Genomic DNA, 57,671 nt, shown 5'->3' with positions numbered 1-57,671 from the left:
TTTTCTGTATTTTTAAGCCTACTACTTATAGTAGGAAGTACATACTCGTGGATTACCTATAGTGATGAAAAAATCAATCAAAGCAATCCTAATACTAAGAAACTATCCGCGGCAATCGATGAAGTCTTCACCCCAAATCTACAATGGGCGCAAGGGAAGACTACTGAAAAGAAATTGCTAGTGAGGAACAACGGACAAATGCCAGCCATCGTTCGGATATCTTTGTATGAATTTTTTGCCCAGTTTGAGCTTGATATGACTGATGGCGTTGGTAATGGTAACCAAAAAATTGTAAGTAGTTCAAGTGGATCAGATTTAACAATGGAAGATACTGCTACTTGGGAAAAAGGCAGTACATATAAGATTGCTTCTGAAACGTATTATGTAGCTTCAGAGGTTTACAAAGCCGATAAAAAAAACGCAAGTACAGCTTATGTCTACAAAGGAACTCGACCGATCGAGGCACTGAAGTATTTAACGATTCAATTTAATGATAATGACATTTATGATGAAAATAATAAACCAATGCCTGAAACACAAAATTATTGGTATTATTCTGATGGGTATTTTTATTATTCAGAAGTATTGCAGCCAAAGGAAAAAACGACATTGCTTATCGAAAGTATTACGTTAGATCGAATGTTACCAAACAAGTATAAGAGTTCTTTATATCAGTTGATTCCAGTTATGGATGCTCACGATGTTACAAAATCTCTAATGGAGAACTGGAATATTCCTTCTAGTTCATATCTGGAAGCGATATATCGTGAAAAAGTTCATTAGGAGGGGATTCAAAATGAAATCAAAGAAAAAAGTTGTTCATTTTTTATGGATACTGCCTGTCCTTGCTGTGCTTTTACTTATTGGAAGTGTAACAGCATATGCAGCGATGATGATGAGTGAGGAGAAAGTTAATCTTTTTCAGGTTGGCAATCTTCAGACGAAAGTGAAAGAAGTTTTTACGGAGCCAACAACAATTAAGCCAAATGAATCAGTTACAAAGGAAGTATCAGTAGAAAATACAGGAACAGTAGATCAGTTTGTCCGAGTGATGCTTCAGCCTGAAATTCGTTTAGAAAATGGCGAAAGCACGCGATTATTACCCTCAAAGATTGGAGAAGAGGTTCTTTTAGAGCTGAATCTTACGGATTGGACATTAGGTGAAGATGGTTATTATTACTATTTAAATGTTTTAAAGTCAGGCACTCCCAGTAATACTACTAAAAACTTATTCACTGAGGTCAAATTAAAACAAGATTTAGGACTAGAGTATCACAATGCAACTTTTAACTTATTAGTAAAAGTAGAAGCGATTAATTGTGCTAAATATGCTTATCGTGATGCATGGTGGCAAGGGTCTACACCTAGCAGTGGAGCGTTAGAGGCAATCGATAAAAAGTTAGCTGAACATGCGGAGTAAGGATAGGCACATGGAATAATTATTCCATGTATGCCTATTTCAATTCAACACTCATGAAATGAGTGTTTTCTAGGAAGAAATCATTGATTTGATAAGTTTTGAAAAGAAGGAGATAAAATGAAAAAGCAAAGACAGAAATTGAAGAGTAAAAAGAAAAAAATGAGTCTTTTTGTACTACTTGTTTTATTTGTTATTAGCGGCTATCTTTTTGTGGGGCAAGGTGATTTGAAGGCTTCTACTGTGGTAACTAAAAGAGATTTTAGGTTAAAAGCTGAAAATAGATGGAGTGGACTAGATAAAAAAAGTTATGCTGATCTAGAATGGGACAGTGTAAAGGACTTGAGTAAGTCAGGATATCAACTATATCAATCGGAAGATGGCAATTCTTGGAGTGTACGTTCCCTAAATTATGGGAAACCAATAAAAGTTCTGAATATTTATCCAGATATAGCAGGATCTAACACACTGAAAAGCTGGATGGATGGTTTAAATTTAAAAAATTCTAGTGGCGAAAAATTAATTAATGTTAAGGCCGTAAGTCAAAACAACTACGGAACTAATCCCAATGGCTATCTAAAGGACGCAAAAGGCGAATTTCAATATGATGTTATCATGTTTGGTTCTTGGGATTACAATAATCATTTAGATATCTCGGTTACTGCAAAAAACGCAACACAAGAATTTATTGATTCTGGAAGAGGCGTTCTTTTTGGGCACGATACGATTACCCCTAATGATCGTGGTCATACGAATTTTAATAGCTTTGCGGGTCAATTAGGGTTTAAATTGCAAGCAAAGTCTTTTCAAATTGGAAGTACAAATGTAAAAATAACTAATAATGGCTATTTAATGAAATATCCGTACGAGCTACAGAATGATATGGAATTAAAAATTCCACTTACACATACGTGGGGGCAAGGGATTTTGCCTAACTCAAAAACAACTAAATGGTTAGAATTTGAAGCACCATTTAATTGGGATAAACCGGGGGATGGCAGTGCAGATCCAACCTTTTATCTAGCCACCACTAATAATCTTGGTATGATCCAAACGGGTCATAGTAATGGAACATCTACTTCTGATGAACGAAAAATCATAGCAAATACATTATACAATTTAGCTCAGGTTTCTTTTGAAACAACGGCACAAGATCAAACTGTTAAAGATGATCGAGCGCCAGCACTGGCAAATGCTGTACAGAAACCGGGTGGTAGCGTAGATAATTTTGACATTGAAATTGATAGTATGGATCAAGGGAAAGAGTATCAGTGGTATATCGAAGCAGATACGATATCCAGTGGCTTAAAAAAATCAGATGTCGTAAAAGAGACCATTATGAGTAATATAGCTGGCTATTTTTATAAAATCGACAATTCTGCGACTTCAACTTTAGCAGGGACTGTTGAAGGATATAAGGATGAATTCGGTCGGATTGGTTCTAGTAAATATGATATTTATGTGGCACCAACAGGAAGTACAAATCCAGCAGATCCAAATTATGATCCTACACAAGACGCGAACTTAGTCGACTATGATACCAAAGGGACAATTTCTGGCATCAATGGAATAACTGATTTGGAAAAATATATTCATATAGTATCAGTTGATCGTTCAAATAATGTGAGCAAAGTAAAAACAATTCAAATCAAGGATTTGATGAATGAGTTTCGTGTTTTTGAAAAGTATTTCGATACCGAAGGAACACAACTTCAGGCTGATTCATATCAAGATATTCCTAAAGACAGTAATTATGAAAAGATAGTTATGAACATTGATAATTATGTCATAGATAGTTATAAAATTGACGCTGGAACTGACGTAGCAACGGGTCCAGATGCTAAAGTATCTATTGAGAAGGTAAACAAAAACTATACCGTAACTTACTACTACAACAAGCTGATACAATTGAATGTTAGACAGATGATAGTATCAGGCAATAGTGAAGTAATTTCACCGAGTGACGGGTACGTTCAGATAGATAATGGAAAAATTGATAAAAATAGTAATCTATTTAATTTAGCGGTGACTTCAGGAAAAGATGGGGAAGATATTGATTACTCATCGGTAAAATTAGCTAAGAGTGGCGGTCATCATCAATTATTAGTAACCTTAATGGTCCCAGAATATTATCGTTTTAGTGGATATATCGCGACAACAAGTGATGTGCCACATGATAGAAAAGTGAAAAGAGACGGTGAAATTAAATTAGATATTACGGAAGATACGAATTATTGGCTGACAATTTACGTAGAACCAACTGTTGATTCTACTATTTCGCCTACACCATACAGTTGGAATTATAAGGAGAATCAATTAGGGAAAATTGAGAATAGTGGACAATAAGAGCAAGTTTATGCAATGCCAAGTAGAAAGCGTTGGATTCTTAAATCTAATAGAAAAGGAAGATTCTTTGTGTATTTACTATTAATTGCTCTTGGATTAATCATATTTATCCATAGCCTCTTGCTCATGACTATCATTCAAAGAAATACAGAGATGACAAAGAAAATTGCCCAACTTGAGAAGCGAAATTCTCTTTCAAAATCCAGCGGTCAGCGGCAATTTCCAAATGAGCGCAAGACTAAATTAACGAAACGAGGAAGTAGATAACGATGAATATAGGCTATGCTCGTGGAAACAAATTGAATCAGCAATTTGATGTTTTAGAATCGTACGAATTAGACGAAATTTTTTCAGATGACAATCATAGTTATGACGTATTCCAAGATCCTGACAGTGATTATCAGAGATTATTGGATTATACGGAACCAGGTGATTGTTTAGTCATTGCTTTTTTAGAAGTTATTTCCAGAGATTACCAGCAACTACTTGTTTTTTTTAATGAATTGGAAGATTTAGAGTTAGATTTAATTGTATTGACTTCACCAGAGCTGACGTTAAATGATTGGCGGGAAGTGCTTTCGTGGGTTAGTCGTAATGATCAGTTACTACATCCACGTTTAATCAAGCTAAACTTAAAGCCAGGAAAAAAGCAAACGAAAGAAACTTATTCTGTATTTACCAGAAATGCAGAAGCTAAACGACTCTATCGTGATGTCATGTGGCAATTAGTCGGTAAGAATAAACTACGAACGATTGCTAAACAAAAAGGCGTTCCAGTTGAGACGGTTTATCGAATCCAGCAAGAATTTAAACGAGTAAAATTAGCAGTTATCTTAGCAATGTGTTTCTTTTTGACAATTGCTACAATTAAAATTACTGAGAACTTTTCGGACAATATACTGATTCAAATCGTGGTCTGTGTTGTTTCAACAGTAGTTATTCTTTATAACACTTTATCAGATAGCGAACAGCAGTAATAGAAAATCAATTAAAAATAGTTTTGCTTTTTCCATTAATTCACTAGGAAAAAGCAAAACTATTTTAGTTTAAAACGTCATTTTTTCGATTCGGTCAAAGGCTTCTTTCAAAACTTCTATATTTTGTGTGGCTGCTAACCGTACATAATCGTCACCAGTTGTTTCACCAAAGGCTTTTCCAGGAATCATCAAGACATTCGTTTCCTTTAAGACTTCTTCAACAAATGGGACAGAAGTTAGGCCTGTTTTAGAAATGTTGATAAACGCATACATACTTCCTTTAATTGGGTGAAGCGAAAGAAATGAGATTTTGGCAATTCTTTCTTCCAGATACTCCAATCTTTCTTTAAAAACAGACACAACACTTGGTATTAATGTTTCAGAATGCTTTAAGGCATAGATTCCTGCTTGTTGGGAAGGACTTGGTGCAGAGTAAGTAATACTTTCGTTGATTAATTTTGCTGCGTCATTGATATAATCAGGTGCAATCATATACCCGATCCGCCAACCAGTCATTGCAAATGCTTTTGAGAAACTACTGAACGTAATTGTATTTTCAGGAGCAAAAGTAGCCATTGGTATGAAATCATCATAGAAGCAAAAGGCCTCATATACCTCATCAGAGAGGATGTAAAAATCATTCTCGATAGCTAAATCAGCGATTGCTTTAAACGTTTCAGGAGAAAATACAGCGCCTGTTGGGTTATTTGGCGAATTGATAATAATCGCTTTTGTTTTATCAGTGATAGCTGCTTTCAATACATCGATATTGATTTGAAAACCATCTTCTTCATAAGTTGGAATAAAAACTGGTTTACCTCCAGCAAATAATACTTGGTCTTTATACGGCGAGAAATAAGGTTCGTGAATGATTACTTCATCATCAGGATCGAGTATTACTTGCAGTGTTAGGTACATACCATGTAATGCACCGACCGTTGCACGCACTTGGCTAGGTTCAAAGGACAGATCATATTGTTTTTGATAAAAATCTACTACGGTTTCAATAAAGGCTTGACTGCCACCGGATGCAGTGTATTTCGTATGACCATTTTTAACATCTGTAAAAGCCGCTTCAATGATTTTTTCATCTGTGATCAAATCGGGATCACCAATCGATAAATCTAGTAAATCAGGTACTTGTTTCGCTAAGGTGGCAATATCCATCAAGATATTCTCCGTAGGTTGTTGATGTTTTTTTGCAATGTTTGAACGATCCATGTTTTTACCTCCGATTTCTTTATTCATATACTATTTTTTAAGAGGACAAAACAAGCTTATTTATACTTGCTTTGTCCTCTTTCGACTGTTATAAAACTTTTCTTAAAAAATCTTGGGTTCTTGGATTTTTCGGTTCGCCAAAAATTTCTTCAGGTGTCCCTTCTTCCTGAATGATTCCAGCATCCATGAAAATCACACGATCGGCAACTTCACGTGCGAAGCCCATTTCATGTGTAACAACGACCATTGTCATGCCTTCAACTGCCAAAGCTTTCATAACGGCTAAAACTTCACCGACCATTTCTGGATCAAGTGCAGAGGTTGGTTCGTCGAATAACATGACATCAGGATTCATTGCTAAAGCACGAGCGATCGCTACCCGTTGCTGTTGTCCGCCAGATAAGCTTGAAGGGTAACTTTCGGCTTTTTCTTGTAAACCAACTTGTTCTAATAGAGCCAGTGCTTTTTCTTTCGCCATATCAGGTGCTTCTTTTTTTACTTTGACTGGACTGATTGTTAAATTGGCTAAAACGGTTTTATGTGGAAATAGATTGAAATTTTGGAATACCATACCCATTTTCTGGCGTAGAGCATCAATATCGGTATCTTTGTCCAATAAATTTTTCCCTTCAAATTCAATCGTTCCATCTGTTGGTTGTTCTAATAAGTTTAAGCATCGTAAGAAGGTACTTTTTCCACTACCAGAAGGCCCGATGATTACGACAACTTCTCCAGCTTTAACATCTAAGTCGATCCCTTTTAAGACTTCATTTTTTCCGAAGGTTTTGTGTAGATTTTTAATATTAATCACTAGTACTCATTCTCCTTTCAGCAACACCTAATAGGCGTGAAATGGTAAAGGTTAAAACAAAGTAAATCAATGATACTACTAAATAAGGTAAGAATGGTTTAAAGCTAGCTCCTTGAACATTGCCGGCTTGGAAAATCAATTCTGAAACACCTATAACTGAAACGACAGATGATTCTTTGATTACAGTTACAAATTCATTTCCTAAAGCAGGTAAGATATTTTTGATTGCTTGAGGTAAAATGATGTAACGCATTGCTTGTGGTTGGTTCATACCTAGAGAACGCGCAGCCTCTAGCTGACCTTTGTTGACTGCATTGATTCCAGCACGAACGATTTCAGCAACATAGGCACCACTGTTCAATGCAAGAGCAATACAGCCAGCAGCGATTTTCGATAAATCAAGCCCTAAAACACCCGTGCCAAAATAAACAATAAAGATTTGGACTAGTAATGGAGTACCACGAACATATTCAATATAGCAGATGGCGATACCACGTAAAATTTTTGATTTAGATAATTTCAGCAAAGCAAGCAGTCCACCTAAAATAGCACCAAATAATACGCCCATAAAGGCTAAGAAAATCGTATAACCAGCACCGCTGATATAGAATTTACCATATTTTCCAAGGAAGCTTTCATCATCTGTAAACATTAATTTGCCTGCTTCTTTCTTATAACCCTCAAGTAAATTGTTATCATTGATTGTTTCGATCGAAGCATTGACTTTTTGTTCTAAAACAGGTGCATTTTTAGGAATCGCAACGGCAGCATCTTTTTGGCCTTGTTCAAATGAAACGTCTGCAAACGTCAAGTCTTGATCACGATCAACGTAAGCTTCAGCAACTGGGCCTTCCAAAACAGCAGCCTCTACTTTTTTATTTTTTAAATTCATGATGATGTCTGGTACTTTTTGTAAAGAAGTAGGAATCGAACCGATAAGTTCCGTCTTAGCTAATTCTTCTTGTGTCGTTTGCTTTTGAACGCCAACTTTCACACCATCAAAATCTTTTGTTGATTGAAAGTTATCTTTATCCGCTTTTCTAACGACTACTTTTTGTTGGACGTTCATATACGGAGTTGAAAAATTAACTTCTTGTAGTCGTTCAGGTGTTGGTGCCATACCTGAAATGATTAAATCGATTTTACCTGTTTTCATTGCACCTAATAATGCATCAAATCCCAATTCTTCGATTTTTAATTTAACGCCCATATCATCTGCAATTTTTTGTGCAATTGAGATGTCAAAACCAACGATTTGGTCTTTACCGTCAACATCTGCGTGAAATTCATATGGTGCGTAATCAGCAGACAAACCAACAATCAGTTCCCCACGTTTCATGATGCTGTCATAGACTGGATCAGGTTCTTCAGCGATTGCTGTAGTTACTGGGATAAAAGTCAGTAGTACCAGCAAGATTGGAATAATAAGTGCTAGGTTTTTTTTACATAATTTCATTTGTTCTTCTCCTTTATAATAGAGTAATAACAGTTGAGTATGCGCAACTGCTTGTATTCAATAAATATTCTAAAAAACGTGTATAAATGTATAAAAATTTATTGTTTTTGGATGTGTTTTATCATATCATAGATTAAGAGAAAGGAAAAGTGAATTTTATCAAAGAATTTAAAAATGTCACTTTTGCATAAAAATTAGTAAAAATGAAAGGTTGGGACCAATGAATCAATCGTTGATAGTAAGAGGAGCGCCACAAGAATATGAATGCCGTGTTGGTGCGTGGGATGATTTAGAAGAACATTTAAATAGAAGAAAGCTTAAACGTGTGATGATATTACATGGAAAAGATTCGTGGGAAGCTGCCAAGCCATATTTTCCAACATTAACGACTATAGATACATACTTTGTATATTATGGAGGAGAATGCACGGATGAGAAAACAATAGAGCTGAAACAGCTTTTTGAACAAAAAGAACTGGAAGGTATCATTGCTGTAGGAGGCGGAAAAATTGCAGATTTAGGTAAAGCAGTAGCGAATCAATGTACTAAACCTATCTTGATTTTGCCAACCTTAGCAGCAACTTGTGCTGCGTATACACCGTTAAGTGTGATATACGAAAATAATGGTGCAATGAATCGCTATGATATTTTTGCGAATAGCAATGCCCTAGTTTTAATCGAGCCTAAGGTTCTCTTAGATTCACCGATCGAGCTGATGATCGCAGGAATTGGTGACACGATCGCTAAATGGTATGAAGCCGATGCGATGATCTCGCAATTAGCGGTACAGCCGATTGAAATCCAAGTCTCTGCTTTCGCAGCCAAAAAATGCAGAGATGTTTTACTCGCTGACAGCCAAGAAGCGCTAAAAGCAATGAAAGAGAAAGAAATCAATCAAGCTTTTTTAAATATTGTAGAAACAATTATCCTACTTGGAGGAATGGTGGGAGGCTTTGGTGACGATTATGGTCGGACATCTGGCGCTCACTCAATTCATGATGCACTCACTATTTTACCTGAAAGTCATCATCAATTACATGGCAATAAAGTCGCGTACGGTGTTCTGGTTCAATTGGTGATCGAAGATAAATGGAATGAAATCGAACAACTAATGCCATTTTACTCCAGTCTTGATTTACCAACTTCTTTAAAAGACATGAAAATAAACTTAACAGAGGATGATTATCAGCGAGTGGCGGAGCGAGCTGCTGAACCACATGAAACAATCCATTATATGAAAGAGAAAATTACACCAGAAGTTGTAAAAAAAGCAATGATCAAACTTGAAGCAGTAAAATAAGAGAGACTAAAAAACAAAAGAACTGGAGATAAAAGAGTTTGAACTCTTATCTCCAGTTTTATTGTCTAAGGATATACTAAAGAAAGCCCGTAAAACCTTGCAAATACGAACAAAAAAAAGTATGATGAGGAAAGTGTAAATATACAAAAGAAAGTAGGAGAATGAATGACAGAACCAGCCATTCGTTATCGTTTAATAAAGAAAGAAAAACATACAGGTGCCCGTTTAGGAGAAATCATCACCCCTCACGGAACGTTTCCAACACCAATGTTTATGCCTGTAGGAACGTTAGCGACAGTAAAAACAATGTCACCAGAAGATTTGAAAGAAATGGGCGCAGGAGTGATCCTGAGCAATACGTATCATTTATGGCTTCGTCCGGGAGATGATCTGATTGCAGAAGCTGGTGGCTTACATAAATTTATGAATTGGGATCAACCAATTTTAACTGATTCTGGTGGTTTTCAAGTATTTTCATTAAGTGATATGCGTAAAATCACGGAGGAAGGTGTTCATTTTAGACACCATTTGAATGGGTCAAAACTATTTCTTTCACCAGAAAAAGCAATCAACATTCAAAATAATCTAGGCTCTGATATCATGATGAGTTTTGATGAATGTCCGCCGTTCGATGAAAGCTATGAGTATGTGAAGAAATCGATTGAGCGTACATCACGCTGGGCAGAACGTGGCTTAAAAGCGCATGCTAATCCAGATCGTCAAGGCTTATTTGGAATCATTCAAGGCGCAGGGTTTGAAGATCTACGTCGCCAAAGTGCAAAAGAGTTGATCAGCATGGACTTTCCAGGATATTCCATTGGTGGTTTATCTGTAGGGGAACCAAAAGCGGAGATGAACCGTGTACTAGATTTTACAACACCTTTGATTCCAGATAACAAGCCAAGATACCTAATGGGTGTGGGAACAGCAGATTCATTAATCGATGGTGTGATTCGTGGGATCGATATGTTTGACTGTGTCTTGCCAACTCGTATTGCTAGAAATGGAACGTGTATGACATCGAAAGGTCGTCTGGTTGTTAAAAATGCGCAATACGCAAGAGATTTCCGTCCCTTGGATGAGAAATGTGATTGCTACACTTGTAAAAACTATACGCGGGCTTATATTCGTCACTTGATCAAGGCTGACGAAACATTTGGGATTCGTTTAACGTCTTACCATAATTTATATTTCCTATTGAATTTAATGAAACAAGTTCGTCAAGCAATTATGGATGATAATTTATTGGAATTTAGAGAAGCCTTTTTTGAAGAATATGGTTTCAATAAAGAGAATGCGAAAAGTTTCTAAAAAAACGAACAAAAGACTAGTGTTGTAAAAGAAATTTTGTTACAGTAAACTAGTGATTATAGGATAGAGAGGTGAATAGATAATGGGTGGAGGACTTTCGTTTATTTTACCATTAATTCTTTTAGCAGGAATGATGTTTTTTATGACTCGTTCGCAAAAGAAACAACAAAATGAACGTCAAACACTTTTGGATGCAATGAAAGTGGGCGATGAAGTTGTAACGATCGGCGGTTTACACGGCGTGATCTCTGAACTTGATGCTGACAAAAAAACTGTATTGATCGATTGTGAAGGAATTATCCTTGAATTTGATCGTGCAGCAATCAAAACAGTGAAGCCAGGTACAGTTGTTGCAAATGATAATGATGTAACTGTAGTTGAAACGAAGGAAGAAACAGTTGTTGAAGAACCAACTGTAACAGAAACTTCTGAAAACAACGAAACGAAAGAATAAATTCCAGCTTGCTGGAATTTTTTCTTTCTAAAACATATAAGAAAGTACATAGGTCATTCTTTAGAAAGAAGGGGAGAACCATCGAAAAGCTATCGTGGCATCAAAAGTTCTTATTGAAAAAAGAATTAAAAATCAAATGCCGATCTTTTCAGCAACTTGGTTATTCATCTGTTAATGAAACCGAATTGATGAACTATCTTGTTTCTTATCGGTGGAAAAAGAACGCTCCATCATCGATCAAAGCTTGTCGTGAAGACATTTTACATATTGAGCCAAATGAATTTTTTGATTATCAGCAGTTGATTGCTCAAACAAGTAGTTTGACCATTAAAGATTGGCATGACTTGACGGATCTATTCTAATTTTGAATAGGTTCTTTTTCTTTTTATAAATTAGGAAACGCTTGCTTTAGTAGATGAAATAAAAAAAGCGTTAAATGTGAAAAAAATCACAAAAAAACTATTTACAAGAAAAAAATATTGTTGTATGATGTGTATGTGAAATAGTTAACAAGAAAAAATTAATTTATTTATTTTTCTAGGAGGATCAAAATGGCTAAAACAATGAAGAGAGAAGATACTAAAAAGATTGATGTAACAGCAATGATCGACGAATTGGCAAAAAAAGCAAATGTTGCTTTAAAAGAAATGGAAGACTTTGATCAAGAAAAAGTTGACCACATTGTGCACCAAATGGCAATGGCTGCTTTAGATCAACATATGCCTCTAGCAAAAATGGCTGTCGAAGAAACTGGCCGTGGGATATACGAAGATAAAGCAATCAAAAATATGTATGCCTCTGAATATATCTGGAATAGTATCAAACATGACAAAACAGTGGGTGTCATCAATAAAGATGACCAAACAGGTTTAATCGAAATCGCTGAACCAGTTGGGGTGGTTTGTGGGGTTACACCAACAACCAATCCAACATCAACGACAATTTTCAAAGCGTTGATTTCTATCAAAACACGTAACCCGATTGTCTTTGCTTTTCATCCAAGTGCACAAAAATGTTCTGCTGAAGCTGCTCGAATCGTTCGCGATGCTGCAATCAAAGCAGGGGCTCCTGAAAACTGTGTACAGTGGATCGAACAACCTTCTTTAGAAGCAACTTCAGGTTTGATGAATCATCCTGGAATCGCGATTGTTTTAGCTACTGGTGGTAGCGCCATGGTTAAATCGGCATACTCAACTGGTAAACCAGCGTTAGGTGTTGGACCAGGGAATGTTCCTTCATATATTGAAAAAACAGCAAAAATCAAACGTGCAGTAAATGACTTGATCGTTTCTAAATCATTCGATAATGGTATGATCTGTGCTTCTGAACAAGCTGTGATCGTAGATAAAGAAGTTTATGCAGCTGTAAAAGCTGAATTTGAAGCACACCAAGTATACTTCGTCAAACCAAACGAATTACAAAAACTTGAAGATGCCGTGATGAATGAAGGGAAATATGCAGTAAATCCAGCAATTGTTGGGTATTCTGCTGAACATATAGCAGAATTAGCAGGAATCAAAGTACCAAAAGGCACAAAAATTCTAATTGCTGAACTTGAAGGAGCAGGAGCGGAATACCCACTTTCTCGTGAAAAATTATCGCCAGTTTTAGCCATGATGAAAGCGAAAAATACAGATCATGCCTTTGATTTATGTGAAGCAATGCTTGAATTAGGTGGTTTAGGTCATACAGCAGTGATTCATACAGAAGATGAGGATCTACAAGTGAAATTTGGTTTGCGTATGAAAGCTTGCCGTATCTTAGTGAATTCTCCATCAGCTGAAGGCGGAATCGGGAATATCTATAACGAAATGATTCCTTCATTAACATTAGGTTGCGGATCTTACGGTAAAAACTCAGTCTCTAAAAACGTATCTGCTGTTAACTTGATCAATGTCAAAACTGTAGCGAAACGGAGAAATAATATGCAATGGTTTAAATTACCGCCAAAAATTTTCTTTGAAAAAAATTCATTACAATATCTACAAAAAATGGAAAATGTTGAACGTGTGATGATTGTATGTGATCCAGGAATGGTTCAATTTGGTTATGCTGATACGGTTCGTAAAGAATTACAAAAACGTAAAAACGACGTTCAAATCGAAGTATTCTCAGCAGTTGAACCAAATCCATCTACAAATACAGTGTATGCTGGAACAAAAGTCATGGTTGATTTTGAACCAGATACAATCATCGCTTTAGGTGGCGGATCTGCAATGGATGCAGCTAAAGGCATGTGGATGTTCTATGAGCACCCAGACACAGAATTCTTTGGCGCTAAACAAAAATTCTTAGATATCCGTAAACGCATATACAAAATTGAAAAAGCAGTTAAAACGCAATTTGTATGTATCCCAACAACATCAGGTACAGGTTCAGAAGTCACACCATTTGCTGTTATTACAGATAGTGATACGCATGTGAAATACCCATTAGCTGATTACGCATTAACGCCAGATGTTGCGATCATTGATCCTCAATTTGTGATGTCAGTTCCAGCTTCTGTAACGGCAGATACTGGTATGGACGTTTTGACACATGCAATTGAGTCTTACGTTTCAGTCATGGCTTCTGATTACACGCGTGGATTAAGTTTACAAGCGATTAAATTGGTATTTGACCACTTAGAAAACTCAGTGAAACGTCCGGATGCAGAAAGTCGTGAAAAGATGCATAATGCATCAACAATGGCTGGTATGGCTTTTGCCAACGCATTCTTAGGAATTTGTCACTCAGTCGCACATAAAATTGGTGGAGAATACGGCATTCCTCACGGACGTACAAATGCGATTTTATTACCGCATATCATCCGTTACAATGCCAAAGATCCTTCAAAACATGCAATGTTCCCTAAATATGACTACTTCCGTGCAGATACAGATTATGCTGATATTGCGAAATTCTTGGGTCTTAAAGGCAAAAATACTGCAGAATTAGTGGATGCACTAGCAACAGCTGTTTACGATTTAGGGGTATCAGTTGGAATTGATATGAACTTGAAAGCACAAGGTGTAACACAAGAAATTCTTGATTCAACTGTTGATCACATGGCTGAATTAGCTTATGAAGATCAATGTACAACAGCTAATCCGAAAGAACCATTGATCAGTGAATTGAAACAAATCATCATTGATGCATATAATGGTTAAACGTCTATAAAAATACTAAGTGCTTGGGACATGATGACTTCACGCATCATGACCCAAGCACTTCTTTTTTTACGAAAAGAGATATAATATTAGTAAATGAAATTGGGGGGCTAGATAATGACGGTAAGAGAAGCGTATGAAAAAGGAGTGGATTTCTCCACTCCTTAAACGTCTAACTTTTGGGGACACTACATAGAGTGTAAACTCAGTATGTTTTTTTTATCTACTTCTCTTAGCAAATGGCTGATAAGCAATGCCACGGCTTTCACACCACCGAATGATCTCACTAGAAAAAATAATATCTGTTGTTGTAAGGTCAGTTGTTGTTTGTTTCCCAAGTAAGGTATATAACATTTTAAGTTCATCTTCCCATTGTTGGATAAGCTCAATCGTTTCTTCAAGACCATGTGTCATCAGCTGATTTAAAATAGTTCCAGCTACACCAACACTTTTTGCACCTAAACTAAGTGATTTAACGATATCCAACGATTGTCGGGCACCACCAGAAGCTAAAACAGTAAGGTCACGTTGCCAATTTATCGATTCTAAGAGTGAGAGAACTGTTGACTGTCCCCAATCTGTCAAAAAGCCAAGTTCTCGTTTTTTGCGACGGGCATTTTCAATTTGTGTAAAACTAGTGCCGCCTTGACCACTGACGTCAACAGCTTTTACACCGCGCCAAACCAATTGTTCAATGGTTTCACTACTCATGCCAAAACCAACTTCTTTAACAATGACTGGAACAGACAAATGAGAAACAATATCTTCAATGTTATCTAGCCAACCATGGAAATCACGATCCCCCTCAGGCATTACTAACTCTTGAGGGAGATTTACATGAATCTGCAATCCGTTAGCTTGAAAAAGATCAACAGCTCTTTTGGCTTCTTCTAAAGAAAGTCCAGCGCCGATATTTGCTAAAAGTACACCGTTTGGATTTTCCTTGCGTATGATTTGATAAGTGTCTGCCAAATCAGGATTTTTTAAGGCAGCATTCACCGATCCTGTCGCTACCAGGATTCCCGTTTCTTTCGCGATGATGCCTAGTTGCTGGTTGATTTCTTTTGCGCGGTCACTACCGCCTGTCATAGCATTGATGTAAAATGGTTGCTTGAAGGAGAAATCAAGAAAAGATGTTGAGATATCAACGTCATCCATCGCTATTTCTGCAAAAGAATGATGAACAAAACGGATTTGATCAAAGTCGTTTGTTTTGTCTTTATGAAAGGCTTTCGCTAAAGAGATATGTTCATCTTTTCGATTCATTTTTTTCCTTCTTTCCGTAAAAATATACATGTAATGGTAACGGAGTAATGCCTTCTTTCTCCCAAGAACTCATCAAAGGTAAAATACCTGATTTTTGCTTAAATAAGACAATTCCACAGTCACCACCACCTGCACCAGATGATTTAGCTGCACCGCCATAGGTTTGTGCTAAATTACATAGTTTTTTAAGAGCAGGGGTTTCGATCGTAACTCCTGTGATCGAGGTTAATTGTTGGAGTAATTTTCGGTTTTTTCGTATTTGTGCTTGAATCAATGAGATATTTTCTGAAGTAAAGCCTGTAATCATTGTTTCAACACACGTTTTACTGTCATCTAAAAATCGTTGGTATGCTATTTCTTGTACTTCTTTTGACTGGTTGACTTGATCAACTAAATCAGAAGTAGAAGCAGGGCTGCCAGTCCAGCCGATCAATAGACGTAATTTTTTAGGAACAGTCAAAGGTTGGATCATTAATTTTGGCCATGTTGTTTGGAGTAATGTGGTCAGCGTTTGCTTTTGAGCTTGTTCGTTGACCCATTGATGATCAAACGTTGAAAAAGCAATCCAACCGCCATAGCAGCTTGCTGCAATATCTCCACAAGAACCATTTCCTTGAACTTCTAAATGAGCCAGTGCAGAGAGTTTGAATATTTCTTCTTCGTTCAATTCTAAACCATAAAACAGACTCAGAGCTTTTACAGTTGCGACTGTTACAGCACCGCTCGAGCCTAATCCATATTTACGTCCGTTTGAATTGTCTAACTCACTAGTGACTTTCAAGTGGTAAAAAGATAATTCTTTGTGTTGTTCTTGTGCATATTTTTCAGTTAAGCGAATTGCTGCAAGTACATAATGAAAGGGGTTTTCCCGAATATCTAGAACCAGTTCATTGTTTCTTCTCGTCCAACGAACAGGTAGTGAACTAAACTGAGCTGATTGGATACTGCCGACGTTTTCTGCTGTTTCGAGAGTAACAGTTACAAATTGATCCACTGCAACGATGATTGCCGGATGTCCAGGTTCAACAACGGCATATTCACCAGCAATAAATAGCTTGCCTGGTGTGGAAACTTCTATCATAATTCTTCCGACCTTTCTATAGGAATCATTTCTATTCCTGGTCCTGCGTATGCGGCAATTAGCTGATGTTCAGCAAAATGCTTTCCTAAAAATTCTTTTAACGCAGATAAATTTTTCTTTTCTACTAAAATCTTCACATTCGGCCCAGCGTCCATTGTGAAGTAACAAGGTAGACCTTCTTTTCTGGCTAAACGCACTAACTGCATGACGTTTAAGCTTTCAGGTGACCAATAAGTAAAAGGAGGTACGGCAGCTAAGGTGGTTCCGTGCATGCGTAAGCCGTTTGCTTCAGTGACTTGACCAAGCTTATTAAAATCTTTTTCGGTGATTGCTTGTTTGGCTGTAGCCAAATCTGTTTCGACATTTTCTAACCAACCAGGATAAAAGCTTGATGTTTCTACCGTTCGTTTCATGCCATCACGACTGGAAATATCTTTTATACCATCATCGACTAAAACGAAAAGCATTGCTAAATCATCCTCCCATTTATCAGAAGGAATAACGTGTGCAAAGGATGTCTGATCAGAATCCCCTTTTTGCCACTCAGCAAATCCGCCGAAAATACTACGACAGGCTGAGCCAGAGCCGAGTCTAGCTAAGCGGGACAATTCTGTTTCGGTCAATTGTAAATTCAACGCTTCACTACAGGCACCAGCCAGAGCGGCTAACCCACTAGCAGATGAAGCTAAACCAGCAGCTGTCGGAACAAAGTTTTGGCTGTCAACTTTTGCAAATAAAGTCAACTGTTGTTTTTGACGAACAAGGTCTAAGAATTTAGAAATTTTGGCTGTTTGTTTTAAATCTTGTTTTTTTCCATCTAAAAAGAAAACATCCTCAGTTAATGTTTCATCAAAAGATACGCTAGTTTCGGTATAAAATGCATCCAATGTTAAAGAAAGACTACTGTTCATAGGTAGTATTAAGCGCTCATCTTTTTTTCCCCAATATTTTATCAACGCTATATTCGTATAAGCTCGTGCTTTTCCAGCATACATTAATTTTTCACTCCTAATGATTGAATCCAAGTGGCTTTTGCACCTGCTGCTTCTATTGCTGTAGCAATTTTTACCGCTTGCTCTTTAGAATCTGCTAAGGCAATCATACAACCGCCCCGACCACCGCCGGTTAATTTTGCCCCTAAGGCGCCATTTTCCCGAGCCGTAACGACTAATTGATCTAATTGGTCATTGCTAACGGTCAATGCTTTAAGCTGAACTTGTGCTTGATTCATGATTTTGCCTAATAAATAAACATCATCTGTTAAAATAGCTTGTTTTGCAAGCTTAGTCAAGTGGCCTAACTCAGTAATATGTTGTGAAACGCGTTGTTTATTTTGCTCAAAAAGATGTGCAACGTCACTTACAGCAGCTCTGGTTTGCCCTTTGATGCCAGTATCAGCCACTATTAAATAAGCATTAGAAACATTCATTGGAAACGATTCTATCGGTTGACCTTTTATGAAAAATAGCGAATCGTTTCCACTAGTTGCCGCTGCATCAATGCCACTAGGATTGCCATGGGCAATTTTTTCCGCCCGATTGACTAATGGAAGTAGCTCTGATTGGGTGCAAGGCATGTCAAAATAATCAAATAATGCTCGAACGATAGAAACGGCCGCAGCAGCACTTGAACCCATTCCACGTTCTGCTGGAATGGTACTGGTAATAGTGATTTTAAACGTTTCCTTTTCTTTGTGAAGTACATTCAAGGTTTGCTTGATAACTTCTTTGACACTCTTTAGCTGAGGAGGTACTTCTGACAATTCTCCGCAAAAATAATGACAATCTACTAACATATTGGTATCAGGTTCAACTTTTGTTGAAATATACGTTTCTTGAAAGGGAAAAGCAATTGCAGGTTCACCGTAAACAACAGAATGTTCACCCATTAAAATAATTTTCCCAGAAGCTCGTCCATGACCAGTTTTTTCTTTCTTCATTCTAATAACAGTCCTTTTATTTAAATATCAAATGCGTGGTGATCCAAGGCGCAGCATAAAGAATCATAAATTGAACACCGTAATTAACGCCCATTTTATTAAGAGTACCACAAACGATTCCTACCAGCAAAACACCAAAAATATTGATCAATCCGGCATCCATATAAGCCAATAATAAAATAAATCCAATAAATAAACCTAATATTGCTTCATGCGGAATCTTTTTTAAGACAAATACGGTCATCTGACGAGCGTATTTCATTGCTATAAAATAAGTTACGACAGAGGCAAGGATTCCAGCGAATAAAATAGCAAAAACAAATTCACTTGTACTCAATAAATGATGAAGATTATGCTCTAATGTAAAAACGGGTGGCGCGTTGAACAGGGCATTGGCGGGTCCAACAGCTACCGGTGATAAAGGAATTCCTAAAGCAATCAATGGAATGATCAAACCTGATAGATATGTTGCATGAGACAAAGCACTCATTGAGGTAATCGCCATACTGGCTTTTTTTACTGGATCTTTTTCTTTATTTGATACAGCTTCACCAAACAAAATCGTTAGCCCAACAGGACTTAAAAAAAACAGAAAATTTGATAGTAATGATACAATAGCGCTCGTTCCAGCTTCTTTTTTTGTGATCGTTCCAAAAGGATTGAGTAACGTTTGCTTTTCATCTACCTTGTTCAGCTTGATTTTATTCTGTTCATGTCGAGGCAAGGAATCCCGATTTTGTTTGTTTAACAACCCTAACAATGAAACAAGTAATGGCCCAATTGTGATTCCAAGAAAGAAGGAAATTGTCACATTTTTTTCTTGTGGAACTGCTCCGAGTCCCCAATACAAATAGCGCAGACCTTGGAAGAGCAATCCAAGTGGAATGATACTGATCAACGCTAATAGCTTATTTTTCCCGATCAAAGATAAAAAGACTGCACCAAAAACAAACAGTAATGGAGCATATTCCTTAACCGAATCTGAAAAAGGAGCTAAGATGTTGGCTAAAAGTAAACTTACAGGTATTGCAACTGCAGTTCCGATGATGGAACCTGTCGCCATTTTTTTAATACTGGTGGCTGCCATACCACGTTCTTTTAAATACAGTGCATGCTCGATCATTGGCGTGGATAACACACCGCCGGGCAAACCGACCAGTGCCGTCGGGATTGCATTCATTAAATTTAAAGTAATAATGGCAGCTATAAAAAACGTTAGAACGACGATAGGCTGAACGCCAGCTAAAACGACTGCTAAAGTGACTGGCATCAAAACAGACGTCTCATCTGTTCCTGGTACAAATCCAATGAATGTATATAAAATAATTGCGCCCAAAACGGCTAGTAGCATTTGAAAGATTAGCCCTGCATCCATTAGTTGTCTTCCTCCTCGATAACTATTCGTTTAGGAGTAATTAAAAAAGTACTGATCATAAAGCCAAGGACAGCTCCACCTAGGCCGAAGAATAATTGTTTTGTTGTATCTTGTGTAGGAGCTAGAAAAAAGCCTCCCATCGTTGTTACACTGCAAATGCCAATGGCTATAATCAAATCTTTTAAATCAACTAGGTCACCCCAAAGCTCGATAAGATTCTTTTTCATTTAAAAGCCCTCCAATGTATTGAGGTTGGGACAGAAGCATTTTACAGATTCAGTGTCCCAGTCACTCTGTTAGTTTACCAAAAAAATATATGAAGTGAAATTGTTAGTTTCTGTCTAAGTAAAAAATTAATATCTCAGTAATAACTGCAAGCAAAAAAGAAAGCTTAGAGCTAAAACCTCAAGCTCGGCTCCAACCTTTCTTCTTATTTATTCTTTAATAACTAACCCTAATCCTGCAGCAATCGTAATCGCTTGTTCTTGCGTAACCTTTAATCCTCGAAGTAGCTCTTGAGAGAAGGCAATCTTTTCAAAAGTACTTTTGGTAAGGTCAAGACCGGCCAATTTCGTATGGAACCAATTACTTCCAGTCAGTGAACAGTTATCTAAAAGGAGATTACTCCAAGTCACCTCAACAAATTCAGTATCCTTTAGACTTGTTTGATGAAATTGAACCACTTTTTGATTTGTCGCACTAAAAGAAACATAATCAGCTAAGCAATCTTCAAAAAAACAATCCCGTAAATAACTCTCAGCAAAATTTGTTCCCGTTAACTTACACTGACGGAAATGAACTTGATGAAAACTAGCTCCGATCCATTCCGTATTAGAAAGATCACAATGATCAAAAATCACATTACTACAGTCAAAACGTTCAAGGTGATTTCGATTCATCGTTATTTTATCAAAACGGCATTCTCTAAAAACTAAATTACGCACATCCTGATAACTAAGGTCTTGGTCTTTTAATACTAAGCCTTCAATAACGAGCTCATCATCTAAAGAAATAAAATCAGTCTCAGTCAGCTGAGGCAAAAGAGGTGCAACAGGCTTTTTGATTTTCATAAATATAACCTCCAAATTTTTTATGATAAAGTGGGCCACATTATTCTGTTTCTTTATCTAAATTTTCATCTAATTGATACGCACGATTATAAAATTTTAAACAAGTCGTTAATACAAATGCACCCAAAAGACCTAAGAGACTACCTAAAACAATCCCGATTAAGCGATAATTCAGCAGACTCACCAAATATTGATGGCGAGCTAAATTTGCTAATAGTAAAGACATTGGCGTTGTAAAAAAGTTTGCGATCGCGTAATTTCGTCTAATAAAAAATTCTACCGTTAAAAAGAAAAAGCAAATTAGAAAAATGGTTTCTAATGAAGTAAATGAAATACTCAATAAAAGTGCTGCAATCAATAAACCAATCATTGTACCAAAAATTCTTTGAACATTACGATGCATGACAGCTCGTAAATTATCACCTTGTAAAACAGCAGCACATGAAACAACCATCCAATACGCATTAGTTAAATGCAGGGACTGGCTGATATAGGTCGCTAAAAATAAAATAGCGGCATAATGTAGAGCATCTAAAAGTGCTGCAGGGTCGGTGTAAAGACGTTCTTGTAATGAGATGGTCTTCTCTGGCTCCACCGTTTCTCCTTCAACAAAATACAAGAGAACAGCCACAACAAGAGAGGTCAAAACACCTAATAAAACATAACTCATCATGGTCGGAACTTTTTCCAAAGGAATCTTTGTCCCACTGCCCATTGCGGTTACCATGACAATAAAAAAAGCCCCCGGCTTAGCAATTCGGTATAATCTAAAAATGATTCGAGCCAAAAATGCCATCAAAGCAATAACGATTGGGATAATCCAAGGAATATGAGTACTAAGAACGCCTACTAGATTTCCAAAAAGTAAAAATGCGCCAATGGAACTCAAACGAATGAGTAGATTTTTCAAAGGTAGTGTTTGATAATAAAGAAAAGTAAAAATCCCCAGTGAGCCAAAACTACCGATTAGTAAATTATTTGAAAAATAACCGATGAATAAAGGCACTGCCATACAAATACCTGCACCAATCAAGCGAAAAGGTGCTTTTTGAGGTTTGTGAAATGTAGTTAGTTCTTTGAAGAAAGATGAATGGTGCATCTAATCACTCCTTACTATTTATTGTGAACTATTGAAACTAATTTTTTAAACAATACTATATGAACCAAAAAGTATTTGCTTCTACTATGGTATGTTTCTTCCTATACTAATCTAACATACTTTTTTGTAAGAAGACAATCGCTTTTTAAGCTTGTTTCTAAGAAATTACTTCTAATGATGATATAATTTAATGATGTGAGTATTAAGAAAAAATAAGATTATTCTTGATTTTTTAATTTAAAAATTGTAAACTATACCTCAACACAATAAATAATTATTAAATTCTGATTTTTCAGAAAATATTTAGGGTCATTTAGGGAGGAAAAAAGAATGAAGTTAAAGAAGTCATTTGCTTTTGGATTCATCACTTTATTTAGTTTAACATTAGCAGCATGTGGTAACGGCGGAGCAAAAACAGACGATTCAGGCAGCTCAAAAGCAGCCGACGGTAAACCAAGCGGAGAGCAAATTTTCCGTGTCAATGTTTTACAAGAAATGCCAAGTGCCGATTTATCATTAGCGACAGACGTTATCAGCTTTACTGCACTAAACAATGTATACGAAGGTATATATCGTTTGAATTTAGATAATAAACCAGAACCTGCCGGAGCTAGTGAAGAAGCAGAGGTCAGTGAGGATGGTACTACTTATAAAATCAAACTAAATGAAAAAGCGAAATGGTCAGACGGAAAACCCGTAAAAGCAGAAGACTATGTCTATGGGTGGCAACGTACGGTTGATCCAGCGACAGCTTCAGAGTATGCTTACCTTTACGAATCTGTAAAAAATGGTGCAGATATTGCAGCAGGTAAAAAAGACAAAGCTGAATTAGGAATCAAAGCGACAGGTGATTATGAATTAGAAATCACCTTAGAAAAAGCAACTCCTTATTTTGATTATCTATTAGCCTTCCCGTCATTCTTCCCGCAAAGAAAAGATATCGTGGAAAAATATGGTAAAGACTATGCTTCAAATAGTGATAACTCAGTCTATAATGGTCCGTTTGTATTAGATGGTTTTGATGGAGCAGGAACAGATACTGAATGGTCATATAAGAAAAATAAAGAATATTGGGATGTAGATTCTGTAAAATTAGACGAAGTAAAAACGAATGTTGTGAAAGAAGCACCAACTTCATACAACTTATTCCAAGACGGACAAGCAGATGATGTAACCTTGACTGGTGAATTAGCACAACAAGCTGCCAATGATCCAGCTCTTGTGATCCAAAAAGAAGCATCGACTCAATATATGGAATTAAATCAAATCGACGAAAATTCACCTTATAGAAATGAAAACTTAAGAAAAGCGATTTCTTATTCAATCGATCGTAAATCTCTCGTTGAACAAATCTTAGGTGATGGTTCAGTAGAACCTAAAGGCTTAGTTCCAGCAGATATGTCTAAGTCTCCAGATGGAAAAGAAGACTTCACTGATGCAGCGGAAGATAAAATTGCTTATGATAAAGAAAAAGCAAAAGAACATTGGGAAAAAGCGAAGAAAGAATTGGGTATCAAAACATTAGATATCGACATCTTATCTTCTGATGCAGATTCTTCTAAGAAAACAGTCGAATATATCCAAGGTGCAATTCAAGATAGCTTAGAAGGGACGAAAGTAACGGTAAGCCCTGTACCATTTGCCGTTCGTTTAGACCGTTCTAACAAAGGTGACTTTAAAGCCGTTATCGGTGGCTGGGGAGCTGACTATGTAGATCCAAGTAGTTTCTTAGATTTATTCCAAACGGGCGTTCCTTATAACCGTGGCCACTATAGCAATGCTGACTACGATAAAGCAGTCAAAGCAGCGGCAACAACCAATGCTAATGATCCTGAAAAACGTTGGGAGAACTTAGTAGATGCAGAGAAAATAATCATGGGCGACATGGGTGTGATTCCTCTTTACCAAAAAGCTGAAGCTCACTTACGTGCTGAAAAAGTGAAAGATGTTGGTTTCCATCCAGCAGGTGCGCAATACGATTACAAATGGACATACATTTCAGAATAATCTGAACTAGTTTTTAATAGTAAAAGTGACCGATACAGAAGCAAACAACTCCAACGAACCGAATGGTTTCAGGGAATAAAAAGAAATTCACGAAAATTGGGTTTCCAATTTTCGTGAATTTCAACTTATTTCTAAAGGAGCTGCTTCTGTTTCGCCATTTATTCAGATTTTGAGCAAGTTAGCAAAAATCAGAGAATTTTATATTTCTCTCTCTTGCTATCTTTGCTTATAAAAAGTAAAATAATAAAGAAACAACAGCGACAATCAGTAAAATACCCCCAGTTTCAAGCCAGTAAAGCTGATGTGCTTTACCGATTTTTGAAAATGGAATGAATTCTTTCGGCTCATTTTTCTTTCTAAAACGAAAATGCATTTTCATAAAACGTTGGAAATTATCAAAAAATCCTGAGGACATGATCCATAAGGCTAACCCGATAATCAGAAAGAATAACGAAACGATGAAAAAGGTATCTGATACAGAAAGGATAGTCAGTGACTGTTTTATCAATAGGTAAGTAAAAATACCGATGCTTGAGACCGCTGAGGTAATCAAGGGCCATTTTAAATTTTTCATGTGCTCATCCTTACTTAATTTTCTATCCTTACTTTATCGAAAAAAGCTGATGAAGTCAAAATAATCTCGGAGGTGTCATTCTTGAACAGTTTTGGAAAATATTTTCTTAAACGGGTCTTTTTTATGATCATCACATTGTGGCTGATCGCAACGATTACTTTTTTCTTGATGCAATTATTACCAGGTACTCCTTATACCAACCAAGAAAAACTTAGTCCAGAAACAATTGCTATGTTGAATAAGCAATCCGGTTTAGATAAACCTGTGATTGTTCAATATGGAATTTACTTAAAAAATCTTTTAGTTGGTGACTTTGGTATTTCATTCCAATTCAAAAACCAACCAGTAGCAAAACTTTTAGCAGGTCGTATTGGACCGTCAGTACAATTAGGTGCACAAGCAATCGTTTTTGGTACACTAGTTGGTATTTTATTAGGGATCATTGCGGCAATGCGCCAAAATACATGGGTTGATACATTGGCTACTTTAATGGCTATCTTAGGTCGTTCGATTCCGAACTTCGTCTTTGCCGTATTGTTACAATATATCTTTGCTATGAAATTAAAAGTGTTACCAATCGCAATGTGGAACGGTTTTGCTTATACGATTTTGCCGACAATAGCTTTAGCTATGAGTCCGATGGCCGATTCCGCCAGGTTTATACGAACGGAAATGGTTGAAGTTTTACATAGTGACTATGTAGAGTTAGCGCGTGCTAAAGGCTTGAGCCGTTGGCAAGTTGCCGTTAGGCACGGACTTAGAAACAGTTTGATCCCATTGATTACATTGTTAGGACCATTAGCAGTTGGTTTGATGACAGGATCATTAGTTGTAGAAAATATTTTTGCCATCCCGGGTATTGGGGAGCAATTCGTAAAATCAATCATGACCAATGACTATCCAACGATTATGGCCGTAACGATTTTATATTCTGCATTATTAGTATTTGTAATCTTGATTGTTGATTTACTTTATGGATTGATTGATCCAAGAATTCGTGTTTCAGGAGGTGCCAAAGGTTAATGGAAATAGTTGACTTGAACAATGTCCCAGATAAAATTAAAGAAATACCGACAGATGAATTCCAACCTTTGGATACATCAACAACAAAGGAACGTGAACGAATCGCAACGCCGTCACTAAGTTTTTTACAAGATTCTTGGCGTCGTTTGAAAAAGAATAAAGCGGCTGTAATTTCCTTGATCCTTTTGGGAATCATCATCTTTATCTCAATTATCACTATCTGGGTTTCGCCTCATGACCCAACACAACAAAATGTAGCATATATCAATTTACCACCACGTATTCCGTTTTTAGATAGTATTAATGGATTTAACGGTACAGCAAATGTTGCGGGTAAAATGGTAGATAAGTATGCACAAGCAAATGTTCCTGATAACGTGAATTTCTATCTTGGAACAGATGGCCTAGGTCGTGATGTATTGAGTCGTTTATTTATGGGAACTCGTATCTCATTGTTGATCGCGTTTATCGCGGCATTACTTGATATTACGATCGGTGTAACATATGGTTTGATTTCAGGTTTATTAGGTGGACGTGTCGATACAGTGATGCAACGTATCTTAGAAGTTCTTTCTGGAATTCCTAACCTTGTTGTGATGATTTTGATGCTGACTGTTTTTGATCCAGGTATTTTATCAATCGTGTTAGCGATGGTGATTACCAACTGGATTTCAATGGCCAGAATCGTCCGGGCTCAGACCTTGAAATTAAAAGATCAAGAATTTGTTTTAGCTGCCCAAACGTTAGGCGAATCTCGTTTAAAGATTGCTATTAAACATATTTTACCGAATATCTCAAGCGTGATCATCGTTCAAATGATGTTCAGTATCCCGTCGGCCATTTTCTTCGAAGCGTTTCTAAGTTTCATCGGTTTAGGATTAAGACCGCCGACCGCTTCACTTGGAACATTATTAAATGAAGGATATAAAACGTTCCGTTTCCTTCCATATTTGATGTGGATTCCTGCCGTAACTTTGTCAGTCGTAATGATTTGCTTCAACTTGTTAGCTGACGGACTACGTGATGCCTTCGATCCTAAGATGAAAGAGTAGAGTGAATGACTATGGAAAAAGTATTAGAAGTAAAAGACTTACAGATTTCTTTTGATACGTTTGCTGGAAAAGTAAATGCTATTCGTGGTGTGAGCTTTGAGCTGTTCAAAGGAGAAACTCTTGCAATCGTAGGAGAATCTGGTAGTGGGAAATCAGTAACTACTAGAAGTATCATGCGATTGTTGAGCAGCAATGCAAATATCGACAATGGAGAAATTCTGTTTAAAGGTGAAGATATCGTACACAAGACGGAAAAACAAATGCAAACCATTCGTGGGAAAGAAATTGCTATGATTTTCCAAGATCCAATGACATCATTGGACCCAACAATGCCGATCGGCAAACAAGTAGCTGAATCGTTGATCAAACACAATAAAGTATCGAAAAAAGAAGGTCTGGATCAAGCATTAGAATTACTAAAATTAGTAGGGATTCCAAACGCTGAAAAACGTTTGAAAAATTATCCGCACCAATTTTCAGGTGGGCAACGCCAACGTATCGTGATCGCGATTGCGTTGATCTGTTACCCAGAAGTTCTAATTGCTGATGAGCCAACAACAGCTTTGGACGTTACGATTCAAGCGCAAATTTTAGAATTATTAAAAGATCTACAGCAAAAAATCAGCACATCAATCATCTTTATCACACATGATTTAGGTGTTGTAGCGAACGTTGCGGATCGTGTAGCAGTTATGTATGGCGGACGTTTAGTAGAAGTGGGAACGTCAGAAGAAATCTTCTATAATCCACAACATCCATACACATGGGGACTACTTGGCTCAATGCCAACAATGGAAGGAACCGAAGATAAGTTATATGCAATTCCTGGTTCACCTCCAGATCTGTTAGATCCACCAAAAGGAGATGCTTTCTATCCGCGTAACGAGTTTGCGATGAAAATCGATGCAGAAGAAGCACCACCCTATTTTGAAGTATCACCAACTCATAAAGCTGCAACGTGGTTATTAGCACCGCAAGCACCAAAAATCACCCCTCCAGCTGAAATTGTAAGACGTTGGGCGATTTATGCTGAACGCCATAATACGACTGCAGGAGGCGTTAAATAATGAGTGAAAAAAGAAAAGTACTTTTAGATGTTAAAGGACTAAAACAATATTTTAACGTTGGACGCCCTGACGAAGTTAGAGCTGTTGACGATATCAGTTTCCATATCTACGAAGGTGAGACGTTCGGTTTAGTTGGAGAATCTGGTAGTGGTAAATCAACAACTGGTCGTAGTGTGATTCGTTTATACGATCCAACGGATGGCGAAATCGTTTTTAACGGTGACGATATCAGTAAAATTCGTTCGAAGACAGCGATGCAAGCATTTCGTCGTGAAGTTCAAATGATCTTCCAAGATCCGTATGCTTCATTGAACCCAAGAATGAAAGTTAACGATATTATTGCTGAGGGAATCGACATCAACCATTTAGCTAAAGATACAGCTGAACGTGAAGCAAAAGTCAACGAGTTGTTAAAAGTCGTTGGGCTTGACCCGAGTCATGGCACACGTTATCCACATGAATTTTCAGGTGGTCAGCGTCAACGTATCGGGATTGCTAGAGCGTTGGCTGTTGATCCACGCTTTATCATTTGTGATGAGCCAATTTCTGCGTTGGATGTGTCGATCCAAGCACAAGTTGTCAATTTATTACAAGACTTACAAAAAGATGCTGGGTTGACGTATTTGTTTATTGCCCATGATTTATCAATGGTAAAACATATCAGTGACCGTATCGGTGTTATGCATAGTGGTAAATTATTGGAAATGGGTTCTAGTGATGATGTATATAACTTTGGTGTACATCCGTATACTGAAAGTTTACTGTCAGCTATTCCACTACCAGACCCAGATTATGAACGTACACGTAAACGTATTGTGTACAAACCACTACCAGAAGATAACAAAGAACGTAAACTAAGAGAAATCACACCAGAGCATTATGTTTATTGCTCTGAAGATGAAGTCGAAGTGTATCGTAAAAAAATTGAAGAGAAAAAAGCTAAGGCAAATCACGAATAATCGTATTGAACAAGAAAGACTAGCTAAGAAAAGAATTCTTTTTCTTAGCTAGAATTTTTAAACCTAAGATGAATGAATCATTTTTCTTTGTGACACAATCATTTTAAAGTAGCTTTAGGGGCTGGCTTCTCGAAAAAAATAACCTAAGAGTGAGACGAAAAGTGTCACAATCTTAGCTTCCTATTTTTCAGTCGAAGGTGAACAAGCTCATTCAGCTTTTATTGGTAGGGTGGTATTCTAATGAAGGTATTAAAGGCGTATAAATATAGACTTTACCCTACGTTACTACAAGAAGAATTCATCAAAAAAACATTTTCTTGTGTTCGACTTGTGCATAATCTTTTATTACAGGAAAGAATTCAGCTTTATAAGGAGTTGAAGAAAAATCCTGATTTGAAAGTAAAGTTACCCACTCCTGCTCATTATAAAAAAGAGCATCCTTGTTTAAGGGAAGTGGATAGTTTAGCATTATCAAATGCGCAGGTTTACTTGGATCGAGCATTTAAAAAATTTCATAGAGAAAAATCAGTGGGATTTCCTAAGCTAAAACAAAAGAAGAACGCTGTCAGATCTTACACAACGAACAATCAAAATGGAACGATTAAAATTATTGACGAAAAATATTTGAAAGTGCCTAAATTGAAGTCGTTGATTAAAATGAGAATGCATCGTCCAGTAATAGGGAAAATAAAATCAGCAACAATTTCTTTGACCCCTAGCAATAAGTATTTTGTTTCTATTCTTTGTGAAGAGGAGATTCCTAGAATTGATAAGACGTATTCAGCAATCGGGATAACATTAGGAGCTTCGGAATTTGCTGTATTATCTAATGGTAGACGTATCGATAATGATAAATTTACGAAAGAATTTGAACAGCGGATCACTAGAGAAGAAAGAAAACTAAAACGGCGAAAAGAAATTGCTAAATTAAAAGGAACAGAATTATCTCGGCAAAAAAATTATCAAAAGCAAAAGCTAAAAGTAGCGAAAATGCGAGAAAAGTTAACGAATCAACGAATCGATTTTCTGAACAAAATCACAACAGAAATTGTTAAGAAATATGATTTGATCTGTATTGAAGACATTCAGCAAGCAGATTTTTTCAGAAATTCTAAATTACAACGTGGATTTTCAGATGTTTCGTGGGCGTTATTTGTCTCAAAACTCGAATATAAAGCAACATGGTATAATAAAAGGATGATCAAAGTTTCAGCATGCGGGAAATGTTCGGAACATTCAGATAATAATCCGGTGAGTCAGATATTTATGCAAGATATCGATGAGAAAACAGGACGGCATGATCCTGAGACGGCTGCTAGTATTCAAGTGTTGATGCAAGGATTAAAGGAAATAATGACTTATTAAAAAAGTAAAAAACTGTAGGGACTACAGGGCTAGCCTAGGGTATATAAGATAGATATAACGTTTAGTCGATTATTTATCTTTTTCTAGGAAATTTCTAACTTCATAGAAATAGTTCACTAATTATAAGTGTATGGAAAATAAAAACTCGAACTTTATTCTCTTTGTTTTGACAAGTATTTGTTTGAACAAAATAGAATAAAGTTTTTTTACGCTATGGGCTAAAAAGTATAGTACAATATTAAGTAAGAAAAGATATGAAAAAGAGGGAAGTTATGAACCACTACAAAGCACTTGTTTTTTTTGATTTAGATGGAACATTACTGGATGCTGATTCTAAAATATCTAAAGAAAATCACCAAGCTATCTTAGTATTAAAGAAAAACGATATCTTGGCTTTGATTGCAAGCGGTCGTTCTCCAAAGGAAATCAACCAAATCACAAAAGGAACACCAATTGATTCTTTTGTAAGCTTAAACGGACAGTATAATGTTGTTGAAAATAAGGTTGTCTCCAAACATGTAATACCTTTGAAGCTGATTAAAGAATTAATGCGATTTTCTGAATCATTCGGTCATTCCTTGGCCTGTTATACAGAAACTGAATATGCTACACGTTATTTGACTGAAAGTATGGAAAAATTATATCAATTAGATCATGCACCATTACCACAGATTGCACCAGACTTTTATAAGGAACATGAAATCTATATGCTTTATCTTTTTTCAGAGGAAGTCGCCAAAGATGTATTATATCAAGAAAAATTCTCCGATATATTCACCTTTTTCAGAGATAGTCCTTATTCCTTGGCGGTCGTGTTAAAAGGGCAGTCAAAAAAAGCTGGTATCAAAGAAGTGATCAAAACATTGGATTTAGACGGTGTCCCAACCTATGCATTTGGGGATGGAAATAATGATATAGGGATGTTTGAAGCCGTGGATACGGCCATTGCGATGGATAATGCTTCGGCACATGTAAAAAGTCACGCTGATTACATTACCAAGTCTCATATAAAGGATGGTATTCGTTTGGGATTAAAACAGTTTAAATTATTAGACTGAAAGGAAGTAAAATAATGACAGTGAAAATGATTGCAGTAGACATGGATGGAACGTTTTTGAATAGTCAACAAGAGTACGACCGAGAAAAATTTAGTCAATTATATCAAAGAATGAAACAACAAAAGGTTCGTTTTGTGATAGCTAGTGGCAATCAATACTATCAACTAAAATCATTTTTTCCAGAAGTAGAGAACGAATTGGCGTTTGTAGCTGAAAATGGCGCATATGTTATTAGTGAGGGTGCAGAACTATTCACGGGTGAAATCGATCCAGAGCTAGTTCATGACGTGCTGACTATTTTAGCGGCGTTCACAGAAGGGCATACGATTCTTTGTGGAAAAAACAGCGCTTATGTTGCTGAAAATGAACCTGAGTCCTTTATTGAACATGGTCGGAAATACTATCATCGCTTAAAAAAAGTGCCTAATCTATTTGAGGTAAAAGAGGACACTTTGTTTAAATTCGCTTTGAGTTTTCCTGTAGAACAAGTATCAGAAGTTCTTGAACAGTTACATGATACATTAGGAGAGAAAGTGATTCCTATTTCTAGCGGGCATGGTGATGTCGATTTGATCATTCCGGGCATCCATAAAGCACATGGGTTGATGAAGCTACAAGAAGTTTGGGGCATAAAAAATCACGAAGTTGCTGCTTTTGGCGATAGCGGTAATGATCTGGAAATGTTGAAGCATGCCGGATTTAGCTATGCGATGAGTAATGGACAACCAAAAGTCAAAGCTGTCGCTAAAGAAATCATTTTATCCAATGACGAAAATGGTGTATTGACTAAAATAGAAGAATTACTTGGAAATTAGAGTGCAAAAGATTAAGACAGAAGTCTACTTTTCGATCCTCAAAGGTTTCTGTCTTAATTAGAAAAAAGCATTGACAAGGTTTTGAAAATATCGTATACTGTTAGAGTTGAGAAATGAAAGCAGAAGCACCCGCTTCTCGCCTTAGCTGACAGTGTCACTGGGCTGGATATAGGATTGTTTATATCAATCGATATAAATCCGAAAATCGCGGGATCTGTATACAGAGCCTGTTTTTTATTGTATTTTTTAGAATAACAGACTCTTGGAAAAAGAGTTTCAGTATTGATTTTCTCTTAATAAACTTGGAGGTGAATGACCATAGCAAAGGATATGATGGTGAACGACGGCATTCGTGCACGCGAGTTACGTTTGATCGGACAAGATGGCGAACAATTAGGGGTAAAAACAAAAGTGGAAGCATTACAAATTGCTGAAACAGCTAATCTAGATTTAGTTCTAGTAGCACCTACTGCAAAACCGCCTGTTGCGCGAATTATGGATTACGGTAAATTCCGTTTCGAAACGCAAAAGAAAGAGCGTGAAGCTCGTAAGAAACAAAAAGTGATCAACGTAAAAGAAGTTCGTTTAAGTCCAACAATTGACGTAAATGACTTCAATACAAAACTTCGTAATGCACGTAAATTCTTAGAAAAAGGCGACAAAGTAAAAGCGTCGATCCGTTTCAAAGGCCGTGCCATTACCCACAAAGAAATTGGTCAGAAAGTTCTTGATCGCTTAGCGGAAGAAACTGCAGACATTGCTACAGTGGAACAAAAAGCGAAAATGGACGGACGCAGCATGTTCCTAACGCTGGCACCGAAGAATGAAAATTAAGCTAATAAGCTGATAACTAGTTAATCAAATTTTTTTAGGATGCTAGTTCAACTTTTTCAACTAATTTAGTTGAACTGTATGCGAAATGAAAATGTAGGAGGAAAATTAGTCATGCCAAAACAAAAAACACACCGCGGATCAGCAAAACGTTTCAAACGTACTGGTAACGGCGGGTTAAAAAGATTCCGTGCGTTTACAAGTCACCGTTTCCACGGTAAAACAAAAAAACAACGTCGTCAATTGCGTAAAGCAGGAATGGTTTCATCAGGCGATTTCAAACGTATTCGTCAACAATTAGCAAGAATGAAGTAAAAAAAGCGTAGGGGACTCAATCAGGCATCGAGTAAATTAGGAAATTTTTTTAAAGATGCTTTTTATCTTTTAAAAGAATTTATCTATTTATCGAGAGGCCTAGTCCACGAAGCTAGATTAGTGAAAAAGCTTGCTGAATTTGGGAAAGTTGAAATAATTCATGCAACAACTTAGCAATTAAAATAACTCATAGAGATAACAGATATTTAGGAGGAATTAACCATGGCACGTGTTAAAGGTGGCGTAGTAAGCCGTAAACGTCGTAAAAAGATCCTTAAGTTAGCGAAAGGCTATTACGGATCAAAACATACTTTATTTAGAACAGCAAAAGAACAAGTAATGAAATCTTATAGTTATGCATACAGAGATCGTCGTCAAAAGAAACGTGATTTCCGTAAATTATGGATCGCTCGTATCAATGCAGCGGCTCGTATGAATGGCTTGAGCTATTCTAAATTAATGCACGGTTTGAAATTGGCAGAGATTGATATCAACCGCAAAATGTTAGCTGAATTAGCAGTGAATGATGCAGCAGCATTTACAGCATTAGCTGAACAAGCTAAAGGTGCTTTAGCTAAATAATGACTGAATAAAAGTGTTCCTTTCGTATGAAAGGGGCATTTTTTTTAATAGAAAGTTATGATTTATTATTTTGATCATTTTTTACATTTTTATTCTACTAAATGCTATAATTATTTTGATTAATCCAAAAATAATAAATAGAAAGCAGGTTTTTAAGTGAAAAAGAAGATGTTTGTGGTAGTTGTTCTTATTTTGGGTGTTTTATTTTCATTTGGGGTGAAAACAGAAGCAGCCTCAATCAATGATCTAAGATTTGGTTCGCATGTTCAAGATTATGGTGATACTGGTTTTAGTAGAGATAAACGTTTGAGAACAATAAGTGAGATGGGGCCATATGGAACAGGAAGTGGTTCTACTCGAGAATCTAAAAGAATGGAAGCGATGTTCATTCGAGGAACAAGTGACATCATGATCAATACACATATTGAAAATATTGGTTGGTTATCTGAAAAATTGACTGCAAAAGAGAAGAGTGCAGGTATTTCTAAACGTACTATCAAAGGCCGTAATACAACGATTTACTACCAAACAGGCCGTGGTGGGACTGCAGGAGGTGCATTGCGAGTAGAAGCAGTAGAGTTTACCTTGAAAGGTAGCATGGCGCAACAATACGATATGTATTATTGTGTTCACGCACAAGATTATGGTTGGTTAGGTTGGTCAAGAGCTAAAATAAAAACGGAAGACAGTAAATCAACAGCACATAAAGCAGGGACAGCGGGTGTTGCAAAGCGCCTTGAAGCCTACAAAGTCGTACTTGTACCAAAAGGCTCACCAGCTCCACGAAACTTTAGTGGACAGAAGAACTATCAATATGTAGCAAAAGACTCATTAGGTCGAGTTTATGCTTATAAAGACGGTAAGCGAGTCGCTAAATAACTGAATTAACTATTACATCCAAGCTCGTTTTACTCTGTAACTGTAGTCTGGTAAGATAAAAGTGGTATAAAGAAGATTTTTATAAAAGGAGAGTAATGCGATGGTGTATGTAAAAAATTTTTTTATTTTAGTTGGTTTATTTCTAGTAAGTCAAATTAGTATGATGGCATTTGGTATAGCCAAAGAATTTTCTCAAGGAATGGGAGAGACAAATTTGTCTTTGGTTGCATCGATTATGCTGATAATTATAGTTATTGGCAATATCTGGGTGTTGATATTTTTAGGAAAGAAACTGGGTTTTTTTAACTTGAAATTGGATTTTTTCACTAAGAGAAATGTTGGAATTATTTTAGGTGGTTTTATTTTAGCTCGAGTAATCGCTATTGGAGGAACCTTTTTATTAAATACTCAGGGAACAGAATCAACAGCAAATGATGCAGCGATTCAGACAATGTTTTCAGGAGAAAATCCTTTATTGATTATATTATTGATTGGAATCTCAGCACCTATTATGGAAGAAATTGTTTTTAGAGGTGGAATTATTGGGTTTTGGTTAGGGAAATTTCCAATACTTGGTATTGCAGTGAGTTCTATTTTGTTCGGTTTAATGCATGGCCCTACGAATTTGATTAGTTTTTTATTGTACGGTTTGGTAGGTTTAATTCTTTCTGTGGCTTATTACAAAACACAACGTTTAGAGATCAGTATATCTATCCACTTTTTAAATAACATACTTGCCGCAATCGCGATGGCTTTTGGGTTGATTTAGTATAACAGAATAAATAAAAAAGGGTTCGGGACAAAAGTAAACATCATTTTGATGTGCACCCTAAATGCGAATAAACGGTGGGAACAGAAGCAATCCCTTCTTATTTCTCGGGATTAAACGCTTCTGTCTAAGCCTCTTTTTTAGAGTGTGAGACAAGATAGTAAAAGAATCATGATCAAACTATTGCAACTATAGTTTCATTTTTCATCTAGACTTTTTACTATGATTTTTGCGGAAAAAGAGGCTAAGTAACTGATATGCGTGCGTTTATTCCAGATTTAGATTTTTACATCATCGAGAAAAAATGTTATATTATTCTTATAATCAAATAGTTGTAGGAATCTTTAAAGAGAGTGATGCAACTGCATTATATTGTTTAACCTTATAGGCTAGCGCGTTTCGGGAAAAAGATAAAATTTGACAAAGTACTACATTCTGATTTTACTACTTTTCAGTCGGAGCAAGTCTGGCTTGGTACGCTTTTAAATTTAGGAGGAAAAAAATGAAAGAGGAACAGAGATTTGGAATCATGAAGAAATATGTCAATTGGGTATTGGATGTTGTTCTAGGAGTACTTGCCCTACTTATTTTGATTTTCATGATTCGTCAATTGATTGATATTGGAACATTTATCAACAAACCTATGACACCTAAAAACTTATCGATCGTGATGCAAGAAGTTGTGGCATTTTTCATGTTATTTGAGTTTATTATGATGGTGATCCGCTATATTCAAGAAGGACATCATATTCCGATCAGATATTTGATTTTAATTTGTATTACGGCCATTTTAAGACAGTTAATGGTATTACATGGCGATGCAGTTCAAACTTTATTATTATCTGTATCGATTTTGTCACTCGTTATTGTATTGTTTGTACTTAATTTAAGTGGCAATAAATCCTATGTTGGGTTTAAGCCTCATGCAAATGAGAGTCAAAAAACAGAGAACTAAAAGTAGAAAAGGTCACTCAACATTTCATTGAGTGACCTTTTCTACTTTTAAATTAAATTCTTAATAAAGAAATCAAGACGATAGCCAAAAACACTTGAATAACACCAACTGATAATCCATAAATCAAGAATCGTTTCCCTTCTTTGAAGAATTTTTGGAAATCCAAACGCAAACCTATAGCGGCTAGAGCAGTGATTTCAAACCAACCGCTAAAGAAATTAGCTGTTGCACTAAATTGTGTGGGTAAATGAACTAAACTATTGAATATACAAAATAAAACAAATCCTACAACGTACCACGGTAAAGCAGATTTTTTTTGCTTAGGCGTTGTTTCTATTGTGGCAGAAGACTCAGATTTTTGTTGTTTAAATCTACCGAACCAGTAAACAACGACTACTAGCATCATAATACGCATGATTTTAAAGAGCATAGCAAGCTCTACAACTTGTCCATTGACCATGCTGGCACTTGCTACAACCTGACCTACAGACTGTAAGATACCACCAATCAAGGCGCTTTTAGTTAAAATATCACTACCATAAATAAGCGAGCCAATAATTGGTAACAGCAACATCAAGATTGTTCCTAGCAAATTGACCAATGTAATGATCTGGCCTTTTTCTTCTTCTTTTGCATGAATAGCAGGGGCAATCGAAGCAATTGCAGATGAGCCACAGACCGCATTTCCACCAGCCATCAATAAGGACATATTATCTGAAAACTGCATCTTTTTACCAAGTAGATAAGAAGCAACAATCGTTATACTCATTTGTAAAAGAACAAAAAGAGCGCCAGAAATACCTATTTGAGAAATAGTTTGAAAAGTAACAGTTGCACCTAATAACACAACTGAAAATTCTAATAGCTTACCTTCTGCTATTTTTGTTCCTTTTTCCAAAACAGGCTGTTTCAAAAAAGTATTTCCTAGCAAAATCCCTAATAAAATTGCAATCGTCGCAGCACCTAAAGTTGGCAACCAAATTGCTGCAATTTTACTAATAACTGCCACAACAAAAGCTGTAACTAGTCCAGGGAAAATGGCGATACTTTTTGTTAAATAAGAATCTTTTTTATTGTTATTTTCCACTAAATCATTCATCTTCTTTCTTTGTCTATCTATAAATCCAGTATAACGAAAAAAATTGCATTTGAGAAATAAATAGTTAAAATGATATCTATAATAAAAACGAATGGAAAGGGTCTCTATGTTTAAATTACTGAAAACGTTTCGTGCTGTGTATGAAACAAAAAATTTTTCAAAAGCAGCAGAACGGCTATTTATTTCTCAACCAGCTGTTTCTAACCAGATTAAACAGTTAGAAGAAGAATTGGACATTCAGCTATTTGATCGAAATGGACGGCAAGAAATTAGTACCACAAAACAAGCGGATATTTTGTACCATCATTTGCTTAATTTATCAGATGACTGGGAAGATACGCTACAAGCGTTAGGCACACAAGCGACTCCTAGAGAAACGTGTAAGATCGTTGCTTCGAATACCTTTGCGGTTTATTATTTGCCAGAATTGATGGCACAGTTGATACCAGAATTCCCCCATGTCTCATTTGTTTTAGAAATGGAAAATTCAGAAGAAGTATTAGATAAAATCGAGAAGCACCAAGCTCATTTTGGCTTCATAGAGAAGCCGTTAATAACTGGAACAATCATCCGTGAAGAGATTTTAGCTGATGAATTGGTTCACGCGGGTGATCCTTCTGAAGCATTATGGTTGGTTCGAGAAGAAAATTCCGGTGTTTTTCATTATACTGAACGCTATTTTTTAGAACATAATATAACGCCTCAAACAATGATCGTGAAAAATAATGAAATGATTGTCAGATGTTTAGAGAGAGGAGTCGGACAATCGATTCTCTCAAAAAGAGCGTTAACGGAAAAGATAAAGTGGCATTCTTTAAGCCAAGAGTATCAGAGAAGTTTCTATTTTATAAAAGGTCAACATATCGAATCTATTCAGTTGCGTGAAATCGACTTGTTTATTACTAGCTATTATCGAAAAAAGTAAAGGACAAAAATAGTAAAATAGTTAGATAATTACTAAAATATTATTATTTATGCGAATAAAATAAACGTTTTAATGGAAAAAAGAAGGTTCCTTGTGCTATCTTAAGGAGAAGTTATTCAATGGTGAAAATGAACGAATGAAGCATTTTCTAGGCTAAGATTATTGAAATGCTTATAAGATAGGAGGAAATAAGGTGGATTCATTTTTATGGAACATTCAATTAAAGGAATATGTTGCAAAAGTAGATCAAACAATCGATATCGATCAAGAATTTATCAATTATTATCATAGTTTAGCGACAGAAGCAAATCAACTAGTTGAGACAATAAATGCTGCAACATTGGCTGCGACATTACCAAAATTGATGGCTATAGATGAGAAATGTACATTGGTCATTTTTTATATCTTTAACGGATATGCATTGGAAAATGATACAGCGCTTGATACAATCCAGTTAATTGAACAAGAATATAAGAAAACACATAGAGAAAAATATATTTTTGATATGCCCGAATACGAAACATGGTCTATTTCCCAAAGAATTATTTAATAGATAGATGTATTTTTACATAGGATCTTGAAAAAGAGGAATAAGTGAACTATTGGGGTCTGTTATGAAAACAGCACGACTATGAAACGATTGTAGTTGTGCTTTTTTTCTGTTGTTCCTTGTTTTAAATCTTTATTTTCAGTAATACCGCATGATACAATAAAATAGTCACTATAGAAGTATTACTCAAAGGAACTTTTGAAGAAAGTAGAGGAAAAATTGTGATGAAATCCATGGATTATCTATCAAGTATTGTCCAAGAAATCAGTGATATTCCTTTAAAAGATTTCAAAATGGAAGAACAAAATAAAGAATATGAAGGGGCGACATTCGTCCTAGGAAATCAATCATTTCGAAGTAGAATGGCAAAATTGACGCCCAAAAAGCAGGGATACTTTGTCGTATTTTGGGAAAAAGACGAAGCAAATAAAAATAAATCGTATGATTTTGTTTCTGCACCCGATAAATTGATCATCACAATAGTTGATCAAGATAAACGAGGACAATTTGTATTTCCAAAAGAGATGTTAGCAGAGAAAAGGATCTTGAGGAACGGAGAACACAAAGGCAAGATGGCATTACGCGTCTATCCTGATTGGGTAACAGGATTGAGCAAAACAGCCACGAGGACGCAACGATGGCAAAGTCCATTCTTTATTGATCTAACGACCACGCACGACTTGAAACGGCTGAAAAAGTTATATTTAGATTAGAGCCTGAGAAATGAGAAGGGAGCAAACGTTTGATTACAATCAATGTATTTTTGCAAGTAAAACCAGAAAAAAGAACGGATTATTTAGCTTTTATAGCTGAACTCGTCAAGGCATCACAACAAGATGAAGGATTTTACAACCATTTTGAAAAGGTGGATCACCCAAATCAATTTATTATTGTAGAAAATTGGCAAGATACGTCTGCAGTAGAAAAACACAATGAAACACCGCATTTGAAAAAATTCTTAAAAGAAGCAGCATTTTATTTAGAAAAAGAAGCGATAATAAAAGTGAGTCAATCAGGATAGCTAAAATAAAAAAACTGAAAATAAGCAATAACGCTTATTTTCAGCTCTAATAGTCATCAATAAAGAAAATACAAACAATGATATTCATATAAAAGGAAGTATTGAAAAAGGTTACGTTAGTTTTTAATCATTGTTTTTTCTTAAAGAATACTTGGGAGTAGTAATTTGACTATTATTTTTAAGAATCGTTGTTTACTCTTTAAATCATCCAGGAGAATGGGTAAAGGCTGGTTGGGATCAGCGTTCAATTTTAGTCAATGGTTGGTTGACTATTAAATATTATGATCTAAAAAGTAAACAAACGGTTCTTTTAGATAGAAACGAATACACAAAAAAATGGCGTCGGACACATATCCAACGCCATTGTAAGCTCGATAAATAAGCATAAACATCTCCATAGCAGAAAAAACTAGCATAAACCTCTAGAAATTTCTGTCAAAATTGAGTAAAATGGAAGATGTCAATGTATAAATATTGGCTTAAGCAACTTGATTGGTCAGGTGTTCACTGACTATTCAGGGCTTCATGATTTAGTTGGTAGCTAAATTGTGAAGTGCTTTTTTTTATCCTATTCGTTTCTATCTAAGTTCCATTTTATAGGAAAACCCTTTTAGGGTCAATAAAGGGTTTGAAAAAAATTACATGAGTAACCAAATTATTGCTTTTTATGGTGTAAAATATCTCTTTCACTAAGTGTATTCTAATAACCTAAGTTCATTTTACGCTAAATAGACAATATAAATGAATTACATTTAACCGATTCAAAATAATGAATGTATAAATTTTAAGGCTCTATCGAGAGTTTGAAGAATCATTGATTGCTTGATTCGGATTAGCAGGATACTTTAACGCATTTTTTTTCATTTTTTCACGGATAATTTGTGGTACATCTAATTCTAAATCAGAAGCCAACATGAGTGAGTAAATAAGCACATCAGCTAATTCTTCTTGGATATTTTCGAAAGTTGCCGCAACAGCTTCTTCGCTAGAACACCATTGGAAGTTCTCTAACAACTCAGATGCTTCTAAGGAAATGGAAATCGCCAAGCTTTTTGGTGTGTTATAAGGGCGCCAATTCCGTTCATCTCGAAATGCATTAATTTCTGTAATTAAATCGTTCATGTGTATTCTCCTAACATCTTTATTTCTCGTTTATTCTACCATAGAAATAATTTTTGATGTTTGACGGTTATAAAGAAACAGTTCTTTTCTTTAAAAAATACTTCGATTGACGTAAAATGAAAGGGAATAGAAAAATACGGCAATCATGGCGAGGATAAAAAATGTTGATTGAACTGATTATAGTACTGACCGTTTTTACCTATGGCAGTAATTTTATTTTATATCTGATTCTTAGAACAAAAGAAAAAATTCAAGGAATCGAAAAACTCTCGATCTTTTTTGGAGTAAATATGACGATTTTACTTTTAGATGGGGTCTTTTTATTTGTTGGTAAAGCAATTGCAAATAATAGCGTGGCTGTTTTGGAGTAAGCTTTGAAAGAGTGAAGAGAGAATTTAGCATTGGTTTGTTCTTTTTTAATGAAAACTCGGCTAAAAGTCCTATATGAATGACTCAGAATTTCTGATAAGGTACAATAGAAAGAAACAAGTGGAGGGTAAATGATGGCAAAAATCATGATTATAGAAGATGAAACAACGATTCGCCAGTTGATTAGCGAAGAGTTGCAAAAGTGGCAATTCGATACATTTGGGACGACAGACTTTAATAATGTTTTAGAAGATTTTCAGCGTGAAGATCCTCAATTGGTATTATTGGACATTAATCTTCCCGTTTTTGATGGCTACTATTGGTGTCAAAAAATCCGTGAAATTTCTAAAATTCCAATTATTTTTATTTCTAGTCGAAATACGAACATGGATATGATCATGGCGATGAATATGGGCGCAGATGATTTTGTCACCAAACCATTTCAAATCGATGTGTTGATTGCTAAAATCAATGCACTTTTACGCCGTTCATATAATTATTCTGAAGTAGGCAGTGAAATCATGTCTCATAATGGTATTACATTGAATGTTGATAATGGGAGTATGGAAATCAATGGCGAAGTGATTGATTTAAGTAAGAATGAATATCGACTGTTGTATATTTTGATCAAAAAACACGGGAAAATTTTAACGAGAGAGAAATTGTTGCGCGCCTTGTGGGAAGATGAGCGGTTCGTTGATGATAATACCTTGACTGTTAATATCAATCGTTTGAGGAAAAAAATTGAACAAGCAGGTCTTGAAGGATATATCGAGACAAAAGTGGGACAAGGCTACATCGTACCATAGAATAGGAGAAGAAAATGACAATTGGTAAGTATTTAAAGGATCATTGGCTTCTGTTGATTGGCTGGCTATTTTTTATTGGCGTGACGTGTTTTATTTTGTGGTTATCTCCAGATATGGTCGTGAATCCATCAGTAATTGGTTATTTGGTATTATTACAAGGTTTATTTTTACTCCTGTTTATGACAATCGATTATTCATTAAAAAAACGCTGGTGGTGTTCGTTAGATATTTCAAAACAGCCGCCTTCGTTGGAGCATTATTTAAGTGAAGCCTCAAAGTCAGAAGAAATATTAGTCCAAAACTACATTAATGGCTTGTTAGTGGAACATCAGCAAATCATGCAGCAAGCAATCAATAATCAACAGGATCAAAAAGATTATATCGATTCGTGGGTACATGAAATCAAGGTTCCTTTGGCTGCGGTTAATTTGATTTTACAATCGATCGAGGATGATGTTCCTGAAAAGAAATATTATTTAGTCGAAAATGAGTTAAGCAAAATCGATGAGTATGTGGAACAAGTTCTTTATTATGCTCGATTGGACAGTTTTTCTAGGGATTACTTGATTCAAGAATATTCATTAAAAGAAATCGTTCAATCGGTGATCCGGACACAGGGGAATTATTTTATTCAAAAGAATTTGCGTTTTTCAATAGAAGGAAATGACCAAATGATCCTGACGGATGCAAAGTGGGTTGCCTTTATTTTCAAACAATTAGTCAGCAATGCAATCAAATATACACCTGCTGGTGGGGAAATCGTCGTGACATTGTCGCGTACTAAAGATGGTGCGTGGTTATCATTAAAAGATACTGGAATTGGTATTCCAAAAGAAGATCAGCGCCGTATTTTTGACAAAGGTTTTACTGGAGAAAATGGTCGGACGAGTGAGCAACATTCAACTGGGTTAGGGTTATACTTGGCGAAAAGTTTAGCAGATAAGTTAGGTCATCATTTGATGATGGAATCAGTGGAAGGTGAAGGAACAACGATGAAGTTGTTGTTTCCGTTTTTGAGTTATTTTAATGAGAGAAGATAATAGGCGTGTTGAGAAATAATTGGTTTATTTCTCAACATTATTTTTTTTAATGAGAGAGACCCTATCGATTTTTTTCTGTATTATAGTTGGAGACCGGGACATCACTCTATGAGTTACGACCCAGCCACAAGGAATCCGAATAAACGGTGAGAGCAGAAGCAACTCCTTCGTTCGTGAATTCCTTCTTATTTTTTGGAGTTAAACACGTCTGTCCTAACTTATTTTTTATAGGAGTATATCATGGAAATAATAGTGTCTTTGATCCCGCTATTTGCTTAGGGCAGTATTGGTCTTATAAGCGATAAAATGGGGGTCATCCTCTTAACTTTAAGTAGAATCTATTTACTCGGTGAACGCAAGTCTAAAAAAGAAATGAGATCTGTCATAATTGGTTGCTTATTTGTTATTTTAGGTGGTATTCTTTTAGAGGATATGAAAGTGTAAATGTCCTATTTACGCTTATTTTTATGTAAAACTTTTGCACTTATTATGACTAGAAAATGGATTGATTTATTGGAGGAAAAGAAATGTCGATGTTTCGAAAAAAAGAGCTGACAGCCGTTTCAAGTGAGCCGAGTTCAATGAAAAAAGATTTAAAGACAATCGATTTGATCATGCTTGGGATCGGTGCCATTGTTGGAACAGGAATTTTTGTCGTGACAGGAGTTGCTGCTGAACAATATGCTGGACCTGCATTGTCACTTTCGTTTTTGGTAGCAGCAGGAGCAATTGTTTTATCAGGTTTATGTTATGCAGAGTTTGCTTCAAGAATTCCCGCAATTGGCGGTCCTTATGCGTATATGTATGTTGTATTTGGGGAGTTGGTCGCTTGGATGACGGGGTGGCTAGTGATTTGTGAATTCTTTCTAGCAGTTTCTTCAGTCGCTTCGGGTTGGTCTGGTTATGTACATGGCTTTTTGAATAGTCTTGGGATCAATGTGCCTAAAGCCTTAAGTGGCGCATACAATCCGGCGAAGGGTACGTATGTTGACTTGATTGCAATGTTGGTGCTTTTAGCTGTTATGTTCTGGGTTTCTTTAGAAACAAAAACGGCTTTACGTTTAAATAATGTGATGGTTTTTGTTAAGTTTGGTATCATTGCACTTTTTGTAGCTGTCGGTATTTTCTATGTGAAACCCAACAATTGGCAACCGTTTATGCCTTTTGGTTTTTCTGGAGTCGTCAGCGGTGCCGCGGTTGTTTTCTTTGCTTTTTTAGGGTTTGATGCAGTAAGTATGACAGCAGAAGAAGTTAAAAATCCACAAAAAGATATCCCTAGAGGAATTATTGGCTCGATTATCATAGCCACCGTTTTATATGTGATTGTGACATTGATTTTAACGGGAATTGTCCCATTTGATGCATTAGGTGTGAAAGATCCAGTCGCCTTTGCTATGCGTTTTGTCCAACGTGACGGTGTGGCAGGAGTCATTTCTGTTGGCGCGATTCTAACACTTTTAACGGTGACAATCTCAATGATGTATAGTCTAGCAAGAATTATTTATGCGATCAGTAAAGATGGTTTATTGCCTAAATTTATGAGCAAGATCGATGAAAAAAATCGTACACCCAAAAATGCAACCTATGTAGCGGGTGTGTGTACAATGATTTTTGCGGGAGTCGTTCCGATGGAGCTATTGGCTGAGCTAACGAATATTGTGACGTTAATGTACTTGATCGTGATGGCGATGGGAATTATTCGTTTGAGAAAAGTGGCTGGAGATCCTAAACCAGGAGAATTTAAAATTCCGTTTGTTCCATTTGTTCCAATTTTATTGGTCATCGTTAGTATTGGTTTGATGGTACAATTACAAGCAGCAACTTGGAAAGCTTTCGCAATAGCGCTGGTTTTAGGGTTTGTTATTTATTTTACGTATGGGTATAAACATAGTAATGAAGGGAAAATCAAAAATTAAACGTAAAATCAGTAATCGAAAGGATTGCTGATTTTTTTCTGTCTTTTTCCTGAATCAAGGATTTAGACTGTAAATCACGATTCGTTTACAGTATAGTGATAGTAAATAGTGAAAAAGGAGAGGATCAAACGCATGACCTATCGTATTGAACGGGATTCAATGGGAGAAATTCAAGTGCCGAAAATGGCACTTTGGGGAGCGCAAACCGAGCGCAGCCGCCAAAATTTTAATATAGGTATAGAAAAAATGCCGATAGCTCTTATTCATGCGCTAGCATTGGTAAAAAAGAATGCGGCTAAGGCAAATGAAGCAAGTGGAAAGTTGGATACGACAATTAGTCAAGCAATCCAACAAGCAGCAGATGCAATCATTAATGGTGAGGTAGATGAGCAGTTTCCGCTATCTTTATGGCAGACTGGTAGTGGGACTCAAACAAATATGAATGTTAACGAAGTCATTGCTCATTTAGCGGCTAAAGCGGATGTGATGGTTCATCCTAATGATCATGTCAATATGTCCCAAAGTTCAAATGATGTTTTCCCAACAGCGATTCATGTAGCCGCTGTTCAGTTGATGGAACAGCAGTTATTCCCAGTGATGAAACAACTGATTCAAACATTAAAAAAACTGGAAAGAGAAAATGAAAAAATTGTAAAAATAGGAAGAACTCATTTACAAGATGCAACGCCGGTGACATTTTCTCAAGAAATCAGTGGTTGGCGTTCTGGTTTTGAACATAGTTACCAGATGCTAGATTTGACGTTATTTGAACTGAAACAATTGGCGCTTGGAGGCACAGCAGTGGGAACTGGGCTAAATGCATCAAAAGAATATATCGAACGATTTTTTAAGTCTTTGAATGAAGAGACAAATAATCAATTTATAGAAAATCCTAATAAATTTCATGGATTAGCAAGCAAAGATGCTGTTGTTTTTACATCAGGAGCATTAAAGGCGCTCGCAGCTAATGCGATGAAAATGGCTAATGATATTCGCTGGATGGCGAGCGGACCAAGGAGTGGTTTAGGAGAAATCTCGATTCCTGTAAATGAACCGGGTAGTTCGATTATGCCAGGGAAAATCAATCCAACGCAATGTGAAGCCTTGACCATGATAGCAATTCAAGTCATGGGAAATGATACAACGATTGGCATTGGTGCTTCACAAGGGAACTTTGAATTAAATGTCTATATGCCGGTAATAGCGTATAATTTGATTCAAAGTATTGAATTGCTAGCTGATGGATTGCGTTCGTTTGAGCAAAATTGCTTGGTGGGCATTAAAGCGAATCAGGAAAAAATGACAGCATATGTGGAACAATCGTTGATGCTTGTAACAGCTTTAAATCCTCATATCGGTTATGATAATGGCGCAAAGATCGCTAAAAAAGCTTTTGAAGAAAATACAACGCTAAAACAGGCTGCTTTAACTTCTGGCTTAGTGACAGAAGAAGAATATGATCGATGGGTCAAACCAGAACAGATGCTAGGAAAATAAATAACGTTCATTTGGAAAGGAATTGGAAAATTATGGCAGATATTTATGAAGAAGCATTAAAAGCACACGCTCAGTGGCGTGGGAAAATCGATATTCAGTCAAAAGTTGAAGTAAAAACGAAAAAGGATTTATCTTTAGCCTATACACCAGGTGTAGCTGAACCTTGTAGACAAATTCATAAAAATCCAAATTCGGTCTATGACTATACTTGGAAGGGCAATACGGTAGCCGTTGTGACGGATGGTACAGCAGTTCTTGGGTTAGGGGATATAGGGCCTAAGGCAGCTTTACCTGTTATGGAAGGCAAAGCATTATTATTCAAAGAATTTGCAGGAATTGATGCAATTCCGATTTGTTTAGATACGAAAGAGCCGAAAGAAATCATCAACATCATCAAAGCAATGGCACCAACCTTTGGCGGGATCAACCTGGAAGATATCTCTGCTCCTCGCTGTGTAGAAATCGAACGTACGTTGATAGAGGAACTAGATATTCCAGTCTTTCATGACGATCAGCATGGCACCGCAATCGTAACGATTGCAGCATTGATTAATGCATTGAAAATTGTAAATAAAAAAGTCGATGAAATCAAAGTCGTTGTATCTGGAACCGGTGCTGCTGGCAGTGCAATCATAAAAATGTTGCATCATTTTGGAGTAAAAAAGATTATTGCGTTCAATATTGATGGCGCATTGTCTAAGACAATGGATAGACCAATGAATTTTTTAGAAAAAGAAATGGTAGAAATCACGAATCATGAAAACTTCAATGGTTCTTTAGAAGAGGCGATGGCAGGAGCAGATGTTTTTATTGGTGTTTCCGCACCTAAATTGGTTTCAAAAGAAATGGTTGCTTCAATGAATACGGGAGCTATCGTATTTCCAATGGCTAATCCAGAATCAGAAATTGCCTATCAAGACGCAATTGATGCTGGAGCGGCTGTCGTCGGAACGGGCCGTTCAGATCATCCGAATCAAATCAATAATGTTTTAGCTTTCCCTGGTTTGTTTAAAGGAGCCTTTGTAGCAAATGCTACAAAAATCACTGAAAATATGAAGTTAGCAGCAGCAAAAGCAATTGCTGAAATCATTCCAGACTCAGAGCTTACGAGTGAGTATATTATTCCATCATCTTTCAACAAAGAGTTAGTGGATGTTATTATTCGAGAAGTCGCTGAAGCTGCTATACAAGATGGTGTTATAAGAGCTTAAACAAAAAGGCAATTCGAAGTTTCCATCAGTTTTTTGTAAGGTGAAGCTGGTGGAACTTTTTTTATATAGAGAAAATAAAAGGATTTCTAGTTCAATAAAGCCAAATGTGGTATACTACTTAGGAGTAAATTCAAGAGAATGCTAGAAGGAGGATGTTTCTACATGTCAGAAAAAGAAACATTTTATATCACCACCCCGATTTATTATCCAAGCGGACAACTACATATTGGCAATTCATATACAACAATTGCCTGCGATGCGATGGCCCGATACAAACGCTTGATGGGCTATGACGTATTTTACTTAACAGGTGTGGATGAGCATGGACAAAAAATTGAAAATAAAGCCTCGGAATTAGGCGTTACACCAAAAGAATACGTCGATAAAATGGCGGCAGATGTTCAAAAGCTATGGAAAACACTTGATATCAGCTACGATAAATTCATCCGTACAACAGATGATTACCATAAAAAAGCGGTTCAACAAATTTTTGATCGTTTATTAGAGCAAGGTGATATCTATCTTGGCGAATACGAAGGTTGGTATTCGGTTTCAGATGAAGAATACTTTACTGAAACACAATTAGCAGAAGTCTATCGCGATGAAGATGGTAAAGTAATCGGTGGGAAAGCACCGAGCGGACATGAGGTAGAATTAGTTAAAGAGGAATCCTATTTCTTCCGTATGAGTAAATATGCGGATCGTTTATTAGCGTATTACAATGAACATCCAGAATTTATTCAACCTGAATCACGTAAAAATGAAATGATCAACAACTTCATTAAACCAGGTTTAGAAGACTTAGCGGTGTCACGTACGACATTTTCATGGGGGATTCCTTTATCCAATGATCCAAAACATGTAGTTTACGTTTGGATCGATGCGTTGTCAAATTATATCACCGCATTAGGTTATGGCTCCGATGATGACAGCTTATTTAAAAAATATTGGCCAGCAGATGTCCATATGGTCGGAAAAGAAATTGTCCGTTTCCATACGATTTATTGGCCTATTATGTTGATGGCCTTAGATTTACCATTACCTAAGAAAATTTTCGGTCACGGCTGGTTATTGATGAAGGACGGTAAAATGTCTAAATCTAAAGGCAATGTCGTGTATCCAGAAATCTTAGTGGATCGTTACGGCCTAGATGCATTACGTTATTATTTATTGCGCGCGATTCCTTTTGGTAGTGATGGTGTCTTTACACCAGAAGATTTCGTTTCACGTTTGAATTATGATTTGGCGAATGATTTAGGAAATTTATTAAACCGTACGATTGCTATGATCAATAAATATTGTGGTGGGCATGTCCCAGCGTATGCCTCAAAAGTTACGCCATTTGACAGTGAGTTATCTACAACTGCGGCGAATGTGATTGGTAAATATCATGAAGCCATGGAAAAAATGGAATTTAATACAGCAATTGCTGAAGTTTGGACGTTAGTTTCGCGTGCCAATAAATACATTGATGAAACACAACCTTGGGTTTTAGCGAAAGATGAAGAGAAGAAAAATGAATTGGATAGCGTGATGGTTCATTTAGCTGAAAGCTTGCGCATCGTGGCTATTCTTTTACAGCCCGTCATGACGGAAACCCCAGCAAAAATCTTTGAACAATTAGGACTAGATCCTGAAACAATGAATATGGAAGCAATTCATTTTGGTGAATTTCCAACAGAAATCAAAGTGATCGCAAAAGGAACCCCGATTTTCCCGCGCTTGGAAATTGATACGGAAGTTCTTTACATTCAAAAGAAAATGACTCAAAATACTCAAACAACGACAGAAGAAATCAAATGGGATCCAGAAGAAACCGAACTTGTTTCAACAAAAGAAAAGGAAATCAAGTATGAAGATTTTGATAAAGTTGAGTTAAAAGTAGCTGAAGTCATTGATTGTAAAAAAGTCAAAGGCGCAGACAAATTATTGCAGTTCCGTTTAGATGCAGGAGATGGACAAGATCGTCAAATCCTCTCTGGTGTTGCAGAATTTTATCCAGATCCAAGTGCTTTGATTGGAAAAAAAGTCGTAATCGTAGCGAACTTAAAACCAAGAAAAATGCGAGGACAGATTAGTCAAGGTATGATTCTTTCCGCTGAATCGCCAGAAGGCAAACTGCAAATCGTTGATGCACCAAAAGAAATGCCAAATGGAGCAGTAATTGCGTAAAAAAGTTTAAATATAAACGGTCCACAGGCGGTATCCTTAGTCATAGGGATTACCGAAACTGTGGTCGTTTTTTTTCTGAAAAAAGAAATAAATGCACATAACTTTAAAAAATAATGAATCGATTATGTGAACAATTTGAAGAATATGATAATAAATTATATCAAAAAGATATCATTTATTGTATCATTATTTTGTACCAAAAAAATTGAGTAAGAAAATAAGGAGAATGTTTGATGAAAATGAAGAAGTACATGTTGGGGATCATTACAGGAGTCGTAATCTTTTTATTAGCAGCTTGTGGATCAGATCCAAGAAAAGAGTTTACCAAAGAGCTGTTTAATACCAAGAGCGATGCATACAACGCCGCGAGTTTTAAGATGAAAATGAAAGATTTGACATACGATGGTGATGATGGCGGAGCCTACGTAAAAATGATCGCCAGTCAGTTAAAAGATATGAGTATTGATGGAAAGTATGCGATCGATGATAAAAAAGATACGATGGAAATGGAAATCACAGCGAATCTATTTGGCGAAAAAATACCATTCCAATTTGTTGGGAACAAAGATAAATACTACATGTCTACTAGTTTTGTCTCGGGTATGCTAGATTTGGCAAATTCATTTAACTATCCAGTTGAGCTTAGCAAAAGTGAGTTGAACAAACTAAAGGGGAAATATATTGATATTGCTGAGGCTGGTGAGACGCTTACTTCAGGTGAACTGGATAAAAAAACAGACTCGCTTAAGAATAAGACCTTCACCAATGCAGAAAATTCTAAAATGGGTCGAGAAATGAAAAAACTGATCGAAAGCTTCGACAAAAAATCATTTACAAAAGACAAAGATAGCGTGACACATACGTTTACAAAAAAAGAAATCATCCAAATGTTAGAAAAAATCGATGAAGTTGCAAAAGAAGATAAAGAGTACCAAAAATCAAGTGATGCAAAAGATGTGAAAGAGGCTATCAAGTCATTAAAAAATGATTTAGATAAATTGGACATTAAAGTCAGCATCAATCATAAGACTAAAGCGTTTGATATGGAAATGTCTATGGCAGCTGCTGATAAGGATGATGCTAAAATGAGTATTGTTATGACCGTTTCTGTTACTCCTCAAAAAAATGACCAAAACATCAAGATGCCAACTAAGAAGGAAGTCATCAGTCAAGATGAATTAAAGGATATTTTATCGACTATCACTGGTGTTGGCTCAGATGAATCTGACATGGATTCTGACTTAGATATAGAGGATGATTCGATCAATTATGATGATTTGAAAGATAATCCGGAGATTCAAAAAGTGATGGACGAGGAATTAAATGAAATGCTCAAACAAATCGAAGCCAATCCAGGCATTATAACAGAAGAAAATGCCAATGAATTGCGTGAAGGTGTGAAAGATATTTTCAACGAAGAGCAAATGAAAAAATTAAATGATGTATTAGAGCAAGCTTTGAGTGCTGGAACCGTTTAAAATAAAATTAGTAAATAACCATGGTGAAATTGCCCAAGGAAATTAGATTAAGTTACCATACAAAGGAGGCTAGGACAGAAGCGTTTAATCCCGAGAAATAAGAAGGGATTGCTTCTGCTCCCACCGTTTATTCGCATTTAAGGTGTGATACAAAAGTGATTTTTACTTTTGTATCACACCCTTTTTTGATGATAGACTACTAAAATCTTAATTTTTTATTTGATTTAATTCTGCGGAAACGAGTCGGTAAAAGCATGATCAATAGCGCATAAGGCACGCTGATGATCGACCAAGTCAAGGTTCGGCTCAAACTGTTGTTTTTGTACAACCAATTAAGTAAAAAATGTAGTCCTAATAGACTAAATGCAACAAACATCAAAACCAAATACTTCGGTTCATCTTTACTGATGGCTCGGAAGATTCCACCGATTAGAGGGACTAAATAAAAATAAGCACTCGTTAATGATATCCGCCAACTTTTTGCGATAGTTCCAAGATTTATCAAAAAAAATACAAGAGAAAGCACGAGGCCTAATGGTGGGAAAAACGCGATTAAAACTGAATAAATAGCGCCCCATAAAAGCATCAATGGTCCCTTCACAACAGCTACGATAGCTATAAAAATTGTTATCAAAAGAAATTGTTGTGTCATCGTCCCATAAGCTAAGAGACCAAAGAGAATCAGTAATAACCAATGCCAAATGGTATTGACCTGAGGTTTCCGTTGAATTGATACGTTCTCTTGAATCGTTGATTTTAAAAAGTCAGATTCTTCAAAGAAATTTTTCAACACACACACACTCCTATCAAATTGAAAATCAGACTGGAATTAAGTTTACTGCTGAATAGGTAAAAAAACATCGGGCTAAAGTCGGTCTTTTAGCTCGATATTTTTAAGAATTCATTAAATAGCATGGATCGATTACTTAGACGAAAATAACTCAGAAATCTCCCCAATGTAAGGTAGAAAGACCTGCTTCATTCCCCGAGAAATCGCTGTATAAAGAATTTTCTTCTCTCTGTCCGTTGTCCCATAATGAGCTGCTGAAGGATTATGAATGATCACATTATCAAATTCAAGCCCTTTCGCCATATCAATGGAAAGAACTTGTGTCTCAATAGCATTATTTTTTTGTAGAAGTTGTTGTTTCAATAAGGCTGCTTCAGCCGCTGTTTTGGTAATTACCACAGTATCTTCCACCGTTGCCAATGAATCCAAAAGAGAACTAAGTGTATCTAGATAACTCGCTTCATCTTCACACGAAATAAATGTCGGTTTTTCGCCATCTTTTCGGATAGAAACAATCTTGAGTTTCTCATGATTTGTCACTAACGTTTGGAAGAGCTGTGTGATTTCTTTGCTTGAACGATAGCTATTCAATAATTGATACGAAGTAACAGAACGATTGGAAGCAGATAATAACTCTTTCAAATCAATAAAACTGATTGAGGTATTAAAAATCGCCTGATTTTCATCTCCAGCTAAAGTAAAGTTCGCTTGTGGGAACAATTTAAGCAATAAAAGTACTTGTGCTTCAGTATAATCCTGTACTTCATCTACCAAAATAAACGCCATTTGTCGATTGGATAAATCTTCAATAAACTTATCTTTGAGCAGTAATAAAATCACCACTTCATCTGCAGTATAAGCTTTTGTCACTCGTTTGTAGGAATCGTGTTGATACGTTTGGTACAGTGCTTCAAAAAGTAACCAGTGATCAAACCACGCAAAATCAGCAATCGAATCCACTACTTTGCGGTATTTTTGTTGCAATCGTTGAAGAGCAAACTCCGCTAATTGTTCCTCATCTTCTTCGGTAAAAGTTGTGTCGAAATAGCGTAATTGTTCCGCTTCAGTCAAGTCTTGCATCTGATCGATCATTTGTTTAGATTTTGATTGCTTAATCAAATAACGATGCCACAAACTTGACAGTTTTTCTTTTGTTGCTGAAAGTCGATCTCTGATTGATAAATTTGTTGGGGTTTCTTGATAAAGACTAAAAATCAGTTCGGCAGAAAATATAGGTTTGCGTTTGAATACAATCGGCTGAAACAACGATTGTTGAATGAGAGATGCATCTTGGAAATCTTGAATGAATGACACAAATTTTTGTGACTGAAGGACTCTTTGTTGAGCATTGACCTCTTCATCTGTTATTCGTTTAAAGTAGTCTGATTCACTTTCAACCGGTGCTTTTTCACGAAAAGTAAATTTAAGAAATTGCAACAACGTCAAATTCAATGGATTACGCTCACCTAAATTCGGCAATACCTGAGAAATATAATCGATAAATGTTGAATTAGGAGAGAGCAGTAAAATATCGTCGGCAGTAATTTTGGTCCGATGATTATAAAGTAAATAAGCAATTCGTTGCATGATTGCAGACGTTTTCCCACTGCCGGCAATGCCATTGACCAAAAGCAAGGGATGGCTTTCATCACGGATGATCTCATTTTGTTCTTGTTGAATCGTCGTCGTGATATCTTTCATATATTGAGAAGAATCAGCCTCAAGTGTATGAAGTAAAATATCATCCTGAATCGCAAGGCTGGTATCAAAAAAGTTGATCAAACGATCTTCCTCAAGAATCAATTGTCTTTTCAAATTTAAGGTAACAGGAATTTCATTGTTGCTGACATGATAATTGCTGTCGCCTAAAACATTATTGTAAAAAAGAGAAGCAATCGGTGAACGCCAGTCGTAAATTCGTGATTCTCCATCCAAATTGGTAAAATCATTCATGCCGATATAAAAAACGTCACGATCCGCACCATCATCTAAAAAAGTCACATCGATTTTTCCAAAATAAGGGACTTGAAGTAGGCGTTCGACTTTTTCTAATTGTTTAGCCGCAGTTGCCTGCTGCAAATTCAATTGATCGAGTTCTCTATTTTTCATTTCCATTACGGCAAATGTCTCTAAGTTATCAGAATAACTGTCGAAATTTAGTTTAGTATCACCGCTAAATTGGTCTAATACTGATTGTCCTGTCATATTAACATCATCAATAGCGGTTTGATAGACCTCTTTTGCTTGGGTCAATTCCTCGTAAACTTGGTGCAGATGCTGGGTTTCTTGTGTACGCTCGTTTGACATATTGGTTCCTCCTGACATAAATTGCCGTGACCGAATAGTATAAGCTATTTTATTGAATAAAGCAATTATATAAAGCTAATAATTTATCGGTGCTGTCCATTCAGATTTTAGTTAAAATGTGATAAAGTATAGAAGATAGAGGAGGGGTTTACGTGATTTTTGATTCTCATACCCATTTAAATGCAGAACAATTTAATGAAGATATTCCAGAAACCATTCAACATGCGAAAGAATTAGGTGTAACGGAGATGGCGGTGGTTGGTTTTGATACACCAACAATCGAAAAATCTTTAGAACTTAGTCAACAATATAAAGAAATCCAAAGTATTATTGGTTGGCATCCAACCGAAGCTGGCAGCTATACGCCAGAAATCGAAAAAAAACTGCAGCAATTGTTAACAACACCAAAAGTAGTAGCCCTTGGCGAAATCGGCTTAGATTATTATTGGATGGAAGATCCAAAAGAAGTACAAGATCGTGTGTTTCGTCGTCAAATCGCGATCGCTAAAGAGATGAATCTACCAATCAGTATCCATACAAGAGATGCGATGGAAGATACGTATAAGATTTTAAAAGAAGAAGATATTCGAGATATTGGTGGAATCATGCACAGTTTTAGTGGAGATCCTGAATGGATGGCAAAATTTTTAGAGATGGGGATGCATATATCTTTAAGTGGTGTTGTAACGTTCAAGAAAGCATTAGAAGTGCAAGAGGTCGCTAAAGCAGTTCCGTTAGATCGTTTATTGGTTGAAACAGATGCACCGTATTTAGCACCTGTACCCTATCGAGGCAAACGCAATGAACCAGGCTATACTCGTTATGTAGTGGAAAAAATCGCAGAACTGCGAGAAGTTTCCTTTGATGAAATAGCCAGACAAACAACAAATAATGCTCATCGTTTATTCAGGTTAGCCGAATGACGGACAAGTTAAGAATTGAAGAAATTATTGTCGTTGAAGGGAAAGACGATACGAGACGAATCCAAGAAGTTGTGGATGCAGATACGATCGAAACGATCGGTTCAGCAATCAATGAGGATATTTTAGAACAAATTGAACATGCACAAGAAACACGCGGTGTGATCATTTTCACTGATCCAGATTTTTCAGGTGAAAAAATTCGTAAAACAATCATGGAAGTTGTGCCTGATGCCAAGCATGCGTTTCTCTCTCGCCAGCTTGCTGCACCTAAAAAAAGAGGGAATAGTTTAGGGGTGGAACATGCTGATGATGAAGCAATTTTAGAAGCATTGGAAAAAATTGTGACACCTGTCAATGAAGCAGATGATTATCAAGAAATCCCTAGACAAACGCTGATCGAATATGGTTTAATAGCTGGGGCTCATGCGAAAGAACGTCGAGAAAAATTAGGAGACGAATTGCGCATTGGCTATACAAACAGTAAACAATTAACGAAACGCTTAAAAATGTTCCGTATCACAGAAAAAGAATTAATAGGCGTGATGAATAAAATAAACGTATTACCTAGTGAAAAATCGGAGGAATCAATTTGACAGAATATAAAGAAATAGCCACACCTTCAAGAACCAAAGAAATATTGAAGAAATATGGCTTTTCATTCAAAAAAAGTTTAGGTCAAAACTTTTTAACAGAACCGAATATCTTACGTAAAATCGTCGAGACTGCAGGAATCGATACACAAACCAATGTGGTAGAAGTAGGTCCTGGAATCGGGGCCTTAACAGAACAGCTAGCCAAAAATGCTGCACACGTTTTAGCATTTGAAATCGATGATCGCTTGATTCCTGTTTTAGAAGACACGATGAGTCCTTATCAAAATGTCACAGTTGTCCACAATGATGTCCTGAAAGCAGATTTAGTAGGAACAACCAAAGAAGTTTTTGAACAAGAACTTCCTATCAAAGTCGTGGCTAATTTACCATACTATATTACGACACCAATCATGATGCACTTTTTAGAATCTGATTTAGCTGTACAAGAAATGATCGTCATGATGCAAAAAGAAGTCGCAGATCGCATCTCTGCTAAACCAGGAACAAAAGCATATGGCTCGTTATCGATTGCTGTTCAGTACTTTATGGAGGCAAGTATCGCATTTATTGTACCGAAAACTGTATTTATTCCGCAACCAAATGTTGATTCTGCCATCATCAAATTAATCAAACGAGATAAACCAGCTGTCGAAGTAACCAATGAAAAAGAATTTTTTAAATTGACAAAAGCATCGTTCCAATTGCGCCGTAAAACATTATGGAACAACCTGATTCATTTTTACGGAAAAGATGATGAAACAAAAGCGTGGTTGACTAAGAGTTTAACAGAAGCAGAAATCGATCCTTCACGTCGCGGAGAGACCTTGTCATTAGTTGAGTTTGGCCGTTTAAGTAATACGTTGGAAAAAAATCGTTAAAAGAATAGTGTAAAAAGTGGGGTGAGAACAGTCAAGGGGTTTTCTTACCTCACTTTTTCGTTTAACTCAGTAAGGATTATTAAAAAAGCGGTATTAATTTTCGGCTGTATGGGTGTGTGACAAAAGTAAGCATCACACCCTAAATGCGAATAAATGGTGGGATTAAATGCTTCTGTCCACAGCTCCTGTGCTTTACAGATTCAAAAAAGTGAAGGATCATGACGATTCTCTGCCTGCTTAAATTCAACGTGTAGACGAAGTAATACCAGCAAGACCTCCGATTGTTCGATACGATATTGAAAATAGTGATAAAAAATAGTTCAATCCTAAAAAAAATAATAGAAATAGGTAAAAAAGTCTGAAATATTTGGTACTATAAGAGGAGAAGTTTCTTATCTGTTCAATTTGATTGTAGCAGTGGATTATACACAGGGATTAAGAACCACTT

The 57,671-nt window shown here is 36.3% G+C and carries 54 protein-coding genes and 1 pseudogene (1 of these 55 running past the window's edge); 39 read left to right on the top strand and 16 right to left on the bottom strand.

Going from position 1 to position 57,671, the window contains the following annotated elements:
• From IGJ34_RS12780 to IGJ34_RS12765, 4 genes are all read left to right on the top strand, one after another.
• Positions 1–783 carry the 3' portion of a BsaA family SipW-dependent biofilm matrix protein gene (locus IGJ34_RS12780; protein WP_111248541.1) on the top strand. It extends 60 nt beyond the left edge of the window, so 783 of the gene's 843 nt are visible here — the last part of the coding sequence; its start codon lies beyond the left edge, outside the window; the stop codon is at positions 781–783.
• A gap of 13 nt (positions 784–796) precedes the next feature.
• Positions 797–1,420 carry a TasA family protein gene (locus tag IGJ34_RS12775; RefSeq protein WP_430597598.1) on the top strand — a complete coding sequence of 208 codons (624 nt, stop codon included), beginning with the start codon at positions 797–799 and terminating at the stop codon, positions 1,418–1,420.
• 117 nt (positions 1,421–1,537) lie between these two features.
• Complete coding sequence (locus tag IGJ34_RS12770; RefSeq protein ID WP_430597597.1) at positions 1,538–3,763, top strand: hypothetical protein; 2,226 nt, start codon at positions 1,538–1,540, stop codon at positions 3,761–3,763.
• A 269-nt stretch (positions 3,764–4,032) separates the two neighbouring features.
• Positions 4,033–4,740 carry a recombinase family protein gene (locus IGJ34_RS12765; RefSeq protein WP_111248544.1) on the top strand — a complete coding sequence of 236 codons (708 nt, stop codon included), beginning with the start codon at positions 4,033–4,035 and terminating at the stop codon, positions 4,738–4,740.
• Positions 4,741–4,809: 69 nt separating this feature from the next.
• Here the strand turns inward: IGJ34_RS12765 and IGJ34_RS12760 are convergent, their stop codons facing one another.
• The 3 genes from IGJ34_RS12760 to IGJ34_RS12750 form a co-directional block, all read right to left on the bottom strand.
• On the bottom strand, positions 4,810–5,961 hold the full coding sequence (locus tag IGJ34_RS12760) for a pyridoxal phosphate-dependent aminotransferase (protein WP_069653836.1): 1,152 nt from the start codon (positions 5,959–5,961) through the stop codon (positions 4,810–4,812).
• An 88-nt stretch (positions 5,962–6,049) separates the two neighbouring features.
• On the bottom strand, positions 6,050–6,772 hold the full coding sequence (locus IGJ34_RS12755; RefSeq protein WP_069653835.1) for an amino acid ABC transporter ATP-binding protein: 723 nt from the start codon (positions 6,770–6,772) through the stop codon (positions 6,050–6,052).
• Positions 6,765–8,228 (bottom strand): ABC transporter substrate-binding protein/permease, encoded by a 1,464-nt coding sequence (locus tag IGJ34_RS12750; RefSeq protein WP_430597596.1) that lies wholly within the window; start codon positions 8,226–8,228, stop codon positions 6,765–6,767. The genes IGJ34_RS12755 and IGJ34_RS12750 overlap by 8 nt, the downstream gene beginning before the upstream one ends.
• Before the next feature lie 220 nt (positions 8,229–8,448).
• Between IGJ34_RS12750 and IGJ34_RS12745 the strand changes: the two genes are divergently transcribed.
• The 5 genes from IGJ34_RS12745 (at position 8,449) to adhE (ending at position 14,442) form a co-directional block, all read left to right on the top strand.
• Positions 8,449–9,528: an iron-containing alcohol dehydrogenase family protein gene (locus IGJ34_RS12745; protein ID WP_430597595.1), complete on the top strand. Its 1,080-nt coding sequence runs from the start codon at positions 8,449–8,451 to the stop codon at positions 9,526–9,528.
• 165 nt (positions 9,529–9,693) lie between these two features.
• Positions 9,694–10,839: a tRNA guanosine(34) transglycosylase Tgt gene (tgt, locus tag IGJ34_RS12740; protein WP_069653832.1), complete on the top strand. Its 1,146-nt coding sequence runs from the start codon at positions 9,694–9,696 to the stop codon at positions 10,837–10,839.
• A gap of 82 nt (positions 10,840–10,921) precedes the next feature.
• Complete coding sequence (gene yajC / locus IGJ34_RS12735) at positions 10,922–11,293, top strand: preprotein translocase subunit YajC (protein WP_069653831.1); 372 nt, start codon at positions 10,922–10,924, stop codon at positions 11,291–11,293.
• Between the two features lie 80 nt (positions 11,294–11,373).
• Positions 11,374–11,655: a post-transcriptional regulator gene (locus IGJ34_RS12730; protein WP_069653874.1), complete on the top strand. Its 282-nt coding sequence runs from the start codon at positions 11,374–11,376 to the stop codon at positions 11,653–11,655.
• Positions 11,656–11,844: 189 nt separating this feature from the next.
• Positions 11,845–14,442 carry a bifunctional acetaldehyde-CoA/alcohol dehydrogenase gene (adhE, locus tag IGJ34_RS12725; RefSeq protein WP_430597594.1) on the top strand — a complete coding sequence of 866 codons (2,598 nt, stop codon included), beginning with the start codon at positions 11,845–11,847 and terminating at the stop codon, positions 14,440–14,442.
• Positions 14,443–14,661: 219 nt separating this feature from the next.
• Here adhE and fni read toward each other — a convergent pair whose 3' ends face one another.
• The 8 genes from fni to IGJ34_RS12685 form a co-directional block, all read right to left on the bottom strand.
• A complete protein-coding gene (fni, locus tag IGJ34_RS12720) occupies positions 14,662–15,708 on the bottom strand; it encodes a type 2 isopentenyl-diphosphate Delta-isomerase (protein ID WP_069653829.1) in 1,047 nt (348 codons plus the stop codon).
• On the bottom strand, positions 15,692–16,789 hold the full coding sequence (locus IGJ34_RS12715) for a phosphomevalonate kinase (protein ID WP_069653828.1): 1,098 nt from the start codon (positions 16,787–16,789) through the stop codon (positions 15,692–15,694). The genes fni and IGJ34_RS12715 overlap by 17 nt, the downstream gene beginning before the upstream one ends.
• A complete protein-coding gene (mvaD, locus tag IGJ34_RS12710; RefSeq protein WP_430597593.1) occupies positions 16,786–17,784 on the bottom strand; it encodes a diphosphomevalonate decarboxylase in 999 nt (332 codons plus the stop codon). Before mvaD ends, IGJ34_RS12715 begins: the two co-directional genes overlap by 4 nt.
• Complete coding sequence (gene mvk, locus IGJ34_RS12705; protein WP_111248552.1) at positions 17,784–18,728, bottom strand: mevalonate kinase; 945 nt, start codon at positions 18,726–18,728, stop codon at positions 17,784–17,786. Before mvk ends, mvaD begins: the two co-directional genes overlap by 1 nt.
• 16 nt (positions 18,729–18,744) lie before the next feature.
• Positions 18,745–20,103: a tripartite tricarboxylate transporter permease gene (locus IGJ34_RS12700; RefSeq protein WP_430597592.1), complete on the bottom strand. Its 1,359-nt coding sequence runs from the start codon at positions 20,101–20,103 to the stop codon at positions 18,745–18,747.
• On the bottom strand, positions 20,103–20,330 hold the full coding sequence (locus IGJ34_RS12695) for a hypothetical protein (protein WP_069653824.1): 228 nt from the start codon (positions 20,328–20,330) through the stop codon (positions 20,103–20,105). The genes IGJ34_RS12700 and IGJ34_RS12695 overlap by 1 nt, the downstream gene beginning before the upstream one ends.
• A 207-nt stretch (positions 20,331–20,537) precedes the next feature.
• Positions 20,538–21,173: a pentapeptide repeat-containing protein gene (locus tag IGJ34_RS12690; protein WP_069653823.1), complete on the bottom strand. Its 636-nt coding sequence runs from the start codon at positions 21,171–21,173 to the stop codon at positions 20,538–20,540.
• A 40-nt stretch (positions 21,174–21,213) separates the two neighbouring features.
• The gene (locus IGJ34_RS12685) at positions 21,214–22,272 is read right to left on the bottom strand and encodes an FUSC family protein (RefSeq protein WP_069653822.1); all 1,059 of its coding nucleotides are present in this window, start codon (positions 22,270–22,272) and stop codon (positions 21,214–21,216) included.
• A gap of 330 nt (positions 22,273–22,602) precedes the next feature.
• On the opposite strand from IGJ34_RS12685, the gene IGJ34_RS12680 reads away from it, so the two are divergent.
• A complete protein-coding gene (locus IGJ34_RS12680) occupies positions 22,603–24,279 on the top strand; it encodes a peptide ABC transporter substrate-binding protein (protein WP_069653821.1) in 1,677 nt (558 codons plus the stop codon).
• A 226-nt stretch (positions 24,280–24,505) separates the two neighbouring features.
• Here the strand turns inward: IGJ34_RS12680 and IGJ34_RS12675 are convergent, their stop codons facing one another.
• On the bottom strand, positions 24,506–24,853 hold the full coding sequence (locus IGJ34_RS12675) for a DUF3899 domain-containing protein (RefSeq protein WP_430597591.1): 348 nt from the start codon (positions 24,851–24,853) through the stop codon (positions 24,506–24,508).
• 81 nt (positions 24,854–24,934) lie between these two features.
• Between IGJ34_RS12675 and opp1B the strand changes: the two genes are divergently transcribed.
• From opp1B to psiE, 13 genes are all read left to right on the top strand, one after another.
• Complete coding sequence (opp1B, locus tag IGJ34_RS12670) at positions 24,935–25,876, top strand: oligopeptide ABC transporter permease Opp1B (RefSeq protein ID WP_069646331.1); 942 nt, start codon at positions 24,935–24,937, stop codon at positions 25,874–25,876.
• Positions 25,876–26,928 carry an oligopeptide ABC transporter permease gene (gene opp3C, locus IGJ34_RS12665; protein WP_069653819.1) on the top strand — a complete coding sequence of 351 codons (1,053 nt, stop codon included), beginning with the start codon at positions 25,876–25,878 and terminating at the stop codon, positions 26,926–26,928. The genes opp1B and opp3C overlap by 1 nt, the downstream gene beginning before the upstream one ends.
• A gap of 5 nt (positions 26,929–26,933) precedes the next feature.
• On the top strand, positions 26,934–27,995 hold the full coding sequence (opp1D, locus tag IGJ34_RS12660) for an oligopeptide ABC transporter ATP-binding protein Opp1D (protein WP_010771135.1): 1,062 nt from the start codon (positions 26,934–26,936) through the stop codon (positions 27,993–27,995).
• A complete protein-coding gene (locus IGJ34_RS12655) occupies positions 27,995–28,954 on the top strand; it encodes an ABC transporter ATP-binding protein (protein ID WP_111248556.1) in 960 nt (319 codons plus the stop codon). Before opp1D ends, IGJ34_RS12655 begins: the two co-directional genes overlap by 1 nt.
• Positions 28,955–29,194: 240 nt before the next feature.
• Complete coding sequence (locus IGJ34_RS12650; RefSeq protein ID WP_111248557.1) at positions 29,195–30,319, top strand: RNA-guided endonuclease TnpB family protein; 1,125 nt, start codon at positions 29,195–29,197, stop codon at positions 30,317–30,319.
• Positions 30,320–30,591: 272 nt separating this feature from the next.
• Positions 30,592–31,377, top strand: a complete 786-nt coding sequence (locus IGJ34_RS12645) for a Cof-type HAD-IIB family hydrolase (protein ID WP_430597590.1) — start codon at positions 30,592–30,594, stop codon at positions 31,375–31,377.
• Between the two features lie 14 nt (positions 31,378–31,391).
• Positions 31,392–32,192, top strand: a complete 801-nt coding sequence (locus tag IGJ34_RS12640) for a Cof-type HAD-IIB family hydrolase (protein ID WP_069653815.1) — start codon at positions 31,392–31,394, stop codon at positions 32,190–32,192.
• A 312-nt stretch (positions 32,193–32,504) separates the two neighbouring features.
• A complete protein-coding gene (infC, locus tag IGJ34_RS12635) occupies positions 32,505–33,026 on the top strand; it encodes a translation initiation factor IF-3 (protein WP_010763961.1) in 522 nt (173 codons plus the stop codon).
• A 111-nt stretch (positions 33,027–33,137) separates the two neighbouring features.
• Positions 33,138–33,338 carry a 50S ribosomal protein L35 gene (rpmI, locus tag IGJ34_RS12630; protein ID WP_010762697.1) on the top strand — a complete coding sequence of 67 codons (201 nt, stop codon included), beginning with the start codon at positions 33,138–33,140 and terminating at the stop codon, positions 33,336–33,338.
• Between the two features lie 222 nt (positions 33,339–33,560).
• Entirely contained in the window at positions 33,561–33,920 is a 360-nt protein-coding gene (rplT, locus tag IGJ34_RS12625) for a 50S ribosomal protein L20 (protein ID WP_069653814.1), read from the top strand.
• Between the two features lie 156 nt (positions 33,921–34,076).
• Positions 34,077–34,799, top strand: coding sequence for a hypothetical protein (locus tag IGJ34_RS12620; protein ID WP_069653813.1), 723 nt, complete (start codon positions 34,077–34,079; stop codon positions 34,797–34,799).
• Between the two features lie 100 nt (positions 34,800–34,899).
• Positions 34,900–35,568 carry a CPBP family intramembrane glutamic endopeptidase gene (locus IGJ34_RS12615; RefSeq protein WP_206837869.1) on the top strand — a complete coding sequence of 223 codons (669 nt, stop codon included), beginning with the start codon at positions 34,900–34,902 and terminating at the stop codon, positions 35,566–35,568.
• A gap of 502 nt (positions 35,569–36,070) precedes the next feature.
• The gene (psiE, locus tag IGJ34_RS12610) at positions 36,071–36,523 is read left to right on the top strand and encodes a phosphate-starvation-inducible protein PsiE (RefSeq protein WP_069653811.1); all 453 of its coding nucleotides are present in this window, start codon (positions 36,071–36,073) and stop codon (positions 36,521–36,523) included.
• Positions 36,524–36,575: 52 nt separating this feature from the next.
• On the opposite strand, the gene IGJ34_RS12605 is transcribed toward psiE, so the two are convergent.
• Complete coding sequence (locus IGJ34_RS12605; protein WP_430597589.1) at positions 36,576–37,622, bottom strand: YeiH family protein; 1,047 nt, start codon at positions 37,620–37,622, stop codon at positions 36,576–36,578.
• Positions 37,623–37,728: 106 nt separating this feature from the next.
• On the opposite strand from IGJ34_RS12605, the gene IGJ34_RS12600 reads away from it, so the two are divergent.
• The 4 genes from IGJ34_RS12600 (at position 37,729) to IGJ34_RS12585 (ending at position 40,118) form a co-directional block, all read left to right on the top strand.
• Positions 37,729–38,547 (top strand): LysR family transcriptional regulator, encoded by an 819-nt coding sequence (locus IGJ34_RS12600; RefSeq protein WP_069654394.1) that lies wholly within the window; start codon positions 37,729–37,731, stop codon positions 38,545–38,547.
• A 193-nt stretch (positions 38,548–38,740) separates the two neighbouring features.
• Positions 38,741–39,097, top strand: a complete 357-nt coding sequence (locus tag IGJ34_RS12595; RefSeq protein ID WP_069654395.1) for a DUF7006 family protein — start codon at positions 38,741–38,743, stop codon at positions 39,095–39,097.
• 224 nt (positions 39,098–39,321) lie between these two features.
• Entirely contained in the window at positions 39,322–39,810 is a 489-nt protein-coding gene (locus tag IGJ34_RS12590; RefSeq protein WP_069654396.1) for a MepB family protein, read from the top strand.
• A gap of 29 nt (positions 39,811–39,839) precedes the next feature.
• Positions 39,840–40,118, top strand: a complete 279-nt coding sequence (locus tag IGJ34_RS12585) for a putative quinol monooxygenase (RefSeq protein ID WP_430597588.1) — start codon at positions 39,840–39,842, stop codon at positions 40,116–40,118.
• A gap of 792 nt (positions 40,119–40,910) precedes the next feature.
• On the opposite strand, the gene IGJ34_RS12580 is transcribed toward IGJ34_RS12585, so the two are convergent.
• Positions 40,911–41,240 (bottom strand): nucleotide pyrophosphohydrolase, encoded by a 330-nt coding sequence (locus IGJ34_RS12580; RefSeq protein ID WP_069654398.1) that lies wholly within the window; start codon positions 41,238–41,240, stop codon positions 40,911–40,913.
• Positions 41,241–41,404: 164 nt separating this feature from the next.
• Between IGJ34_RS12580 and IGJ34_RS12575 the strand changes: the two genes are divergently transcribed.
• The 9 genes and pseudogenes from IGJ34_RS12575 to IGJ34_RS12535 all read left to right on the top strand — a co-directional run bounded on the left by IGJ34_RS12575 (position 41,405) and on the right by IGJ34_RS12535 (position 51,732).
• A complete protein-coding gene (locus tag IGJ34_RS12575) occupies positions 41,405–41,611 on the top strand; it encodes a hypothetical protein (protein ID WP_205634358.1) in 207 nt (68 codons plus the stop codon).
• Positions 41,612–41,743: 132 nt separating this feature from the next.
• On the top strand, positions 41,744–42,418 hold the full coding sequence (sapR, locus tag IGJ34_RS12570) for a two-component system response regulator SapR (RefSeq protein WP_069654400.1): 675 nt from the start codon (positions 41,744–41,746) through the stop codon (positions 42,416–42,418).
• A gap of 14 nt (positions 42,419–42,432) precedes the next feature.
• Positions 42,433–43,458, top strand: a complete 1,026-nt coding sequence (gene sapS, locus IGJ34_RS12565; protein ID WP_069654401.1) for a two-component system sensor histidine kinase SapS — start codon at positions 42,433–42,435, stop codon at positions 43,456–43,458.
• Between the two features lie 306 nt (positions 43,459–43,764).
• A pseudogene (locus tag IGJ34_RS12560) lies at positions 43,765–43,902 on the top strand (GRP family sugar transporter); the annotation flags it as partial.
• 83 nt (positions 43,903–43,985) lie between these two features.
• Positions 43,986–45,374, top strand: a complete 1,389-nt coding sequence (locus IGJ34_RS12555; protein ID WP_206835727.1) for an amino acid permease — start codon at positions 43,986–43,988, stop codon at positions 45,372–45,374.
• Positions 45,375–45,506: 132 nt separating this feature from the next.
• Positions 45,507–46,871: a class II fumarate hydratase gene (fumC, locus tag IGJ34_RS12550; protein WP_430597587.1), complete on the top strand. Its 1,365-nt coding sequence runs from the start codon at positions 45,507–45,509 to the stop codon at positions 46,869–46,871.
• A gap of 32 nt (positions 46,872–46,903) precedes the next feature.
• Positions 46,904–48,082, top strand: a complete 1,179-nt coding sequence (locus IGJ34_RS12545) for an NAD(P)-dependent malic enzyme (protein ID WP_069654414.1) — start codon at positions 46,904–46,906, stop codon at positions 48,080–48,082.
• 162 nt (positions 48,083–48,244) lie between these two features.
• Complete coding sequence (gene metG / locus IGJ34_RS12540; RefSeq protein ID WP_206835732.1) at positions 48,245–50,254, top strand: methionine--tRNA ligase; 2,010 nt, start codon at positions 48,245–48,247, stop codon at positions 50,252–50,254.
• Positions 50,255–50,487: 233 nt separating this feature from the next.
• Complete coding sequence (locus IGJ34_RS12535; protein ID WP_206835735.1) at positions 50,488–51,732, top strand: hypothetical protein; 1,245 nt, start codon at positions 50,488–50,490, stop codon at positions 51,730–51,732.
• 199 nt (positions 51,733–51,931) lie between these two features.
• Here IGJ34_RS12535 and IGJ34_RS12530 read toward each other — a convergent pair whose 3' ends face one another.
• The gene (locus IGJ34_RS12530) at positions 51,932–52,522 is read right to left on the bottom strand and encodes a hypothetical protein (protein ID WP_430598539.1); all 591 of its coding nucleotides are present in this window, start codon (positions 52,520–52,522) and stop codon (positions 51,932–51,934) included.
• A gap of 132 nt (positions 52,523–52,654) precedes the next feature.
• Entirely contained in the window at positions 52,655–54,829 is a 2,175-nt protein-coding gene (locus tag IGJ34_RS12525; protein WP_430597586.1) for a HelD family protein, read from the bottom strand.
• A gap of 152 nt (positions 54,830–54,981) precedes the next feature.
• Here IGJ34_RS12525 and IGJ34_RS12520 point away from each other — a divergent pair, with 152 nt between their 5' ends.
• The 3 genes from IGJ34_RS12520 to rsmA are packed head-to-tail and all read left to right on the top strand — an operon-like array spanning position 54,982 to position 57,223.
• Positions 54,982–55,752: a TatD family hydrolase gene (locus IGJ34_RS12520; protein WP_069654408.1), complete on the top strand. Its 771-nt coding sequence runs from the start codon at positions 54,982–54,984 to the stop codon at positions 55,750–55,752.
• Positions 55,749–56,345, top strand: a complete 597-nt coding sequence (gene rnmV / locus IGJ34_RS12515) for a ribonuclease M5 (RefSeq protein ID WP_206850641.1) — start codon at positions 55,749–55,751, stop codon at positions 56,343–56,345. Before IGJ34_RS12520 ends, rnmV begins: the two co-directional genes overlap by 4 nt.
• The gene (rsmA, locus tag IGJ34_RS12510) at positions 56,342–57,223 is read left to right on the top strand and encodes a 16S rRNA (adenine(1518)-N(6)/adenine(1519)-N(6))-dimethyltransferase RsmA (RefSeq protein WP_430597585.1); all 882 of its coding nucleotides are present in this window, start codon (positions 56,342–56,344) and stop codon (positions 57,221–57,223) included. The genes rnmV and rsmA overlap by 4 nt, the downstream gene beginning before the upstream one ends.
• Positions 57,224–57,671 lie beyond the last annotated feature (448 nt).

It is taken from the genome of Enterococcus sp. AZ177 (assembly GCF_050544585.1).
Taxonomy (GTDB): Bacteria; Bacillota; Bacilli; order Lactobacillales; family Enterococcaceae; genus Enterococcus_L; species Enterococcus_L plantarum.
Note: the sequence above shows the minus strand (reverse complement) of the source record. Positions and strands in the feature narration are given on the sequence as shown.

Bases quoted from the DNA above. Each gene is read 5' to 3' on its own strand.
- IGJ34_RS12775 (WP_430597598.1), top strand. From the start codon at position 797: ATGAAATCAAAGAAAAAAGTTGTTCATTTTTTATGGATACTGCCTGTC.
- IGJ34_RS12770 (WP_430597597.1), top strand. From the start codon at position 1,538: ATGAAAAAGCAAAGACAGAAATTGAAGAGTAAAAAGAAAAAAATGAGT.
- IGJ34_RS12765 (WP_111248544.1), top strand. From the start codon at position 4,033: ATGAATATAGGCTATGCTCGTGGAAACAAATTGAATCAGCAATTTGAT.
- IGJ34_RS12760 (WP_069653836.1), bottom strand. From the start codon at position 5,961: ATGGATCGTTCAAACATTGCAAAAAAACATCAACAACCTACGGAGAAT.
- IGJ34_RS12750 (WP_430597596.1), bottom strand. From the start codon at position 8,228: ATGAAATTATGTAAAAAAAACCTAGCACTTATTATTCCAATCTTGCTG.
- IGJ34_RS12745 (WP_430597595.1), top strand. From the start codon at position 8,449: ATGAATCAATCGTTGATAGTAAGAGGAGCGCCACAAGAATATGAATGC.
- tgt (WP_069653832.1), top strand. From the start codon at position 9,694: ATGACAGAACCAGCCATTCGTTATCGTTTAATAAAGAAAGAAAAACAT.
- yajC (WP_069653831.1), top strand. From the start codon at position 10,922: ATGGGTGGAGGACTTTCGTTTATTTTACCATTAATTCTTTTAGCAGGA.
- adhE (WP_430597594.1), top strand. From the start codon at position 11,845: ATGGCTAAAACAATGAAGAGAGAAGATACTAAAAAGATTGATGTAACA.
- fni (WP_069653829.1), bottom strand. From the start codon at position 15,708: ATGAATCGAAAAGATGAACATATCTCTTTAGCGAAAGCCTTTCATAAA.
- IGJ34_RS12715 (WP_069653828.1), bottom strand. From the start codon at position 16,789: ATGATAGAAGTTTCCACACCAGGCAAGCTATTTATTGCTGGTGAATAT.
- mvaD (WP_430597593.1), bottom strand. From the start codon at position 17,784: ATGTATGCTGGAAAAGCACGAGCTTATACGAATATAGCGTTGATAAAA.
- mvk (WP_111248552.1), bottom strand. From the start codon at position 18,728: ATGAAGAAAGAAAAAACTGGTCATGGACGAGCTTCTGGGAAAATTATT.
- IGJ34_RS12700 (WP_430597592.1), bottom strand. From the start codon at position 20,103: ATGGATGCAGGGCTAATCTTTCAAATGCTACTAGCCGTTTTGGGCGCA.
- IGJ34_RS12695 (WP_069653824.1), bottom strand. From the start codon at position 20,330: ATGAAAAAGAATCTTATCGAGCTTTGGGGTGACCTAGTTGATTTAAAA.
- IGJ34_RS12690 (WP_069653823.1), bottom strand. From the start codon at position 21,173: ATGAAAATCAAAAAGCCTGTTGCACCTCTTTTGCCTCAGCTGACTGAG.
- IGJ34_RS12685 (WP_069653822.1), bottom strand. From the start codon at position 22,272: ATGCACCATTCATCTTTCTTCAAAGAACTAACTACATTTCACAAACCT.
- IGJ34_RS12680 (WP_069653821.1), top strand. From the start codon at position 22,603: ATGAAGTTAAAGAAGTCATTTGCTTTTGGATTCATCACTTTATTTAGT.
- IGJ34_RS12675 (WP_430597591.1), bottom strand. From the start codon at position 24,853: ATGAAAAATTTAAAATGGCCCTTGATTACCTCAGCGGTCTCAAGCATC.
- opp3C (WP_069653819.1), top strand. From the start codon at position 25,876: ATGGAAATAGTTGACTTGAACAATGTCCCAGATAAAATTAAAGAAATA.
- opp1D (WP_010771135.1), top strand. From the start codon at position 26,934: ATGACTATGGAAAAAGTATTAGAAGTAAAAGACTTACAGATTTCTTTT.
- IGJ34_RS12655 (WP_111248556.1), top strand. From the start codon at position 27,995: ATGAGTGAAAAAAGAAAAGTACTTTTAGATGTTAAAGGACTAAAACAA.
- IGJ34_RS12650 (WP_111248557.1), top strand. From the start codon at position 29,195: ATGAAGGTATTAAAGGCGTATAAATATAGACTTTACCCTACGTTACTA.
- IGJ34_RS12645 (WP_430597590.1), top strand. From the start codon at position 30,592: ATGAACCACTACAAAGCACTTGTTTTTTTTGATTTAGATGGAACATTA.
- IGJ34_RS12640 (WP_069653815.1), top strand. From the start codon at position 31,392: ATGACAGTGAAAATGATTGCAGTAGACATGGATGGAACGTTTTTGAAT.
- infC (WP_010763961.1), top strand. From the start codon at position 32,505: ATGACCATAGCAAAGGATATGATGGTGAACGACGGCATTCGTGCACGC.
- rpmI (WP_010762697.1), top strand. From the start codon at position 33,138: ATGCCAAAACAAAAAACACACCGCGGATCAGCAAAACGTTTCAAACGT.
- rplT (WP_069653814.1), top strand. From the start codon at position 33,561: ATGGCACGTGTTAAAGGTGGCGTAGTAAGCCGTAAACGTCGTAAAAAG.
- IGJ34_RS12615 (WP_206837869.1), top strand. From the start codon at position 34,900: ATGGTGTATGTAAAAAATTTTTTTATTTTAGTTGGTTTATTTCTAGTA.
- psiE (WP_069653811.1), top strand. From the start codon at position 36,071: ATGAAAGAGGAACAGAGATTTGGAATCATGAAGAAATATGTCAATTGG.
- IGJ34_RS12605 (WP_430597589.1), bottom strand. From the start codon at position 37,622: ATGAATGATTTAGTGGAAAATAACAATAAAAAAGATTCTTATTTAACA.
- IGJ34_RS12600 (WP_069654394.1), top strand. From the start codon at position 37,729: ATGTTTAAATTACTGAAAACGTTTCGTGCTGTGTATGAAACAAAAAAT.
- IGJ34_RS12590 (WP_069654396.1), top strand. From the start codon at position 39,322: ATGAAATCCATGGATTATCTATCAAGTATTGTCCAAGAAATCAGTGAT.
- IGJ34_RS12580 (WP_069654398.1), bottom strand. From the start codon at position 41,240: ATGAACGATTTAATTACAGAAATTAATGCATTTCGAGATGAACGGAAT.
- sapR (WP_069654400.1), top strand. From the start codon at position 41,744: ATGGCAAAAATCATGATTATAGAAGATGAAACAACGATTCGCCAGTTG.
- sapS (WP_069654401.1), top strand. From the start codon at position 42,433: ATGACAATTGGTAAGTATTTAAAGGATCATTGGCTTCTGTTGATTGGC.
- IGJ34_RS12555 (WP_206835727.1), top strand. From the start codon at position 43,986: ATGTCGATGTTTCGAAAAAAAGAGCTGACAGCCGTTTCAAGTGAGCCG.
- fumC (WP_430597587.1), top strand. From the start codon at position 45,507: ATGACCTATCGTATTGAACGGGATTCAATGGGAGAAATTCAAGTGCCG.
- IGJ34_RS12545 (WP_069654414.1), top strand. From the start codon at position 46,904: ATGGCAGATATTTATGAAGAAGCATTAAAAGCACACGCTCAGTGGCGT.
- metG (WP_206835732.1), top strand. From the start codon at position 48,245: ATGTCAGAAAAAGAAACATTTTATATCACCACCCCGATTTATTATCCA.
- IGJ34_RS12535 (WP_206835735.1), top strand. From the start codon at position 50,488: ATGAAAATGAAGAAGTACATGTTGGGGATCATTACAGGAGTCGTAATC.
- IGJ34_RS12525 (WP_430597586.1), bottom strand. From the start codon at position 54,829: ATGTCAAACGAGCGTACACAAGAAACCCAGCATCTGCACCAAGTTTAC.
- rnmV (WP_206850641.1), top strand. From the start codon at position 55,749: ATGACGGACAAGTTAAGAATTGAAGAAATTATTGTCGTTGAAGGGAAA.